At 71.4% G+C, this 57,671-nt stretch carries 44 protein-coding genes (2 of these 44 cut by a window edge); 28 read left to right on the top strand and 16 right to left on the bottom strand.

What is annotated here, in order from left to right; translation table 11 throughout:
• Window positions 1–965: the 3' portion of a right-handed parallel beta-helix repeat-containing protein gene (locus tag ACX27O_RS10550; protein ID WP_458939472.1), read on the top strand. It extends 715 nt beyond the left edge of the window; only the last 965 of its 1,680 coding nucleotides appear in the window; the start codon falls outside the window, past its left edge; it ends in the stop codon at window positions 963–965.
• A gap of 60 nt (window positions 966–1,025) precedes the next feature.
• Here the strand turns inward: ACX27O_RS10550 and ACX27O_RS10545 are convergent, their stop codons facing one another.
• Both ACX27O_RS10545 and ACX27O_RS10540 read right to left on the bottom strand, forming a co-directional pair.
• Complete coding sequence (locus ACX27O_RS10545; protein WP_030337897.1) at window positions 1,026–3,125, bottom strand: PQQ-dependent sugar dehydrogenase; 2,100 nt, start codon at window positions 3,123–3,125, stop codon at window positions 1,026–1,028.
• 23 nt (window positions 3,126–3,148) lie between these two features.
• Entirely contained in the window at window positions 3,149–4,102 is a 954-nt protein-coding gene (locus ACX27O_RS10540) for a sugar phosphate isomerase/epimerase family protein (protein WP_030337896.1), read from the bottom strand.
• A 609-nt stretch (window positions 4,103–4,711) separates the two neighbouring features.
• Here ACX27O_RS10540 and ACX27O_RS10535 point away from each other — a divergent pair.
• Entirely contained in the window at window positions 4,712–5,980 is a 1,269-nt protein-coding gene (locus ACX27O_RS10535; RefSeq protein ID WP_030337895.1) for a L,D-transpeptidase, read from the top strand.
• 59 nt (window positions 5,981–6,039) lie between these two features.
• Here the strand turns inward: ACX27O_RS10535 and ACX27O_RS10530 are convergent, their stop codons facing one another.
• Window positions 6,040–7,056: an SMP-30/gluconolactonase/LRE family protein gene (locus ACX27O_RS10530; RefSeq protein ID WP_358128601.1), complete on the bottom strand. Its 1,017-nt coding sequence runs from the start codon at window positions 7,054–7,056 to the stop codon at window positions 6,040–6,042.
• 182 nt (window positions 7,057–7,238) lie between these two features.
• Here ACX27O_RS10530 and ACX27O_RS10525 point away from each other — a divergent pair, with 182 nt between their 5' ends.
• Window positions 7,239–7,625, top strand: a complete 387-nt coding sequence (locus tag ACX27O_RS10525; protein ID WP_051708890.1) for an STAS domain-containing protein — start codon at window positions 7,239–7,241, stop codon at window positions 7,623–7,625.
• Window positions 7,626–7,712: 87 nt separating this feature from the next.
• Here ACX27O_RS10525 and ACX27O_RS10520 read toward each other — a convergent pair whose 3' ends face one another.
• Window positions 7,713–8,105 (bottom strand): FKBP-type peptidyl-prolyl cis-trans isomerase, encoded by a 393-nt coding sequence (locus ACX27O_RS10520; protein ID WP_030337892.1) that lies wholly within the window; start codon window positions 8,103–8,105, stop codon window positions 7,713–7,715.
• Between the two features lie 206 nt (window positions 8,106–8,311).
• Window positions 8,312–8,869, bottom strand: a complete 558-nt coding sequence (locus ACX27O_RS10515; RefSeq protein ID WP_030337891.1) for a DoxX family membrane protein — start codon at window positions 8,867–8,869, stop codon at window positions 8,312–8,314.
• Between the two features lie 189 nt (window positions 8,870–9,058).
• Between ACX27O_RS10515 and ACX27O_RS10510 the strand changes: the two genes are divergently transcribed.
• Entirely contained in the window at window positions 9,059–9,748 is a 690-nt protein-coding gene (locus ACX27O_RS10510) for a CBS domain-containing protein (RefSeq protein ID WP_030337890.1), read from the top strand.
• Window positions 9,749–9,924: 176 nt separating this feature from the next.
• Window positions 9,925–10,881, top strand: coding sequence for a TerC/Alx family metal homeostasis membrane protein (locus tag ACX27O_RS10505; protein ID WP_036412683.1), 957 nt, complete (start codon window positions 9,925–9,927; stop codon window positions 10,879–10,881).
• A gap of 39 nt (window positions 10,882–10,920) precedes the next feature.
• Here the strand turns inward: ACX27O_RS10505 and ACX27O_RS10500 are convergent, their stop codons facing one another.
• Genes ACX27O_RS10500 through ACX27O_RS10485 form a run of 4 tightly spaced genes read right to left on the bottom strand, consistent with a single transcriptional unit; the run spans window position 10,921 to window position 12,560 of the window.
• Window positions 10,921–11,481, bottom strand: coding sequence for a hypothetical protein (locus tag ACX27O_RS10500; RefSeq protein WP_357635360.1), 561 nt, complete (start codon window positions 11,479–11,481; stop codon window positions 10,921–10,923).
• Window positions 11,478–11,999: a DUF6286 domain-containing protein gene (locus ACX27O_RS10495; RefSeq protein WP_458939349.1), complete on the bottom strand. Its 522-nt coding sequence runs from the start codon at window positions 11,997–11,999 to the stop codon at window positions 11,478–11,480. The genes ACX27O_RS10500 and ACX27O_RS10495 overlap by 4 nt, the downstream gene beginning before the upstream one ends.
• 1 nt (window position 12,000) lies before the next feature.
• Complete coding sequence (locus ACX27O_RS10490) at window positions 12,001–12,372, bottom strand: Asp23/Gls24 family envelope stress response protein (RefSeq protein WP_210865885.1); 372 nt, start codon at window positions 12,370–12,372, stop codon at window positions 12,001–12,003.
• On the bottom strand, window positions 12,369–12,560 hold the full coding sequence (locus ACX27O_RS10485; RefSeq protein WP_156058020.1) for a hypothetical protein: 192 nt from the start codon (window positions 12,558–12,560) through the stop codon (window positions 12,369–12,371). The genes ACX27O_RS10490 and ACX27O_RS10485 overlap by 4 nt, the downstream gene beginning before the upstream one ends.
• Before the next feature lie 164 nt (window positions 12,561–12,724).
• On the opposite strand from ACX27O_RS10485, the gene ACX27O_RS10480 reads away from it, so the two are divergent.
• Together ACX27O_RS10480 and ACX27O_RS10475 are read left to right on the top strand one after the other, a co-directional pair.
• Window positions 12,725–13,603, top strand: a complete 879-nt coding sequence (locus ACX27O_RS10480; protein ID WP_458939348.1) for a PDDEXK family nuclease — start codon at window positions 12,725–12,727, stop codon at window positions 13,601–13,603.
• 294 nt (window positions 13,604–13,897) lie between these two features.
• Window positions 13,898–15,157, top strand: coding sequence for a hypothetical protein (locus ACX27O_RS10475; protein ID WP_358135815.1), 1,260 nt, complete (start codon window positions 13,898–13,900; stop codon window positions 15,155–15,157).
• Between the two features lie 112 nt (window positions 15,158–15,269).
• Here the strand turns inward: ACX27O_RS10475 and ACX27O_RS10470 are convergent, their stop codons facing one another.
• Together ACX27O_RS10470 and ACX27O_RS10465 are read right to left on the bottom strand one after the other, a co-directional pair.
• Window positions 15,270–15,617: a histone-like nucleoid-structuring protein Lsr2 gene (locus tag ACX27O_RS10470; RefSeq protein ID WP_030337882.1), complete on the bottom strand. Its 348-nt coding sequence runs from the start codon at window positions 15,615–15,617 to the stop codon at window positions 15,270–15,272.
• A gap of 145 nt (window positions 15,618–15,762) precedes the next feature.
• Complete coding sequence (locus ACX27O_RS10465; protein ID WP_458939347.1) at window positions 15,763–16,371, bottom strand: response regulator; 609 nt, start codon at window positions 16,369–16,371, stop codon at window positions 15,763–15,765.
• 98 nt (window positions 16,372–16,469) lie between these two features.
• Between ACX27O_RS10465 and ACX27O_RS10460 the strand changes: the two genes are divergently transcribed.
• From ACX27O_RS10460 to ACX27O_RS10440, 5 genes are all read left to right on the top strand, one after another.
• Window positions 16,470–17,201, top strand: a complete 732-nt coding sequence (locus tag ACX27O_RS10460) for a sensor histidine kinase (RefSeq protein WP_358128608.1) — start codon at window positions 16,470–16,472, stop codon at window positions 17,199–17,201.
• 83 nt (window positions 17,202–17,284) lie between these two features.
• Window positions 17,285–18,154, top strand: a complete 870-nt coding sequence (locus ACX27O_RS10455; protein WP_030337879.1) for a manganese catalase — start codon at window positions 17,285–17,287, stop codon at window positions 18,152–18,154.
• A gap of 137 nt (window positions 18,155–18,291) precedes the next feature.
• Window positions 18,292–20,622, top strand: coding sequence for an endopeptidase La (gene lon / locus ACX27O_RS10450; RefSeq protein WP_458939346.1), 2,331 nt, complete (start codon window positions 18,292–18,294; stop codon window positions 20,620–20,622).
• A 144-nt stretch (window positions 20,623–20,766) separates the two neighbouring features.
• Window positions 20,767–21,165 (top strand): DoxX family protein, encoded by a 399-nt coding sequence (locus ACX27O_RS10445; protein WP_247676006.1) that lies wholly within the window; start codon window positions 20,767–20,769, stop codon window positions 21,163–21,165.
• 141 nt (window positions 21,166–21,306) lie between these two features.
• A complete protein-coding gene (locus tag ACX27O_RS10440) occupies window positions 21,307–22,503 on the top strand; it encodes a right-handed parallel beta-helix repeat-containing protein (protein WP_210861314.1) in 1,197 nt (398 codons plus the stop codon).
• 94 nt (window positions 22,504–22,597) lie between these two features.
• Here the strand turns inward: ACX27O_RS10440 and ACX27O_RS10435 are convergent, their stop codons facing one another.
• Window positions 22,598–24,331: a DEAD/DEAH box helicase gene (locus ACX27O_RS10435; protein ID WP_030337875.1), complete on the bottom strand. Its 1,734-nt coding sequence runs from the start codon at window positions 24,329–24,331 to the stop codon at window positions 22,598–22,600.
• 105 nt (window positions 24,332–24,436) lie between these two features.
• On the bottom strand, window positions 24,437–25,351 hold the full coding sequence (locus tag ACX27O_RS10430) for a hypothetical protein (protein WP_210860747.1): 915 nt from the start codon (window positions 25,349–25,351) through the stop codon (window positions 24,437–24,439).
• 132 nt (window positions 25,352–25,483) lie between these two features.
• On the opposite strand from ACX27O_RS10430, the gene ACX27O_RS10425 reads away from it, so the two are divergent.
• Genes ACX27O_RS10425 through ACX27O_RS10410 form a run of 4 tightly spaced genes read left to right on the top strand, consistent with a single transcriptional unit; the run spans window position 25,484 to window position 29,046 of the window.
• Window positions 25,484–26,638, top strand: coding sequence for a sensor histidine kinase (locus ACX27O_RS10425; protein ID WP_210860749.1), 1,155 nt, complete (start codon window positions 25,484–25,486; stop codon window positions 26,636–26,638).
• The gene (locus ACX27O_RS10420; protein WP_030337872.1) at window positions 26,635–27,240 is read left to right on the top strand and encodes a response regulator transcription factor; all 606 of its coding nucleotides are present in this window, start codon (window positions 26,635–26,637) and stop codon (window positions 27,238–27,240) included. Before ACX27O_RS10425 ends, ACX27O_RS10420 begins: the two co-directional genes overlap by 4 nt.
• 27 nt (window positions 27,241–27,267) lie before the next feature.
• Window positions 27,268–28,467 (top strand): low temperature requirement protein A, encoded by a 1,200-nt coding sequence (locus ACX27O_RS10415; protein WP_210860750.1) that lies wholly within the window; start codon window positions 27,268–27,270, stop codon window positions 28,465–28,467.
• A 60-nt stretch (window positions 28,468–28,527) separates the two neighbouring features.
• Window positions 28,528–29,046: a 2'-5' RNA ligase family protein gene (locus tag ACX27O_RS10410; protein WP_030337870.1), complete on the top strand. Its 519-nt coding sequence runs from the start codon at window positions 28,528–28,530 to the stop codon at window positions 29,044–29,046.
• Window positions 29,047–29,074: 28 nt separating this feature from the next.
• Here the strand turns inward: ACX27O_RS10410 and ACX27O_RS10405 are convergent, their stop codons facing one another.
• Entirely contained in the window at window positions 29,075–29,752 is a 678-nt protein-coding gene (locus ACX27O_RS10405) for a glycine-rich domain-containing protein (RefSeq protein ID WP_051708886.1), read from the bottom strand.
• Window positions 29,753–30,617: 865 nt separating this feature from the next.
• Here ACX27O_RS10405 and ACX27O_RS10400 point away from each other — a divergent pair.
• From ACX27O_RS10400 to ACX27O_RS10365, 8 genes are all read left to right on the top strand, one after another.
• Complete coding sequence (locus ACX27O_RS10400) at window positions 30,618–40,517, top strand: polymorphic toxin-type HINT domain-containing protein (RefSeq protein ID WP_458939345.1); 9,900 nt, start codon at window positions 30,618–30,620, stop codon at window positions 40,515–40,517.
• A 580-nt stretch (window positions 40,518–41,097) separates the two neighbouring features.
• Complete coding sequence (locus ACX27O_RS10395; protein WP_156058017.1) at window positions 41,098–43,308, top strand: PLL family lectin; 2,211 nt, start codon at window positions 41,098–41,100, stop codon at window positions 43,306–43,308.
• A gap of 96 nt (window positions 43,309–43,404) precedes the next feature.
• On the top strand, window positions 43,405–44,148 hold the full coding sequence (locus ACX27O_RS10390; RefSeq protein WP_458939344.1) for an ArsR/SmtB family transcription factor: 744 nt from the start codon (window positions 43,405–43,407) through the stop codon (window positions 44,146–44,148).
• A 71-nt stretch (window positions 44,149–44,219) separates the two neighbouring features.
• Window positions 44,220–45,254 carry a cytochrome P450 gene (locus ACX27O_RS10385; protein WP_458939342.1) on the top strand — a complete coding sequence of 345 codons (1,035 nt, stop codon included), beginning with the start codon at window positions 44,220–44,222 and terminating at the stop codon, window positions 45,252–45,254.
• Entirely contained in the window at window positions 45,251–46,051 is an 801-nt protein-coding gene (locus ACX27O_RS10380; RefSeq protein WP_030337863.1) for an isocitrate lyase/PEP mutase family protein, read from the top strand. The genes ACX27O_RS10385 and ACX27O_RS10380 overlap by 4 nt, the downstream gene beginning before the upstream one ends.
• A 745-nt stretch (window positions 46,052–46,796) precedes the next feature.
• A complete protein-coding gene (locus ACX27O_RS10375) occupies window positions 46,797–47,765 on the top strand; it encodes a DUF5715 family protein (protein ID WP_358128637.1) in 969 nt (322 codons plus the stop codon).
• A 4-nt stretch (window positions 47,766–47,769) separates the two neighbouring features.
• Window positions 47,770–49,359 carry an asparagine synthetase B family protein gene (locus ACX27O_RS10370; RefSeq protein ID WP_030338063.1) on the top strand — a complete coding sequence of 530 codons (1,590 nt, stop codon included), beginning with the start codon at window positions 47,770–47,772 and terminating at the stop codon, window positions 49,357–49,359.
• Window positions 49,360–49,420: 61 nt separating this feature from the next.
• Entirely contained in the window at window positions 49,421–50,248 is an 828-nt protein-coding gene (locus ACX27O_RS10365; protein WP_458939341.1) for a MerR family transcriptional regulator, read from the top strand.
• Between the two features lie 40 nt (window positions 50,249–50,288).
• Here the strand turns inward: ACX27O_RS10365 and ACX27O_RS10360 are convergent, their stop codons facing one another.
• Window positions 50,289–51,515 carry an ArsB/NhaD family transporter gene (locus ACX27O_RS10360; protein WP_458939340.1) on the bottom strand — a complete coding sequence of 409 codons (1,227 nt, stop codon included), beginning with the start codon at window positions 51,513–51,515 and terminating at the stop codon, window positions 50,289–50,291.
• A gap of 274 nt (window positions 51,516–51,789) precedes the next feature.
• The gene (locus ACX27O_RS10355) at window positions 51,790–53,235 is read right to left on the bottom strand and encodes an LVIVD repeat-containing protein (RefSeq protein ID WP_030338057.1); all 1,446 of its coding nucleotides are present in this window, start codon (window positions 53,233–53,235) and stop codon (window positions 51,790–51,792) included.
• A gap of 138 nt (window positions 53,236–53,373) precedes the next feature.
• On the opposite strand from ACX27O_RS10355, the gene ACX27O_RS10350 reads away from it, so the two are divergent.
• The 4 genes from ACX27O_RS10350 to ACX27O_RS10335 all read left to right on the top strand — a co-directional run.
• On the top strand, window positions 53,374–54,081 hold the full coding sequence (locus ACX27O_RS10350; RefSeq protein WP_030338056.1) for a DUF305 domain-containing protein: 708 nt from the start codon (window positions 53,374–53,376) through the stop codon (window positions 54,079–54,081).
• Window positions 54,082–54,145: 64 nt separating this feature from the next.
• Entirely contained in the window at window positions 54,146–55,369 is a 1,224-nt protein-coding gene (locus ACX27O_RS10345; RefSeq protein ID WP_030338055.1) for a sensor histidine kinase, read from the top strand.
• Window positions 55,366–56,031: a response regulator gene (locus ACX27O_RS10340; RefSeq protein ID WP_030338054.1), complete on the top strand. Its 666-nt coding sequence runs from the start codon at window positions 55,366–55,368 to the stop codon at window positions 56,029–56,031. Before ACX27O_RS10345 ends, ACX27O_RS10340 begins: the two co-directional genes overlap by 4 nt.
• Before the next feature lie 147 nt (window positions 56,032–56,178).
• Window positions 56,179–57,671, top strand: the 5' portion of a protein-coding gene (locus ACX27O_RS10335) for an ABC transporter permease (protein ID WP_458939339.1). Its footprint extends 982 nt past the window's final position; the window shows 1,493 of its 2,475 coding nt (coding positions 1–1,493); it begins with the start codon at window positions 56,179–56,181; the stop codon falls past the right edge of the window.

The following is a 57,671-nucleotide window of genomic DNA, read 5'->3' as shown; positions in this document are numbered from 1 at the left end:
TGCAGAAGGACTACTGGACCCCACCGCGCGGCTACCGCATCATCGGCTGCCACAGCCAGGGCAACCGCTTCGGCATCTCCGACTGGGGCGCCGACGGCCTGATCGTCTCCGCCTGCACGATGACCGGAAACCTGGAGGCCGGCTTCGACGTGTCGTCGCAGGGCACCTCCACGGTGGCCGGGCGGGGCGGACTCGTCACCGACTGCGTCATCGACGGCAACCTGCGCGACGGGATCAGCATCGGCAACAGCCCCGGACCGTACATCGTCCGGGGCAACCGGATCAGCGGCAACGGCCAGCACGGTTACCACTCCCGCGATCTCGGGCGCGGTTACCAGGGCCCGGTCCGGGACGTGGTGATCGAGAGCAACGAGTTCTGGGGCAACGGCCTCGACGCGGTCCGGATCGACCACCAGATGAGCGACGCGGTGCTGCTCAACAACCGGATCCGCAACAACGGGCGGCAGTACGGCCGGGCCGCCGGCGGCGCGGGCGAGGCCGTCCGCTACAGCGAGCGGAGCCTGGTGGACCGCACCGCCGACTGGCCGCACGACGGGCACCGCGGCAAGATCCTGCGGGTCGGTCGGTCGGTGGCCACTGTCGCCGCCAACACCGGCGACGAACTCACCCTGGCCCCGGTCCGCCCGGACGCGTTCAGCGCGTGGAGCGGAGACGTGCCGCCGCCGGGCTGTGCGTACGAACTCGACCCCGCACCCGGGCAGCGGGCCGGCATCACCATCAACGCGCCGTTCGACTCGGCCACCATCCGCGGAAACCGGATCTGGGACAACCACGACAACCAGACCCAGACGCACGGGCTGTGGATCACCGATCGGGGCAGTTGCGTGGACTGCCGGGTCGAGGACAACGACCTCGCCGGCAACGCCGAGGAGGGGATGCGGCTGGACACCCCGCCGGTGGGTGGACGCTGGCGTGACAACCACGTCGACAGCGACTGGAGCTGACCGACGGGCGGCGGCGGCCGGAACGCTCCGACCGCCGCCGCTGTCACGCTGTGGAACTGGTCAGCCGGCCAGGCCGGCCACCGGGGTCGGGTCCAGCACGACCGTCGCCGAGCCGGACTGCGGGGGTACACCCGGGTCGGTCGGCGCGTCGGTGTACTCCGCGACGAACACCGCGGTCAGGTTGTCAGCGCCGCTGTGCCCACCGTCCAGGAAGGTGGGGATGGTCCCACTGCAACCCGTCGAGGTGGAGAGCGGGTGCCCGTGCTCGTCGTGCCCGAGCACGTAGGTGACCTTCACCCGGGAGCAGTCCACCGGCAGGTCGTCGGTGACCTTCACCTCGTAGGCGACCGTCTGCCCGAACTCGAACGGCTGACCGGCCACCGGGGCGACGAACTCGACGATCGGCGCGGTCGGCCCGACCACCAGGGGCAGGGTGGCCGAGGCGGAACGGCCGGTGCGGTCGGTCACCTTCAGCGTCGGGGTGTACGAGCCGTTCTCCGGGAACGTCCAGCTCGCGTTCGGCGCGGTGCTGTCCACCGAGCCGTCCGCGTTGAAGTCCCACGCGTAGCTCAGCTTGTCGCCGTCCGGGTCGGTCGTGCCGGCGCTGGAGAACGCGACGGTCAGCGGGGCCTGGCCCACGGTCGGCGTACCACTGATCTTCGGGATCGGGGTCCGGTTGCCCCGGACGAAGTCGATCCGGGACAGCTGCGCGTCCGGGTTCTCGGCGAAGTAGCCGTCGCCGTACTCGAGCACGTAGAGCGCGCCGTCCGGGCCGAACTCCATGTCCATCGGGTTGTCCACCACCAGCGACGGCACCACCGGGCGGATGTCGGTGACGTCGCCGTCGGAGTCGAGGCGGAACTCCTTGATGTAGTCGCGGGTCCACTCGTAGAACAGCGGAACCCCGTCGTAGTAGGCCGGCCAGCGGGTCCGTGAGGTGCTGGTCCCGTCGTAGTCGTACGCCGGGCCGCCCATCGGACCGATACCGCCGGTGCCCAGCTGCGGGAACTCAGCCGAGGCCGTGGACGGGTACCAGACCTGCGGCTGCTCGACCGGCGGCAGCTGCCGCTTGCCGGTGTTGTGCGGTGAGTCGTTGACCGGGCGCGCGCAGTTGAACTTCTTGCCGGACTGGCCGGTGGCGAAGTCGTAGTCGCGGTAGGCGATCGTCGGCGTCACGCAGTACGGCCAGCCGTAGTTCGCCGGCTTGTCGATCATCATCCACCGGCCGTGTCCGGCCGGCCCGCGCTCCGGGTTCGGGTTGGAGGCGTCGGGGGAGTAGTCGCCCAGGTACACGTTGTCGGTGCGCCTGTCGACGGCGAACCGGAACGCGTTGCGCAGCCCCATCGCGTAGATCTCCGGGCGGGTCTGCGCCGTGCCGGGCTTGAACAGGTTGCCGGCCGGGACCGTGTAACCACCACCGGCCTTCGGCTTGATGCGCAGCAACTTGCCGCGCAGGTCGTTGGTGTTGGCGGAGGTGCGCTGGGCGTCGTACGCCGGGTTACGGTCGGCCCGCTCGTCGATCGGGATGTAGCCGTCGGAGGCGAACGGGTTGGTGTCGTCGCCGGTCGACAGGTACAGGTTGCCCTTGCTGTCGAAGTCGATCTGACCGCCGACGTGGCAGCAGATGCCCCGGTCGGTCGGCACCTCGATGATCTGCTGCTCGCTGGCGAGGTTCAGCCGCATCCCGTCCAGCTTGAACCGGGACAACCGCAGCGCGCCCTTGAACCGCTGCCAGTCCGCCGCGGTGCCGGTCTCCGGCGCGTCCCCCTCGTTGACGTCGGGGGTCGCCGGGTCGTCCACCGGGGTGTCCATCGGCGGCGAGTAGTAGAGGTACACCCACTTGTTCTGGGCGAAGTTCGGGTCGATGGCGACCCCCTGCAACCCCTCCTCGTCGTGCTCGTACACCGGGATGTCGGCGGCGAGGGTGTTCAGCCCGGTGCGCGGGTCGTGGATGCGGACCTCACCGGTGCGGGAGGTGTGCAGCACCCGCAGGTCGGGCAGCACGGCGAGGCTGATCGGCTCGCCCGGGAAGTCGTTGAGTGTCACTTTCTGGAAGCTGCTGTCCGGCGGCGCGGCCGGCGCGGCGGCCGCTGCCGACGGCGGCACGGCCAGGCCGGCCGTCACCAGCAGCAGGGCGGACGCGAGTGCGGTCCTGTTCATCAGGTGTGTCCCCCGAGGTGTTTTCAGTACCGGAGTGAGGCGAGGTAGTCGAAGCCGACGCGGGCGGTGTCCAGGGCGTCGGCGGGGGAGCGCGGCGCGGTGCCCGCGTCGTCACGCTCCACGATGTACTCCTCGATGCCGGCCTCCCGCTCGTGGGCGAAGATCCGGCCGAAGTCGATGACGCCGTCACCGAGGTCGGCGAAGCCGGCCTCGACGTCGAGGTCCTTGACGTGCACCTGGCGGATCCGGCCGCGGTTGGCCCGGATCACGTCGACCGGGTCGTGGGCGCCCCGCCACGTCCAGTAGAGGTCGAGCTCGAAGTGGACGAGCCGGGGATCGGTCTGGGAGCTGAGGATGTCGAACCCGGTCGAGCCCCCGGTCAGCGGCACGAACTCGAGTTGGTGGTTGTGGTAGCCGAATTCGAGCCCGGCGCGCTCGGCGAGCCGTCCGGCCTTGTTCAGGTCGCGAGCCAGGGCCCGGTAGACGGCGGGGTCGCGGATCGGCTGACCGGCCGCGTCCCGACCGAAGTACGGGTGGACGATCTTCTTGCAGCCCACCACGTTGGCGTCGGCGAGGGCCTGCTCCCAGGTGGCGGCGTCGAACGGCTGGGGGATGCCGACGTGCCCGGAGGTGGAACGCAGCCCGGCGTCGTCGAGCGCCGCCCGGAACTGCGCCGCGGTGCGGCCGACGAAACCGGCGTGCTCCACCCGCCGGTAGCCGATCCGGCGCAGCGCGTCCAGGGTGCCGGGCAGGTCGATGGCGAGTTGGTCACGCAGGGTGTAGAGCTGAATGCTGATCCGGTCCACCGGCACCCGACGGCGGCCCTGGGCCTGCGCCCCGGATGCGCCGGGTGCGGCGGTGGCCGGGCCGGCGAGCAGACCGGCGGCGCCGACGGCAGCCGCGGAGACGGTCGCGGCACGCAGCACGCCACGGCGGCTGACCGGCTCGGATGCCGGTGTGTTGAGTTGTTGATCCATGGTGGTGGTCCCTTCCTGACGGCTGGTACGCCGTCGACGGAGGTCGACCTGACTGCCGTCTGCCGGGCGCGCCGAACCGGCCGCGGTGGGCTTCGGCGGGACGGTGAGGGACGGCTCGTGGGTGCGGCCCGGACCCATCGGGGGCGGATCGCGGCGACCCGGCACAGGTGGCGGCAAGTTGATCGACGAATGGGCAACCCTCTATCTGGATCGTGACCTTACCCTTGCCTTCGGACGAAGGCAAAGCTTTGTCGCGTTCGGCAGAAGCTTCGCTCCAATTGACAAAAGTCCGCCCCCGAGGTGCGCCACCGGCCGTGACCTCCTGCCTCCCGCGCCCCGCACCCGATGGCCGCGCCCGGTCCCGGCCGGCCGTGCCGCGAGGCCGCCCTCGGGGACCGGCGCCTGCGGGCATCCGGACAGTCGACGTCGCGTCGCTCAAGCGGCGCGAAGCGCACGACACCGGTCGGTTGCGCCCCTGTTCCGGCCAACTGGAGCATTGTCGGAAAATGCGTCGATAAATGCGCGGCCAATTATTTCCGAATGCCGCTAATGGCTCACTCCGGCAAGCGAGAATGTGACGGAGGGAAGTCGAAACGGGGGGACTGAAACATGACGTCTAGGCGGCGATTGACGCTGTTGGCCGTAACCATCGCAGCCGCACCACTCGTCCTGGGTGCGTGCACCGCCGAGCGGGAGTCGGCGACCGGCTCGGCCAAGAAGCACGCCGCCCCACCGGAACTCGCTGTGACACCGGGGGACAAGGCCCGGGACGTCCCGGTCAGCGCCGAGGTGGGCACCGTGGTCAAGGGCGGGCGGGTCACCGCCGTACGCCTCACCGACGACAAGGGCAAGCAGGTCAACGCCGAGCCGCGCGAGGACGGCTCCGGCTGGGTGCCGAACGCCCCGCTGCAGCCGAAGCGGACCTACACCGCCGAGGTGACCGCGACCGGTGACTCCGGTGCCACCACCACGCGCAGCACCACCTTCACCACGATGGCCAAATCGACCAAACCGCAGATCACCAGCACACTCTATTTCAACGGTAATCGGACGTACGGCACCGCGATGCCGGTAACGGTGGCGTTCGACCCGGGAATTCCGAAAGAGGCCAGAGCGGATGTGCAGCGGCGGTTGTTCGTAAAGACCAATCCGCCGCAGCCGGGCACCTGGTCGTGGCTGGCCGACGGCACTCAGGTCTATTACCGGGCGCCCGATTTCTGGAAGCCGGGAACCACCATCAGCGTCCGGGCCGGTCTGGAGGGTCTGCCGATCGGCAAGGACAAGGTCGGTGACGCCGAGCGGACCGCGACCTCCAAGATCGGGCGACAGGTCTCGCTGGAGATCGACAATGCCACCAAGCAGATGACGGTGCTGCGCGACGGCAAGCAGATCCGCCGGATCCCGGTCAGCCTGGGCAAGCCGAGCACGCCGAGTTCCAGCGGCAAGATGGTGATCATGGAGAAGCACGAGCGGACCACCTTCGACACCCGGGGCGAGCCGAACGGCGGTTACGTAGTCGACGTCGACGACGCCCAGCGCTACACCTGGGGCGGCGAGTTCATCCACTCCGCCCCCTGGTCCGAGGGGGACCAGGGCAACACCAACGTGTCGCACGGTTGCGCGAACGTCTCCGCCGCGGCGGCCGACTGGTTGATGGGGGTCACGCAGGTCGGTGACCTGATCACCGTCAAGGGCACCGAGGTGGAGCTGCAGCCGGGCAACGGTTGGACCGCCTGGAACGTGAGCTGGGACGAGTTCGCCCGGGGCAGCGCCCTGCCGGTGCCGCCGGGCCTCAAGCCCGCGCCGGTCGCCCCGGCGCACCCGGGCGCGGTGGCCGGCGGATCGCCCGCACCGGCGCCCTCGGTCAGCGGTCGCTGAGTCACCGATCGGCAGCACAGGGCCGGCCCGCCACCACGGCGGGCCGGCCCTGTCGGCCATCACCCCAGGGGTACGCGGGCCACCCCGGTCCCGGTCAGGCTGCCCAGCCAGAGCTGGTCGCCGTGCTGGCGTACCCCGGTGATCATCGAGTAGTGCCCGCTCGGGCCGTGCAGCGTCCGGCGGACCGCGCCCGCGCCGTCGACGAGCGCGACCAGCCCGTAGCGGCGGGGCTGCGGTTGCAGGGCGTCGGGCAGCAGAGCGGCGATCTGCCGCAGCCGCGGATGGGGCAGCAGCCGCTCGGCGATCGGCACCCGAGGGCTGGGCAGCGCGATCCAGTACGTCCCGTCACCCACCGAGGCGAGATTGTCCGGGTACGCGGGCAGGTCGGCGAGCACCCGCACGCCGCCGCTCAGCTCGACGCGCAGCAGCCGGTGGGTGCTGGTCTCCACGACCATCAGCGCCGACTCGTCCGGGGTCAGCGCGATCCCGTTGGGGAAGTACAGCCCGTCGGTCACCACCTCGGTGCGGCCGCTGCCCGGCTGGTGGGCCAGCACCCGCCCGTTGGGGCGGTGCTCCAGCAGGTCCCGCTTCCAGTGCGAAACCGGAAACCGGTCGGAGCTGTCGGTGAAGTAGATGGTGCCGTCCCGGCCCACCGTCGCGTTGTTGGCCAGGTGCACCGGCGGTGCCGTTCCGGTGAGTTCGCGTACCGCGCCGTCCGGCGTGACCCGCAGCAACCCGCGGTACGCGTCACAGACCACCAGGGCCTCGCCGGACGGGTCCAGCTCGATGCCGAGCGGACGGCCACCGGTCTCGGCCAGCAGGTGGGGTCGGGTGCCGGCGCGCGCGTCGACCGGCCACCACCAGAGCCGACCGTCCTCATCACCACTGATCACCCGCCCGCCGCCGTCGACCAGGACGTCCTCGGGGCCGACGGCCCCGGCGGGGAGGGGGAGCAACTCGGCCTGGTCGAGCCGCCGGTCGGTGGGGGCCCAGGCGCCGGCCAGCGCCGGAGGGCTGGTCGCCGGTTCGCGGACCGGGCGGATCAGCCGGGGCGGCCGGGGCCGGGGGATCAGCATCGACCTATTCTCCACCCGCGTGCCTGCCGACCCGCGAACTCCGCGTCCGGGCGGCGCGCCGCCCGAGCCCCTGACTCCACCCCGAGAGGGAGACGGTGCAGCTCGGGGTATGCCCCTGGGCGTACCCGGAATCACTGCGTGGAGGGACGAAAGTGTCGGTGGTGGCGGCTAGATTTCACTGCATGGAAGAGCACAGCGACCGGTTCGACGTGCAGGTCAGCGTGGGTGACGAGCGGGTCCTCATGCGGGTGGCCGGCGAGATCGACATCGCCACGGTGGCCGCGTTCCGGTCCGCGCTGTGGTCCGCGCCGGCCCGCCCGGTGCTTCACGTCGAGTTGTCGCAGCTGCGGCTGCTCTCGGCGGCTGGCGTTCGCACGCTGCTTGCCGCGCATCTGCGCGTCCGGGCCCGCGGTGGCGAGCTGGTGCTGGTCGACCCGAGCCCGGTGGTGGCGCGGGTGCTGCGGGTCAGCGGGCTGCACCGCGTGATGACGATCCTGGAGCCGGCCACGGTGATCGAGGCCGCGCGCCGCCCGGTGGTCGCGACCACCGACCTGCAACTGGCCGCCTGACCCCGCCCGACGAGGCGTGCTCCCACCCGCCGCGCCCGAGGTCGGCGCGGGGCCGCCGGCGGGTGGGCCGGCGACCCCGACAACGACTCAGCGCACGTCGAGCAGGTCGACGACGAAGATCAGCGTCTCACCCGGCTTGATCACGCCGGCCGCGCCGCGGTCGCCGTACCCCAGGTGCGGCGGGATGGTCAGCCGGCGGCGACCGCCGACCCGCATGCCGGCGACGCCCTGGTCCCAGCCGGCGATGACCTGACCGCCGCCGAGCGGGAAGTCGAACGCCTCGCCCCGGTTCCAGGACGAGTCGAACTCGCCGCCGGTGGAGTGCGACACGCCGACGTAGTGCACGCTGACCAGCTGGCCCGGCTCGGCCTGCGGGCCGTCGCCCACGGTGATGTCCTCGATCACGAGGTCGGCCGGCGGTGCACCCTCGATCGGACCAACCTCGGGCTTACCCGATCGGGCGCCTGCTGCCTGGTTCATGCGGGGATCTCCTGCCGTGTTGGGTGATGTGTCCGGTCACCGTCGATCCTGCCGGATCACCCCCCACCGATGTGCGGCGGACCCGCCACCTGCTCCGCAGCCCATCCGTCGATCGGGAGGCCGACGGTCCCGCTGGTGCTGGCTGACCCGACGGAGCGGCGGGCGTCACCGGTATCGGTGACGCCCGCCGAGGGGTGTGCGTTGGTTCACCGGAGCCAGGGCATCCGCCGGACGATCGGCAGGGCCGCCCACACCCGGCCGAGGCCCACCGTGTCGCCGGCGTTGACCAGGGCCAGCACCGCCAGCACCGCGGCGTAGATCAGGTGGTCGTCCATGAAGGGGTTGTTCTCCGGAGGCAGCACGGCGGTCCACATCAGGACCAGCAGCAGCCCACCGGCCACGGCGGCGATCCGCATTCCGATGCCGAGCAGCAGGGCGACACCGATCCCGGCCAGGCCGATCATGAAGAGCCAGTCCGCCCAGGCGGCACCGGCGATCGAGGTGTAGACGTCCTTGAACGGCCCGGCCACGCCGAAGGTCAGGAAGCCCTTGGTGGGGCTGCCCCCGTTGATCCAGGCGTTCTTCTGCTCGGTGCCCATCCCGAAGCCGAACAGCTTGTCGACGAAGGCCCAGAGGAAGATCCAGCCGAGCGCCAGCCGGGTGCCGGCCAGGATGTACCGGACGGCCCGGTCGTGCACGGTGCCGGCCTTCGCAGCGGTGTTCTCGGCGGTGACCCGCTCGATCGTCGCGGTCATGGTCTCCACGTCCCTTCTCAGCTTCGCACCGCGCTTCCCGGTGGCATCTCCAGTGGACGCCCACGGCGCTTTCGGCGGCAGGGCCGACAGACCGCAACGGCCCGGGACGTTCGACCCCCTCCGGTCCGGTCCGGCGACCCTGACGACCGTCGACGCCCCGCCGTAGCGTCCGAGATGGACCAGGAGAGGGAGGCCGTGATGAGGACCTGGCAGGTGGGTGACGTGATGACCCGGGAGGTCGAGACGGTGGTTGCCGACACCCCGTACCGGGAGGTCGTCGACGTGCTGTTGCGCCGCGGGGTCAGCGCGGTGCCGGTGATCGACGATTTCCGTCGGGTGCTGGGGGTGGTGTCCGAGGCCGATCTGCTGCACCGGGTCGAACGCGCCGGTGAGCCGGCGCTGCGACGGGTCTTCGAGAGCCGCCGACGGCGCGGTGCCCGGGGCAAGAGCGCGGCAGTGCTGGCCGGTGACCTGATGACCGCGCCGGCGATCACCACGAATCCGCAGGCGGCGCTGTCCGCCGCCGCCCGGCTGATGGACCGCGAACAGGTCAAGCGGCTGCCCGTGCTGGACGACCTCGGTCGGTTGGTCGGCATCGTCAGTCGTGCCGATCTGCTGCGGGTGCACCTGCGGTCGGACGCCGAGATCCGCGAGGACGTGGTGCAGGAGGTGCTCCGCCGGGTGCTCGCCGTACGGGACGGACTGGTGACCGTGGAGGTCCGTCACGGTGACGTGACGCTGGCCGGTCGGCTGGACCGTCGCTCCGCCGTGGACCTCGCCGGTCGGCTCGCGGGGCAGGTCAGTGGCGTCGTGCGGGTGATCAACGCGATCGCCTACGACGCCGACGACACGGTTCTCGACCCCGGCCAGGTGATGCCGGTCGCCTGAGCGCGGGTCGCGCGCCCGACCCCGACCGCGCGCACCGACTCCCGCTGCCGGTCGCCGCCCGGGTCGAGCGGGCCGGCCCGGCGACCCGGACTTCGTCGGACCGCCCGATGCCGGGTCGGGCGGTCACCTAGGCTCGAAAGAGGGCCGGCCTAGTGACGGGCGGTGCGCGGTGGTCGATGCGGAGGGCGTCGGTGGCTGAGGCGACGGTCGCGGTTCCGCTGTGGGCCTGGGCGGCGGTCGGCGTGGTGATCGCGGTGATGCTCGCCGTGGATGTGCTCCTGCACCGGGACAACCACGTCATCGAGCTCCGCGAGGCGGTGCTGTGGAGCGCCGTCTGGATCGGCGCGGGTCTGCTGTTCGGGCTGGTCGTCTGGTGGGGCCTCGGCGGTGACCCGGCCATCGCGTACTTCTCCGGCTACCTGCTGGAGAAGGCGCTCTCGGTGGACAACGTGTTCGTCTTCGCGCTGCTCTTCGGCTACTTCCAGGTGCCGCCGGGCTACCAGCACAAGGTGCTGTTCTGGGGTGTCGTGGGCGCGCTCGTCTTCCGGCTGCTGTTCATCCTCGCCGGTGCCGAGCTGCTGGACCGGCTCACCTGGGCCGGGTTCGTGCTGGGCGGGTTCCTGGTCTGGACCGGCTGGCGGCTGGCCGTACGCGGAAAGCCGGACGTCGACCCGGAACGCAACGTCGTGGTCCGGCTGTTCCGCAGGTTGGTGCCCACCGACGCCCGCTACCACGGCGACCGGTTCACCGCCCGGGTGGCCGGCCGGCGGGTGGCGACGCTGCTGCTGGTGGCGCTCGTCTCCATCGAGGCCACCGACGTGGTCTTCGCCATCGACTCGGTGGCGGCGATCCTCGCCATCACCACGAACACCTTCCTGGTCTGGACGGCCACCGCGTTCGCCGTCCTGGGTCTGCGCAGCCTCTACTTCTGCCTCGCCGGCCTCCTGCGGCACTTCGGCTACCTGCGGTACGGGCTCGCGCTGCTGCTGGCCTTCGCCGGGCTGAAGCTGATTCTCGCCGAGACGCCGGTGGGCAAGCTGCCGGTCTGGCTGACCCTCGCCGTGGTGGTGCTGACCCTGGCGGTCTCCATGGGCGCCAGCGTCCTGGCCGCCCGCCGCCGCGCCGACGGCTGACCCGCCGGCACCGATCCGGCCGGTCGGTGCGGCGGCGGGTCACTGAGGGGCGGGCTCGATGCGGGCGGTCACGTCGAGGTGCGCGGGCTGGCAGTGGGTCGTCGCCGCGAATCGGCGGACTGCCGCGTGCACGTGCTCGCGTACGCCGGCGGCCGGCGCGTCGGCGGTGAGGTCCACCCGGATCCACACGTCGGGGTGCGGTGCCGGGCCGGTGAGCACCACCCGGGCCCGGCGTACCCCGGGGTTGCCGCTTAGGTCGCGTACCAACGCGTCGGTGAGAACGTCGGCGGGCAGCCGGGTCCGGCCCGGCCGGCGTCCGGGATGGCTCAGCGTGCCGCGCAGCGTGCCGCCGGGGCCCCGCAGCTCCCGGGCCAGCAGGCGCTGCCCGGCCAGGGCGAACAGCGCCCCGACCACGGCCACCGCCAGGGTGCTCCACGGCGCGGCCGTCCGCCACCGGTCGACCAGATCGGCGCTGAGCAGCGCCGCCGCCGGGTCGACGCCGGGCAGGGTGCCGAGGCTGGCCGCCAGCGCCACCGCGCCGCCCGCCACCAGCAGCAGCGCGATGACGGTCCACAGCAGTCGGTGCGCGGCGTTGGTCACGCCGGCCGCCGTCGGGGCAGCAGCCGGACGTCGACCCGGGCGGGGCGGGGCGCGGTGAGCCGGTGCAACTCCTGGTGCACGGCGAACTCGATCTCCGCCCGGGCCGCCGGGTCGCCGCTCGCGCGGATCCGGGGGCGCCACTGGCCGTGGTGCCGTCGGAGCCGGGCGCGGGCGCGGCGGACGCCCGGCACCGCGGCGGCGGCGTCGGCGAGCCGGCGTTCCACACAGCGCCGGTGCAGGTACCAGCCGTCGTGCTCGTCGGCGCTCAGGCGGACCGGCGCCCAGCGGCGCAGCTGGGCGGCGAGCAGCGCCAGGCCCAGCAGGAGGCTCGCAGTGGCCACGGTGCGGACCGTGGGATCGCGCCACCGGGTGGCGCTCAGCGCGTCCCACCAGCCGGTGGTGTCCAGCGGTGCGCGGCGGTGCACTGTGAGGAGCACCGCCTGCACGGCCGTCACCGCGCCGCCGACGAGCAGCGCGGCGCCCAGCAGCACCGACGCGATCCGGTTGGCGGTGCGCATCTCAGCCGTCCTCGGGCGCGGCGGCGCCGGCTGCGGAGGAGTCGACGCCGGGGACGAGCAGGTCGTCCACGGTGACGGTCACCACCGCCACGGTGAGCCCGGTCTGGGCGGCTACCTGGTCGGCGACCACCGTTCGGACGGTTTCGGCGATCGTCGGCACGCTGTGCCCGTACCAGGTGATCAGGTGCAGGTCGAGTCCGACGGACCGGTCATCCAGGCGGACCGCCGCCGGGCGGACCACGGACACGCCCGGCACGAGGCTGGCCGCCTGCGCCGCGATCCGCGCGACATCGGCCGCGTCGCCCGGCAAACCGGTCGTCCCGGCGGCCATCCCGGTGCCGGGGTTCGGCCCGGTGGACGGACGGGTGGTCATGGGCGTCGCCGAGCGTCGCCGCGACGGTCACCGAGCCCGGTCACCGCGAGGTCGCCGTCGAGCACCCGGACGACCAGCCAGCCGAGCAGGCCGGCGAGCACGGCGAGGGCGGCCGCGCCGGCGCCGGCGAGCGCCCAGACCGCCACGGCGAGGAACCCGGCGAGGAAGCCGAACTGCTGTCGCGACATGCGCACCTCCGGGCCGGTCCGGTACCGGCGGTCGCTGGATACACCCGGCGGCCACCCCTGGAACATCGGCACTGCTGTGATCCCGGTCACATCAGAAGTCGGTGGCCCATGATCGACCACCTAGACTCGGCCCGGCTCGACCGACCGGCGGATGGATCAGGCAGATGACGAGCACCGGGAGCGACGACCGCGGCTGGCTGCGGGCGATGCCCGCCGAGGCGGGGCACGACGCCCTGCTCAGCCGTGCCGGCCACCTGGTCCTGCCGGCACGTCGGCTCAGTGATCTGGTCCAGGGCCGTCCGGCCGGTGTCACCGGCAGCCAGTGGACCTCGGCGAGCCGCGCCAGCTTCGACTTCGTGGTCTACGCCGCCGACACCGGCCGCCCAGTCGTCGCCGTGGAGATCGGCCCGGTGCCGAGCGCCGCCTCGGCGGAACAGCGCGTGCAGCGACTCACGGACGCGGTGAGCGCCGCCGCCGGCCTGCCCGTGCTGCGGATCGGTTCGCCGACGCTACGGGCCGCCGAACACGGCCGCCGCCTGGTCGAGTACGTGATCGACGCGCGCGCGTACGCCGCGGGCGCCGGGGCCACCGTCGCCGGCACCGAGCCCGCGCCGGTGGGCTTCCGGGACATCCTGGGCCGACTGCCCGACGGGCGTACCGGGTCGGTCAACGACCTCGGCGCGCTGACCCGCGCGGCGGCCGTCGAGGCGTACGTGGCTGGGCAGGTGACCGACCCGATCGTGCGAGGGCTGCACGTGCGCTGGCTGGACGGGCCGGCCCAGGGGTGGAGCTGGGTGCAGGTACGCCCCGACGCGTGCCTCGTCGAGGTGGTCTCGGTGACCGAACACCGCTTCTCCTGCGGCATCGACGCGGCCCGGCTGGCCGAGGATCTCGCCGCCGTCGCCGTGGGGGAGCGACTGCGGGAGAACGCGGTGGCGAACCTGCTGCCGCGCGCCGAGTGGACCGCGCGGATCGCCGCGCTGAGCGAGCGCCGCCACGAACTGGTCGGCGGTTTCGCCTTCGACCATCTCTGCGCCGACTGACCGCACCCGTTTCACCTGCTCTTCCCCGCCGCGTACCGGCTCCGTGTCGGGTCGCGGCAATTTCCTGTGCGTCAGTTGAACCTTCCCGGCACCCGCCCCGTACTCCTGCGCGAATGAACAGGATCTCCCCATCCGCGTCGACCGGCGCGGGAGACGGTGCGGAAAGGGCATCGTCGGCCATCGACGCATTACCGGGTGGGTCACGGTGGGTCCCTGCCGCGGCCGTGCCCCCACACATCCGTCGGTCCGCCGAGGGCAGAAATCCACTACCGGATCGAGAAGGAGAGCAATTCGATGCGCAGGTCCACTCGGGCGCGCCGGCCTTCCGGCAACGCGCGGAGCAAGCGTCTGCTGGCAGTTGTCGGCACGCTCGCGGTCTTCGGCGGAGTTGTCGCCGTGACTCAGATTTCGTCGGCCCAGGACCGGCGGACAAATAAGCCACGTCCGGCCGCCGGGCAGTGTGTGGAGCCGAGCCCGGGCGCGACCGCGCCGACCGGCGCCGGTTCGACCAGCCGAACCTGGCAGAACGGTCGGTGGGTGCGTAATCACTGGGGTGACGGACAGCAGTCGGTCCCCGAGTGTGAGGACGGCAAGGACGGCACGGTGGGCACCGGCACCGCCGTCGCCTGTCCGGATGTGGCGGCCAAACTGCCGCAGGTGCCGAACCGGGCGCGGGCCGAGGTGGACCGCAACCTCGCCCAGTTGCAGACCCAGATCGCCGAGGCGGACCGCCGGCTGGCCGCCGAGGGCAACAAGGGTGAGGCGTTCATCCGCAACGCGATCCTCCAGCCGTTGGCCGGTAAGCGCCGCGCCGTGCTGGACCGGATCACGACCGCCATCGACCGGGTCGGACCCCGGCCGCAGGGCCTGGCCCAGCTCGCCGAGTGTCAGGTGCAGCCCACCGGCAACACCGGCGGCAACAACGGCGGTGGCAGCACCCCCACCACCACGCCCGGCGGCGGCAACAACGGCGGCGGCAACAACGGTGGCGGCACCGAGCCCGGCGCCGGGCTGGGTGTGCTCGCCAACGACTGCGACGAGAGCCGGCTCCAGCCGCACGACGGTTTCCAGAACGGCAACCGCTGCGTGAGCACCGAGTTCGGTGAGGTCGGCGCGGCGGCCAACAACCCGTCGCTGCTGATCACCCAGTTCCCCGAGCAGGTTGGCCAGAACCAGCCCTTCACCCTGCGGGTCAGCACCCGCAACCTGGTGCGGGACCGCTTCCTGGCCGCCGGTCAGGGTGGTTACTACGTGGAGAGCTCGCTGCTCAACGACCAGGGCCTGGTCCGTGGGCACTTCCACACCGCCTGCCGGATGCTGGACAGCCTGACCGCGCCGCCGGAGCCGCAGGAGGTGCCCGCGTTCTTCGTCGCGACCGAGGACGGCCGCGGTGGTGCCCAGCCCGACGAGGTGACGATCCAGATTCCGGGCCTGCCGGAGTCGGGTACCGCCCAGTGCTCCGTCTGGGCCGGTGACGGCTCGCACCGCCTGCCGATGATGGAGCGGGCCAACCAGACCCCCGCCTTCGACTCGGTGCGCATCGACGTCAACTGAGGTAGCAACGATGGCCGGCCACCCCCGGGTGGCCGGCCGTCGCGTCGCAACGGGCGACCCGGACACACGACGGGGCCCCGCCGTGCTGGCGGGGCCCCGTCGTCGCGTCGCGTCAGCGGTTCTTGTACGCCTCGACAACCTCCACCGGGATCCGGCCGCGCTCGGAAATCTTGTAGCCGTTCTTGACGGCCCATTCCCGGATGGCCCGGTTCTGCTCCCGATCCATTCCCGCGCCGGCGGGTCGGCCCGGCCGTCGGACTGAACGGGCGCTCTCCACCGGACCGCGCCCGATCCGCCGACCCGCATTGATGTACGGGTCGAGCGCCTTGCGCAGGACACCGGCATTCTCGTCGGAGACATCGATCGTGTAGGCCACGCCGTCGAGACTGAACTCCACCGTCCGGTCGGCCTTCCCACCGTCGAGGTCGTCGGTCAGGACCGTGATTACTTTTCTCGCCATTGCCGATTACTCCCTGTGTGCGGCGGGATGTGTCCAAAGTCTGACCTATCACCCCGGTAATCCGCAACAATATGCCTTCCATTCATTCGGCGCGTCGCGATTCCGTTACAGAGCAAAACCGTGAATCGGTGCGATCGCCGGGCCTTCATTCCCCGAGGATCCCGGCGTGACCGGCTACTGCGGCAGCCTCGGCCCGGTTCGACACCCGCAACTTCCGCAGCAACGCAGCGGTCATACGTTTCACCGTTCGTTCCGAGACGTGCAGTTCTTCGGCGATGTCGACGGTGCTGCGGCCGGCGGCGATCGCCCGCAGCAGCCGCCGTTCCTCCCCGTCGAGATCGACCGACGGGGAGCGCGTGGGCCGCAGCATGGTGCGCAGCAGTTCGGCCGGCAGCACCGCCCAGCCGTCGAGGATGGCCAGCAGCGGGGGCAGCAGTTCCTCCGGTTCGCTGGTCTTGGGCAGGAAACCCTCGGCGCCGGCCCGCAACGCCTCCACCGCCGATTCGGGGGCGGCGGAGCCGGACATCGCGACCACCCGTACCCGAGGGGTGGTCCGCCGGATCGCCGCCACCGCCCGAATCCCGCCGGGCACGGGCATGTGCAGGTCGACGATGGCCAGGTCGGGGCGGCAGGCGGCGACGAGCGCCGCCGCCGCGGCGGCGTCGCCGGTTGAGGCGACCACCTCGGCGCGGCCGCTGCTGGTGATCGGGAGCAGCAACTCCAGGCCGCGGACGAAAAGGGGGTGATCGTCCACGACAACGAGTCGCAAGGTGGAGCTTCCCGGCATGTCTGGGCCGTTCCCCAGCGGGTACCGATCATGCGGGTTCGCACCGAACGAGGGGAGTCGGGTGGATGCGCGTACGGCACGGTTTGCGGGACCTGCTGCGAGGGTTGCGCCCCATCGCGCCGACACCCGCCGAGCGGCGAGCGGCGGAGGCTGATTCGGAGTTGCTGCTGCGGGTGTTGTGCCACGAGTTCCGGACGCCGGTGAGCACCCTGACCTCGTTGACCCGCGCTCTGGCCGACGAGCGTCGCGAGCTGACCAGTGCCGATCGGCGGGCGATCACCGAGCTGGCCCGCGACCAGGCCGCACACCTGCAGAGTCTGCTGCGCGACGCGACCGCCGGCACCGGCGCGCTGGCGCTGGCCGCGCAGCCGGAGCCGGTCGTCGCGCTGGCGGGCATCCTGCGGGAGGCCGCCGCGTTGGTGCCGGCCGGTCGGCGGCGGGCACGGGCCACCCGGCGGGCCGCCTCCTGCCCGGTGCCGGCCGGACGCACTCGACAGGTGCTGGTCAACCTGGTGCAGAACGCGTTGCGGCACGGGCCGCCCAACGGGCAGGTCGGGCTCTACGCCACGGTGCGCGGTCCCGGCGTGAGCATCCTGGTCACCGACGAGGGCAGGGTCGACGACGCGCTGCTGGTCGCGCTGCGGCGTCCGACGCCGGCCGTCGGGATGTCCGGTCTGGGCCTGTGGATCGCGCGGCAGCTCGTCGCGACCGACGGGGGAGCGCTGCGGGCGCACCGGCTGCGGCCCCGTGGAGTGGCGCTGGAGGTGTTGCTGCCGGTGGCCCGCCCGCTGGGATGACCCGGGCGGGCCACCGGTTGGCCCGCTCGGGTCAGCCCAGCGGGAACGGCCTCGCTACCTGTTTCCGGTACCGAGGAGGTCGGATGTTCAGTCACGTCAAGGATCTGCAGTTCGAGGCCAAACCAGACGGCCCGGACGCGGCTTTCGCCCGTCGGCTGCAGGAGGTGCTGGGCGGCAAGTGGGGCGAGATGACAGTCGCCAACCAGTACCTCTTCCAGGGTTGGAACTGCCGGCTGCCCGGCAAGTACAAGGATCTGTTGCTCGATGTCGGCACCGAGGAGATGGGCCACGTCGAGATGATCGTCACGATGATCACCCGGCTCTTGGACAATGCGCCGCTGTCGCTGACCGAGGGGATCGCGGAGGACCCCGGTGGTGCGGCGACCTACGCCGGCGAGAATCCGGCGCACTTCATCCATGGCGGTGGTGGTGCCCTGCCCGCCGACTCCAACGGGGTGCCCTGGAGCGGCGCGTTCGTCACCGCCAGCGGCAACCTGCTGGCCGACTTCCAGCTCAACGTCACCGCCGAGGCGCAGGGTCGGCTCCAGGTCGCCCGGTTGTTCCACATGACCGACGACCCGGGTGTCAAGCAGATGCTGCGCTTCCTGCTGGCCCGCGACACGATGCACCAGAACATGTGGCTGGCGGCGATCGAGCAGCTCAAGGAGGACGGGCTGGAGGAGATGCCGGTGCCGGAGGCCTTCCCGGACTCGGGCGAGTTCACCGAGGAGTACGGCTACACCTATCTGGGTTTCTCCTCGGGCACCGACGCCGCCCAGGGGCGTTGGGCGTCCGGGCCCTCGCCCGACGGCAAGGGCGAGTTCCGGTACGACGACAACCCGCGGGCGAACGCGCCGGAACCGGTGCTGCCGCCGGGTGACCCCCGCCTGTACGGCACCAATCCGGGGGTGGCCGGCTCGGTGGTGAACACGGTGAAGAGCAAGCTCACCTGAGGTGTCCCGTCGGGTCGCCCACCGGTCCTGGGCGACCCGACGGAACCGGCCGGGGAAGTGGTCTGGGTCACAGATCGGAACAAGGGGAACGCTTTGTTACTTGAGTGAGACACGCTCAACTCAACGCGAGGTGTTCGATGGCAACTCTTCCGGTACTTCCCCTGACCGACGCCGTGCTGCTGCCCGGCATGGTCATCCCGGTGACCCTCGACCCCACCACCCAGGCCGCGATCGACGCGGCGCGGGCGACCGGCGACCGCAAGCTGCTGGCCGTGCCGCGCATCGACGGCGAGTACGGGCCGGTCGGCGTGGTCGCCACCATCGAGAAGGTCGGCCGGCTGCCCGAGGGTGAGCCCGCCGCCGTCATCCGAGGCCTGTCCCGGGCCCGGATCGGGTCCGGCGTGCCCGGCCCCGGCGCCGCCCTCTGGGTCGAGGCGACCGAACTCGACGAACCCGCCTACGCCGGTCGGGCCCGTGAACTCGCCCGCGAGTACCGCGCCCTGGTGACCTCCGTGCTCCAGCAGCGGGGCGCCTGGCAGGTCATCGACGCGGTGGAGCGGATGACCGACCTCTCCGAGCTGGCCGACTCGGCCGGTTACGCGCCCTGGCTGATGCTGGAGCAGAAGACCGAGCTGCTCGCCGCGCCGGACGTCACCGTCCGGCTGGAGCTGCTGGTCGGCTGGGTGAAGGACTACCTGGCCGAGCAGGAGGTCACCGAGCAGATCAACAGTGACGTCCGCGAGGGGCTGGAGAAGTCCCAGCGCGAGTTCCTGCTGCGTCAGCAGCTCGCCGCGATCCGCAAGGAACTGGGCGAGGACGAGCCGGACGGCTCCGCCGACTACCGGTCCCGGGTCGAGTCCGCCGAGCTGCCGGAGAAGGTCCGCGAGGCGGCCATGCGCGAGGTCGGCAAGCTGGAGCGGGCCAGTGACGCCTCCCCGGAGGCGGGCTGGATCCGTACCTGGCTGGACACCGTGCTCGAGATGCCGTGGGGCACCCGTACCGAGGACAACACCGACCTGGCCGCGGCCCGGGCGGTGCTCGACGCCGACCACGCCGGTCTGTCCGACGTGAAGGACCGCATCCTGGAGTACCTGGCGGTGCGCAACCGGCGGGCCGAGCGCAACCTCGGCGTGGTCGGCGGTCGTGGCTCCGGCGCGGTACTCGCCCTCGCCGGCCCTCCCGGGGTCGGCAAGACCAGCCTCGGCGAGTCCGTGGCGCGGGCGCTCGGGCGCAACTTCGTCCGGGTCTCGCTCGGCGGCGTCCGCGACGAGGCGGAGATCCGCGGGCACCGGCGCACCTACGTGGGGGCGCTGCCCGGCCGGATCGTCCGCGCGCTGCGCGAGGCCGGCTCGATGAACCCGGTCGTGCTCCTCGACGAGGTCGACAAGCTGGCCGCCGGCTACGCCGGTGACCCCGCCGCCGCCCTGCTGGAGGTGCTCGACCCGGCCCAGAACCACACCTTCCGGGACCACTACCTGGAGGTCGATCTGGACCTGTCCGACGTGCTCTTCCTGGCCACCGCCAACGTGGTGGACGCCATCCCCGGCCCGCTGCTGGACCGGATGGAGCTGGTCATGCTGGACGGGTACACCGAGGACGAGAAGGTCTCCATCGCCCGCGACCACCTGCTGCCCCGGCAGCGGGAGCGGGCCGGGTTGACCGCCGAGGAGGTGACAGTCGCCGACGAGGCTCTCGCGCTGATCGCGGGGGAGTACACCCGCGAGGCCGGCGTGCGGCAGCTCGAACGGGCCCTGGCCAAGATCCTGCGCAAGGTGACGGTGACCCTGGCGACCGACCCCACGCCGGTACGCGTCGACACCGACAACCTCACCGGCTACCTGGGGCGGCCGAAGTTCACCCCGGAGTCGGCCGAGCGCACCGCGGTGCCGGGCGTGGCCACCGGCCTGGCCGTCACGGGCGCCGGTGGTGACGTGCTCTTCATCGAGGCGACCAGCATGGAGGGCGAGCCGGGGCTGACCCTGACCGGCCAGCTCGGTGACGTGATGAAGGAGTCGGCACACATCGCGCTCTCCTACCTGCGCTCCAACGGGCGGCGGCTCGGCATCGACCCGAACGCCCTCGCGGGACGCCGGATCCACGTCCACTTCCCGGCGGGCGCGGTGCCCAAGGACGGTCCGAGCGCCGGCATCACCATGGTCACGGCCCTGGCGTCGCTGGTCACCGGTCGCCCGGTCCGCCCCGAGTTCGGGATGACCGGTGAGGTGACGCTCTCCGGTCGGGTGCTGCCGATCGGTGGGGTGAAGCAGAAGCTGCTCGCCGCGCACCGGGCCGGTCTCACCGAAGTGATCATCCCGGCGCGCAACGAACCGGACCTGGACGACCTGCCGACCGAGGTGCGCGAGGCGCTGACCGTGCACACCCTGGCCGACGTGGCCGACGTGCTCGCCCTGGCGCTGCGCCCGGCCGACGTGAAGACGCTGGACGGTCCGGCGCTCTTCACGGTCTGACGTACCAAGCGACAGGCCCCCGCCGCTCACGAGACGGCGGGGGCCTGTCGCTGTGCCCGGGTCCCGGAGGACCGTACTGTCGTGCTTGAGACGTCAACTACCTCTCCGCCGTAGGGCGGTCCCCCGGAGGAAACCCCTGTGAACATGGTGCTGTGGATCGTTCAGATCCTGCTCGCTGCCATCTTTGGCGGCATCGGCGTGGTCAAGCTGACCCAACCCAAGGAGAAGCTGCACGAGACGATGGGCTGGACGAAGGCCGCCACGCCGATCCAGGTCAAGGCCATCGGCGCCCTGGAACTGCTGGCCGCCATCGGGCTGCTGCTGCCCGCCCTCACCGGCATCGCCACGGTGCTCACCCCGCTCGCCGCGCTCGGGCTGGTCATCATCATGATCGGCGGCACCGTGGTGCACCTGCACGGGGTGCGGACGGCCACCGTGCCGGAGCGGCGCACGGTGGAGATCCAGGGCATCGTGACGTGCGTGGTGCTGCTCGTCCTCGCCGCGCTTGTGGCCTGGGGCCGCTTCGGGCCGTACCCCCTCTGACCCGCAGCGCCGGCGACCGTCCCACCCGGACGGTCGCCGGCGGCGTTCTCCGCGCTCGTCGGAGCCCGCACCCGTGCCCCCTGCGGGCCGCTGATCGGCTATAGGGTCGGCCTCCGCACAGTGTTCATCACGGGGAGACGCATGGAAGCGAACGCCAACACGCCCGGTGCCCTGCCGCCGACGGTGCCGCACCGGCCGGAACCAGCGGGCCGAGGGCTGGGACGACGGGCCCTGTTCGCCGGCGGAGCCGGCGCTGCGGTCGTGGCGACGCTTGCCACACCGGCCAGAGCCGAGCCGACGACGGTACGGGAGGGCGCGCTCAGCCTGCGTGACCCCCGGGTCGGCTGCCTGCTCGACGGCAGTGACGAGGCGGCGAAGGTCGAGGTCGCGCTGAAGCTGCTGCCGCAGGAGGGTGGGGAGATCTTCCAGCCGGTGGGCCGACTCGGCCTCGGATCGGAGGTCACCTTCCCGACCAGCCTGACCTGGACCGGGGAGAACATCGGCGCGGCGATCATCCAGCCGGCCCCGGGTTACACCGGTCGCCTGGTCTCGTCGGGCATCTACAACCAGATCTCGAACGTGCACTTCTACGGCAAACGCACGTCGGGGGTGCTGCTGACCATCCGTGCCCCTCGGTCGACCTTCCACCACCTGCACTTCAGCAACTCGGGCAGCCACGCCATCGAGTTCGTCGGCACGGCCGAGGCCACCAGCGCCCACGCGAACAAGATCACCGACATCAACGTCGAGGACTGCGTCGGCATCGGCATCTTCGTGAACGCCTGGGCCTACGACAACGAGTTCCTCAATGTCTGGATCGGTGAGTGCGCGACCGGCCTACGACTGCACGACGGTGCCTGCTTCTTCGACAACCTGCACGTCTGGGGATGCGTCGGCAACGGCGTTGAACTGCGGAACAGCGGGCACCGGAACACGTTCCAGAACGTCTACCTCGAGTCGAACGGCACCGGCGGCACCGGGAACGGAGTCGACCTCTGGCAGGTTTGGGGCAACCAGTTCATCGGTGGCCGCCTGTGGCGTAACGCCTCGAACGGCATCGGTGTCTTCTCGTCCGGGCGTACCCGGATCATGGGTCTGGAGATCCACGAGAACGGTGAGAGCGGGATCCGTGGCGGCGACTCCGGCCTGTGCCAGGTGATCGGCAACCAGATCTACTCCGATTCGACGACCACCCGCCGGCAGGACCGGCCGATCGTCACCGTCGGCACGAGCGACAACTGGATCATCAGCAACAACGTGATGCGCGCCTTCGACCACGCGGCGGGCGGTGCCTCGCTGGTCGGCGGCAAGAACGTGGTCACCGGCAACATCGAGTAGAGCCGGTGGGGCGGCGCGGTCACCGCCCCACCGTTCGCACTCCCGTCGCGCGTCGCCGGCGACCGTCGTACCCCGGCGGTCGCCGACGACGCGCTCAGCGCTCGTCGCCGCCGCGGTCCCGGCGTACGGTGGCCTTGCGGCCCTTGATGGTGCTCTGCCGCAACCCGGAGATCACCTCGTCGGCCACCCCCTGCGGCACCTCCACCAGCGAGAACCGGTCGGCGATCTCGATCGAACCGATGTCGCGGCCACGGATGCCGGTCTCCCCGGTGATCGCGCCGACCAGGTCCTGCGGGCGCACCCCGGCCCGTCGGCCCAGACCGACGAAGACCTGGACGGTGTTGCCGCCGCCGGAGCGCGGCCGACCCCCGCCCCGCCGGTCGCCGCCCCGGCCGCCGGACTCCGGACGACCCTCGCGCGGGCCGCGCACCGGAACCTGCGGGATCTCCTCCTCGTCGTCGGAACCCGGCGACGTCACCTCGTGGGCCAGCTTCACCGCGGCGAGGGCGACCTCCATCAGGTCGAACTCGTCGGTCAGCGTCTCCACGATCACCCGGTACGGGTCGAGGTCGTCCTCCAGCAGGCTCTCGCGCAGGGCCGCCTGGGTCAGCTCCAACCGTCGGGTCCGCATGTCCGCCACGGTGGGGATCTTGTCGATGGTGATCCGCTGGCCGGTGACCCGCTCGATGGTCTTGAGCATCCGGTGCTCGCGCGGCTCGGCGAGGGTGATCGCCACGCCCTCGCGGCCGGCCCGACCCACCCGACCGATCCGGTGCACGTACGACTCGGGGGCCGACGGCACGTCGTAGTTGACGACGTGGGTCAGCTGCTCGACGTCCAGCCCCCGGGCCGCCACGTCGGTGGCCACCAGCAGGTCGGCGGTGCCCGCCCGCAGCCGGCCCATGACCCGGTCGCGCTGCTCCTGGCTCATGCCACCGTGCAGCGCCTCGGAGCGGTAACCCCGGCCGTTCATCGTCTCGGTCAGCCGGTCGACCTCTTCGCGGCTGCGGCAGAACACGATCGCCGCGGTCGGGGACTCCACGTCCAACACCCGGCCCAGCGCGGCCGGCTTGTGCGCCCGGGTCACGATGTACGCGCTCTGCCGCACCCGGGGCGCCTCACCGGCGACCGGCTGCTCCCGGCCGATCTCGATCCGGACCGGCTCGCGCAGGTGCTGGCGGGCCATCCCGTCGATGCGCGACGGCATGGTGGCCGAGAAGAGCACCGTCTGACGTTGCGCCGGGGCGTGCTCCAGGATCGCCTCGATGTCCTCGGCGAAACCCATGTCGAGCATCTCGTCGGCCTCGTCGAGCACCACCGTGGCCAACCCACCGAGGCGCAGGGTGCCCCGGGCGATGTGGTCGAGGGCCCGCCCGGGGGTGGCCACCACCACGTCGACGCCGCTGTCCAGTGCCCGCAGCTGGCGCCCGATCGGCTGCCCACCGTAGATCGGCAGCACCCGCGCGCCGAGGTCCTTGCCGTAGCGGTGGAACGCCTCGGAGACCTGCACCGCCAGCTCCCGGGTCGGCACCAGCACCAGCGCCACCGGGTCACCGCCCTGGCGGTGTGCCGCCATGAGGTTCAGCAGCGGCAGCGCGAACGCCGCCGTCTTGCCGGTGCCGGTGGCCGCCTGACCCAGCAGGTCCCGACCTTCCAACAGCGGTGGGATAGCCTCCCGTTGGATGGGGGTCGGCTCCTCGTACCCGAGGGCGGCGAGCGCGCCCAGCAGTTCGGTGCGCAGCCCGAGCTCGGTGAAGGCGCTCACCTCGTCGGTGCCGTCGGGGGTGGCGTCAGTCGGTGCGTCGTGCTGTGCAGGTGCGGAACTCATGCGCCAAGCCTTTCATCACGCCGTCCGGGCCGTTGCGGCGACTGCCACAAGAACTGTCCCCGGGCCCGTGCTGTGCCCGTTCCCCGGTCCCGGCGGCGGCCTCGGTCAGCCGTCCGTGGTCAGGATGGCCAGCACCATCACCGCGGCGAGGGCCACGTCGAGCACCATGCAGAACTCGGTGTAGCCGCGCGGCACGACCCGGGCGCGGCGGTGGTGCGCCAGGTCCCAACCGGCGTGCGCCAACCAACCGAACGCCACCAACCAGGCGGCGGTCCGCCCGCCGACCACGACCGCGGCCAGTGTCACAGCGACCCAGCCGGCCAGACCGGCGAGTTGGGTGGCGAGCACCCCCGGCCCGCCCAGCGTGCCACGGACCGCCCCGATCAGCAGGTAGCCGCCGGGCAGCACCAGCATCGTCCACGGGCTGAGCACGGTCGGGTCGACCCACATGTCAACTGTCATCAGCAGCGCCAACCCGGTCGGCCAGCGGTGGGCGAGCGCCACCACGGCCGGGTGCCGGCGGACCGGCGCCGACGTCTCGTGTCGGTGCCGGACCGCCACCAGCACCATCGCCGGGATCATCAGCAGGTGACCGCCGAGGACCATGGCGTCGGCACCGATCAGGCCGGCCCGGAACGGCACGAGCAGCAGCAGGAACGGGACGTACATCGCGGCTGCCATCTCGCCGACCGCCAGCCAGCGGTGCGCCCGGTAGCGCATCACCACCGTCATCCCGACTGTCATGTTCGTGGCCATCACCAATGCGGCGACCTCCGGCCGGGCCAACGTGCCGCCGACGCCCAGAGCGGTGCCGGCCAGCTCCCACAACGGCGCGAGCAGCAGCATCCCGGCGACCATGGCCAGCGCCATCTCGCCCAGGTGCCACAGCAGTCGCCGCCGGCTGTGGGCCGCTGCCGCGCTGGTCGGCGTCGGGCCCGGAGGCGTCGGGTCGTCGGTGGGCAGCGGCGCTGGTGACGGTACGGCGGTGACGCTGTCCGCGTACATCCTGGTGTTTTCCATGCCTCGACCCTGCCGGTGTCACCGGGGTGGGCGGCAGACCCGTTCGTCACGGGAAAACCGTGCGGATTCCACGGTTCGACAGTGACGATTCGCCGGGGTGGAGCAGGCGCGCGGCGGTTCTAGGATCGGTGCGTGTCGAGCGTGGCGGTAACTCCCCGGGCGGACCGCCGGCTGCGCCGCGCCCGGCAGGCGACGCTGGTGTCGCTGGCCACCGGCGTCTGGGCGAGCGTCCTGCTACCGGCGGTCGGCCTGACCCGCGAGCCCGACCCGGGCCGGGTGGCGCTCGGCGCGGCCGGCATCCTCGCCTTCGTTGTCGCCCAGACCGTCGTGCTGTACACGGCGGTGACGCCGTGGCTCGACCGGCGCTGGCGGCGTCGGGCCGAGCTGAGCCTGGTCGGGGTGGCGGTACTGACCGTTCCGTTGGTGGGTCCGGTGGCGGCCGGCAGCTGGCCGACCTGGGCCTGGCTCGGTGCGGCGCTGATCGGCATGACGCCGCTGCTGGTGCGGTGGCGGGCCGCCCTGGCGGTGACGGCCGGTGTGCTGGCGGTGACGGTCGCGGTGGCCTGGTGCACGGGTGGTTCCGTCCCGCGCCACCTCGGCGTGACCGGTGGGATCGGCGTGGCCGTCGCCGCCGTCAACGGGTTCCAGGTCTGGTTCTGGGACCTGCTCGTGGAGGCCCGGCAGGGCCAGGCCGCGCAGGCTCGGCTGGCCGCGGCCGAGGAGCGGTTGCGCTTCGCCCGCGACGTGCACGACGTGCTGGGGCACCGGCTCACGGTGATCGCGTTGAAGGCCGAACTCGCCGCCCGGCTCGCCCCGGTCGACCCGCAACGGGCCGGGCGGGAGGCCGCCGAGGTGCAACGGTTGGCCGCCTCCGCGCTGAGCGAGGTGCGCGAGACAGTGCACGGCTACCGGGCCGTCGACCTCGACGAACAGCTCACCGCGGTGGTGGGGGTGCTGCGCTCCTGCGGGGTGCGGTGCACGGTGGTGCCGCCACCGACGGACCTGCCGCAACCGGCCGCCGTCGAGTTGGCGGCGGTGCTGCGCGAGGCGAGCACCAACGTGCTGCGGCACAGTCGGGCCGACTGGTGCCGGATCCGCATCGACTGGGAGGATGACGTGGCCAGGATGACAGTGGCCAACGACGGTGCCGACGACAGCGGCCCGGACGCGCACAGCCACGGCCTGCGGGGGCTGGCCGACCGACTCGCCGCCGCCGGGGGAGAGTTGCGGGTACGCCGGGAGGATGCGATCTTCACCCTCGAAGCCACAGTGCCGGCGCGGTCGTGATCCGCGTCCTGCTCGCCGACGACGAGGAGCTGATCCGGGTCGCCGTCGCCGCGCTGCTCGACCTGGAACCGGACGTCGAGGTGGTGGCACACGCCGCCGACGGCCCGGCAGCCGTCAGCGCGGCGCTGGCGCACCGCCCGGACGTGGCGGTGGTGGACCTGGAGATGCCGGGCCTGGACGGCATCGCGGTGGCCGCCGAGCTGACCCGGGTCCGGCCTGACTGCGCGGTGGTCGTGCTGACCGGGCACGGCCGGCCCGGGCACCTGCGCCAGGCGTTGACCGCTGGCGCCCGAGGGTTCCTGCCCAAGGGCGCGCCGGGTGGGGCGCTCGCCGACGTGATCCGCCGAGTGCACGCCGGAGGTCGCTACGTCGACCCGTCGTTGGCCGCCGACGCGCTGACCCTGCCCCCGTGCCCGCTGACCCCACGGGAACTGGAGACCCTGCGGTTGGCCGAGGTCGGCGCCCCGGTCGCGGTGATCGCCCGCCGGGTGCACCTGTCCACCGGCACCGTGCGCAACCACCTCTCCGCCGCCGTGCAGAAGCTCGGCGCTGCCGACCGGGCCGAAGCGGTCCGCACCGCCCGGGACAACGGCTGGCTCTGAGTATCGGCCGGCTGTCAAGATGGGCAAATGCCCAGGAAAGTCGCAGCGGGTCCGGTCGACCCGGTGCGTTCCAGTGCCGTCGAGCTCTTCTTCGACCTCGTCTTCATCTTCACCCTCGGCCGGCTGTCGGCGACCCTGGTCGAGGAGCCCAGCCTGCTCGCCGACGCGCAGGCCGTGATCTTCCTGCTCGCCTTCTGGTGGATCTGGTACAACACCAACCTGGCCACCGACAGCCTCGACTGCGAACGACCCACGGTGCAGATTCTGATCATCTGCGTGATGCTCGGCAGTCTGCTGATGTCCATCAACGTTCCGGACGCCTTCGGCGACCAGGCCTTCGTCTTCGTCAGCGCGTACCTCGGGATCCACCTCGGCCGTACCCTGGTCATGGCCCTCTACCTGCGCGGCACCCCGGCCTGGCGTCGGCCGGTCCGGGGAATCGTCTGGTATCTGCTGTCCGGGACGGTCTGGTTCGCCGGAGCCGCGGCCGACGGCGACGACGCCCGGGTCGTGCTGTGGGCGTGCGCGCTGGCGATCGACTACTCGGGGCCGGTCCTGGGGTGGCCGGTTCCGGGGCTCGGCCGGGCGCGGGCCACCGAGTGGCACCTCTCGGGCGAACACCTCAACGAGCGGTACCGGCAGTTCATCATCCTGGCCCTCGGCGAGACGATCCTGGCCACCGGCAACTTCTACCGGCTGTCGACGCGGGACCTGGCGGACACCACCGCGTTCCTGCTCACCTTCTGGACGGTGGTCTTCCTCTGGTGGACCTACTTCTACCGCACCACGAGCAGCCTCGCCGTGAAGATCGACACCGCCGTCGACCCGTACCGGCTCAACCTGCGGGCGAGCTACACCCATCTGGTGATGGTGGCGGGCATCCTGCTCACCGGCATCGGCGGCGAGTTGATGCTCAAGGAGCCCGGCGGGCAGCGCTCGGCCGGCAACGTCGTGGCGATCCTGATCGGGCCACTGACCTTCCTCGTCGGGCGGATGATCTTCGAGATCTGGGTGTTCGGCCGCCTGACGAGGCACTGCCTCGCGGCCGTGGTGGCGTGCCTGATCCTGAGCCCCGTGGCGGCGCGACTCCCGCCGCTGGCGGTCGGCCTGCTGGGCGCGGCCACCATCACCGTCGTCGCCATCTTCGACCTGACCCACCGGGCCCGGATCGCGGGTGAGGTCAACCCGGTGCCGGACGGGGACCGTTCCCGTCGTCACGCGGTGTGACGCGGCGGCCCGCTGCCCATCCGGGGAAGGCGGCCTGGGCACTGCGGCTAGCGTGGGCGCGTGCGTACGGTGGAACTGCTCTGCTCACCCGGTCTGGAGGTCGCGGTCCGGGCGGTCTGGGGCCGGCTGGCGGCCGCCGGGCTGCCCAGCCTGGACCGCAACGTCCACCCCACCAACCGGCCGCACCTCACCCTCGCCGCCGTCGACGAGTTCCCGCCGGGGGTCGAGCACCGCTTGGCCGAGATGTTCGACGCCACGCTGCCGGTGCCGGTGACCCTCGACCGGGTGGTCGTTCTCGACGGCAGCGCCCCACTGGTCTGGCTGGTCCAACCCAACCCGGCGCTGACCGCGCTGCACGCCGCCGTCTGGGATGTACTCGCCGAGGCTGAGGGGCAGCGTCCGTGGCACGCTCCCGGCGCGTGGGTGCCGCACCTGAGCCTGGCCCTGCGGTTCCGCAACGCGGACCTGCGGCTGGCCCGCGCCGTCGCCGGTGGACAGCGTCCGACGGGCGCCTTCGCCGCCGCCCGCAGCTACGACGGCACGGACCGGTCGGTGACAGCGCTGACCCGGCTCCGCTGACGCAAGCGCCGTACCGTCCGGGCGGGCCTCAGTTGCTGCCCCCACCGCCATCGCCGTCTCCGCTGAACTCGCCGCCACCGCTGCCGCCCGCACCGCCGGCGTAGCCATGACGGCCGTCGTTGAAGGGCAGATCGCCACGAATGCCGGGTGGTTTGGGCCGCTTGCCCGGCCCTGCGAGGTGTTGCAGGCAGACCCGGTCGGAAACCGGGAAACACTCGCCACGGCCTCCGCAGTCCGCGAGGTAACGGTTGCCATTGTGGATGTGCAGTTCTTGGTCCACCCGGAACAACAGCGGAAGGCTGTCCGAGCCGCCCCCCTCGTCCCGGCGGCCGTGCTTGAGCGTGGAGAGCAGAAGGGAACGGCGACTGTCGTCGGTCGTGTCGTCGCTTGTCGCCGACCCTGGCCGGTGCTGCGGGGGGCGCCCGAACGCGGTGTCGCAGAACGTGGCGTAGTCCTGCGCATGCAGGGTCAGCTGCTGCCACAGATCGTCCACCACCACCGACGGCATCGACAGCTTCGCGCCCGGCTGGCGGGCGATGATCCGGAACCACTGCCGGGTCGCGGTTTCGACGAGAGCGATGTCTTCGTCGCTGAGCTGGGGATGCCGGTTTCGTAGATGCTGACGCCCGCTGGCGGGAAACCGCAGATCGGACACGGCGCGGAGTCGGCGAGGGTTGCGGTCGCTGCTGAACTTCGTCCAGATCATGCGGTTACTTCCATCCGCCCGGGGGTGCAGGCGCTAGGGCCCCGACTTGCCGAAGTGGCGCCGCGGCTCCTTCAGGGTAGGGGCAGTAGGCAAACCGACGCGGCTGTCGAAGGCCCCGCCCCGGTTGCCCAGCGGATTGAGGCCGCGCCGGTCAACGCAAGCGTCGACGCCGAGAAGGCGTCCCTATTGCGGATTGCCTGGTCAAATACGACACGTTCACGTAATCCTCAACCGAAAGCACAGTATTGACTGTGATGGATTTTGTGGCCGTGATTGCCCGCTGGTTGACGGGTGGATTCACCCGCCATGACAGGCTCGTCATCAGTGACCGTGGATCTCCTGTCAGGCGTGGCCGGCGGACGGAAGCGTCGTTCGATGGTGGAGTCCGGCGGCGTCCATGATGGACGGCCAACGAGCCGGACGGCGTGGGCGGCAAACGGACTTAAGCCATCAAATGACCTGCCGCTTAGCGGAAAGTAATCATCCCTGGTCGCAGTGCTGATCAGCGAGCTTTCTGTGGCCGTGCCTTGACAGCCGATGGGCGGTGCTGCAACCTACAGCGGCATATCGATGAGTAACAGCACACGGGGGTGTGAAGCTGTGACCGTTGACCTGGCGGCATTGTGCCGTGCCGAGTCGTTATTGATTGTGTTGGGCGATCCGCTCCGGCGTGAATTCGGTCCGCCCGGGTTGCCTCTTCCTATCTCCTGAAATTCTCGTCGACCGATGGGTCGATGCGCGCCGCCGTGCCCGTAGAGAGGTACGGCGATCACCCGTCCGACTGTGTGGGGCCTTCGCCGGTCTCGCGGTCCGTGCGTGCCTGTCTCTGCCGCTCCGCCCGTCCTCGATCCAGGGGTGACCAACCATGTCCTTCAGCACTCGGCATCTGCCCGACCCGCGCGGTCGGCTGACCGATCTGCGTGGTCGGCTCCTCCGGCACCGCTCGGTGTTCGGCTCCGGCACCACTCGATCCCTCCTGGCCGCGGCCCTCGCCGGTGTGCTGATGCTCAACCTGGGTGGCAGCGGGGTGACCGCGTTGCCGGCGGGCGGTAGCCGGGACCGTGACGGTGTCGCCTCCACCGGTCGGGGTGGCGGCGCGAAGCCAAGCCAGGCCTGGGGTTCGGCGGCGGGCAAGGCGCACGTGACGTCCGGACGACCCAACCGCGACCTTCCGACGTCGCTGCGCGGGCAGTACCCGCCGCACAAACTCGCCGACAAGCCGGCCCCCGGGCGTAACAAGGCGTCGGTGGCCACCGCACCCGTCGACGACACCCGCGGCTTCGACAAGCGAACCAGCCGGGAACGACCGGCCGAGCGCGCTGTCGACCAACGCGTCTTCGACAACGCCGACGGCACCCAGACGACCGAGTTCTCCTCCGCCCCGATCAACTACCGCAAGCCCGACGGCAGCTGGGCGGCCATCGACCACACTCTGGTGCCCGCCGCCGACGGGTGGCAGACCACTGCCGACTCGGTCGGACTGCACCTCGCCGGGAACGGCGCGGCGAGTCAACTGGCCCGGCTGAGCTTCGACGGTGACACCGAGTTCGGCTTCGGCCTGGCCGAGGCGACCAACGCACCGGGACGGATGAACGGCACCGCCGTCACCTACCCCGGCGTACGCCCCGACGTCGACCTGCGCCTGGAGCCGCGAGCCGGTGGCGTGAAGGAAACCCTGGTCCTGCACTCGGCCAAGGCGCCCACCTCGTACGTGTTCCCGCTGAACCTGCGCAACCTCACCGCGAAACTGGTCGACGGCCAGATCGTCCTGACCGACCGGGCCGGGCACCAGCGCGGGGTCATCCCGCCGGGTTACATGGTGGACGCCGGCTCGGGCACGGCTGGTCCCGCCACCTCGACCAAGGTCGCCTACGAGCTGATCACCACGGGTGGGCAGACCGCGCTGAAGGTAACCCCCGACCGGGCCTGGCTGGCTGACCCCGCCCGGCGGTACCCGGTCGAGGTCGACCCGACTGTCGGCCCGCCGGTGGACGCGCTCAACTCCGACAGCAGCATGTCCGTGCACGGGGGTAGCTCCACCTCCGGCACCAACGAGTTGCTCGTGGGGCGCTTCCCCTCCACGGCGTGCCCCGGGGGCAACTGCGGCGGCGATTTCAACGCCGCGGCCTACCTCAAGTTCGGCAACCTCGTGAGCCGGCTGCAGAACCACACCATCCACGGCGCCGCGCTCTCCGCTGTCAACTTCGACGCGGCCTCCTGCAAGGCACGCGCGGTCACCGTCCACCCGGTCACCGGGTCGTGGTCGGCCGGCACCGGCTACTCGTACCCGGGTCCGTCGGTGGGTGGCGCGCTGGTCAGCCGCTCGTTCGCCCACGGGTACGTCGCTCTCGGCCAGTCCAGGTCCGCCTGTCCGGCGGCCGGGGAGATGTTCGACCTCGGCGCCGGTGGCCGTAACCTGGTGCAGCGGTGGGCCAACGGCCAGCAGGCCAACAACGGTCTCTCGCTGCGGGCGTCCACCACCGACACGTCGGCGTGGAAGAAGTTCGCCGGCACCGGCACTGCCAACCCGCCGGCGCTCTACGTCACGCACAGCCCGTACAACGCCGGGTACGCGATCCCGAAGCCCACCCCGGAGCCGCCCGTCCTGCGAAACCAGGACGGCAAGGTGAAGGTGACAGTCACCAACCTCGGCGCCGAGGCGTGGACGCCGGCCAACTACTACCTCGCCTACCGGGTCTACAACGCGCAGACCGGTGCCGCGGTGACCCAGCAGCGGGCCGCCAACCTGCCCACCACCCTGGCCCGTGGCGCGAAGGTCACCCTCGACGCGACGGTCAAGCGGTTGGAGCCCGGCTCCTACTTCCTCGACTTCACCATGGTGCGTACCGGCGGAGCGGTCTTCACCGACCACCAGGTGCCACCCGGTCGGATCGTGCTCCAGGTGTTCGACGTGCCGCCGGTGGTGCAGGAGCTGTACCCGGAGAACGGCTACCAGGCGCCCACGCTCACCCCGTTGCTCTGGGCCCGGGCCGTGGACACCGACGCCGCACCCGGCGCCACCCTGTCGTTCAAGTTCGAGATCTGCGACCGCACCGACGCCGGCGCGGCCACCAACTGCACCAACTCCGGCTACCAGGCGAGGCAGTCCTGGGTGGTGCCTGCCGGCCGGATGGTCTGGGGCAAGAGCTACCTGTGGCGGTCGTACGTCAAGGACAGCGCCAGCGAGGTCACCTCCCCGTACTCGACGATGTTCAGCTCGGTGCCGCAACCGGACCTGCTGTCCCGGATCGCCACCTCACCCAACGCCGAGCAGGGTCGCGAGTTCGACGCGCAGACCGGAAACTTCGCCACCTCGGCGGTGGACGCCACCGTGGTGACGGTCGGGCCGGAGCTGAACCTGGTCCGCACCTACAACAGCCTCGACCCCCGCACGACAGGTGTCTTCGGCGCAGGGTGGTCCAGCCGGTACGACATGACGCTGGTCCCCGACAACGACGGCACCGGCAACGTGGTGGTCCGCTACCCGGACGGCCAGGAGGTGCGGTTCGGCAAGAACCCCGACGGCACGTACGCCCCGCCGCCGGGCCGGGTCGCGAAGCTCACCGTCGACAGCAGCAACTGGAAGCTGGTCGACCGCTCCGGCAGCATCTACCAGTTCTCCCTGCTCAACAAGCTCCAGAAGATCACCGACGTCTCCGGACGTTCGGTGAATCTGATCCCCGACCCGATGACCGGCAAGCTCGCCAAGGCGCAGGTCGCCAACAGCCAGAGCAACACCGCCGGCCGGTCGCTGCGCTTCACCTGGAACGGCAACCGCATCGCCACGGTCAGCACCGACGCGGTCAACGGCGCGGCGCTGACCTGGAACTACACCTACACGGGTGACCTGCTGACCAAGGTCTGCGGCCCGGAATCCGCCTGCACCAACTACACCTACGCGCCCGGGTCGCACTACCGCACCGCCGTTCTCGACGCCAAACCCGACTCGTACTACCACCTCGGTGAGGCCGAGGGCACCGGCGCGGCCAGCGACGTGGCGATCAACCTGGGCAAGGACGCCGGCACGTACCGCAACAACGTCACGCTGGGCCAGCCCGGCGTGCTGGAGGGCACCACCGGCACCGCCGCCGGCTTCAACGGCACCTCCGCATACCTGGAGCTGCCCAAGGGCCTGATCAAGAAGAGCCGCGACGTCTCCGTCGAGCTGTGGTTCAAGATCGGCCTGACCCAGACCGGCGGGCCGCTCATCGGCTACCAGGACAAGGCCGTCGGCACCGCCGCCACCAGCGGCGTCCCGCTGCTCTACACCGGCAGCGACGGTCTCCTGCGCGGCCAGTTCGCCAACGGCACGATCGCGCCGTTCACCTCGACCAAGGTCGTCAACGACAACCAGTGGCACCACGTGGTGCTCTCCGCGATGGCCAACACCCAGACCATGTACCTCGACGGGGTCAAGGTTCCCACCCCGGCCGCGCAGACCGGGCAGCCGATCGAGCACTCGCTGTTGACCTTCAACCAGGTCGGCCTCGCCTCGGCGACGACGCCCGGTTCGTGGCCCGGCTGGGGCGGCACCGCCCAGCGTTACTTCGCCGGCACCATCGACGAGGTCGCCGTCTACTCCCACCCGATCGGGCCGGACACCGCCAAGGCGCACTTCCAGTACGCCAAGCCGGCCGCCCAGCAGCTGACCCGGGTCACCCTGCCCAGTGGCCGGGTCGCCACCGAGGTCGAGTACGACACGGCCACCGACCGGGTCAAGGAGTACACCGACGACAACGGCGGTACCTGGAAGGTGGGCCAGCCCACTGTCTACGGCGGCGACACCGACCTGCGGCGCAGCGTCCAGGTCCTCGATCCGGCCAACCGCCCCTACCTGTACGAGTACGACGCGCTCGCCGGTCGTCTGCTGCGCTCCGGCACCCCGCTGGGACTGGAGACGCGGGAGGAGGACCGGCCCGGGCAGACCAGCCCGACGCCGAGCCCGCCGCCCACCGAGGTCTGCACCCAGCCCGACCCGAACGACCCCGCCTTCTGCACGGTGATCCCCGGCGACGCCGGTGGGCCGATCTTCGTGCGGCACCCGTTGGACGGCATGGCCATCCGCTCGTTCTCCTACAACGAGGACGGCCAGCAGAGCATGGTCACCAACGAGAACGGCGACACGGTCGAGATGACCTACGACAGCCGGGGCCGTCTCGCCACCCGCAAGAGCTGCCGTACGCCCACGCAGTGCTTCACGAACTACTACACCTACTCGACCACCATCACCGACCAGTTCGACCCTCGGATCGACCTGGTGGTGGCTCAGCGCGACGGCCGCTCCACCGGGCCGACCGACAACAACTTCCTGACCTCCTTCACGTACCACCCCAGCGGACAGCTGCTCACCCAGACCAACCCGGACGGCAGCCTGGTCACCCACGCCTACACCAGCGGCGGCGAGGTCGGCGTCAACGGCATCATCCCGCCCGGGATGCTGGCCAGGAGCATCACCAACGCCCAGACCAAGCCCACCGCCTACGCGTACTACGCCAACGGTGACCTGCACAAGGTGACCGAGCCCTCCGGGCTGGTGACCGAGTACACCTACGACGCGCTCGGCCGACGGATCACCGAGAAGGTCATCTCCGACACCTATCCCGCGGGCGTCACCACCACCTTCACCTACGACGGACACTCACGGGTCGCCACCGTCACCGGGCCGGTCACCACCGACACGGTCACCGGCAAACAGCACCAGAGCCGAACCGTCAACGAGTACGACGCCGACGGCAACCCCACCAAGGTCACCGTCTCCGACCTGCTCGGAGGTGACCCCGAGCGGGTCACCAGCACCGAGTACGACGACGAGGGCCGGCCGGTCCGGGTCGTCGACCCGGAGGGCAACGAGACCAGCTTCGGCTACGACCGGTTCGGCAACAAGACGACAATGACCGACGCCAACGGCAACCGCTACGACTGGGCGTACACCGCGCAGAACAAGGTGGCCGAGGTCCGGCTGCGGGACTGGCGCAGCGACCCGGCCGGTACCCCCGGCACGGGCACCGGCGACTACCTCGTCCTGCACTCCTACTCGTACGACTTCGCCGGGCGGTTGGCCAGCGACACCGACGCCATGGGCCGGCGACTGGAGTACAAGTACTACCGCGACGACCTGCTGGAGAAGATCACTCTCAAGGACTTCCGTAACCCGGACGGCTCCAAGCGGGACTACGTCGTGGAGGAGAACACCTACGACGGGGCCGGCAACGTCACCCGCAAGGTCGGCGCCAACGGCACCCAGATCACCGACCACACGCCGGACAGGGCCGGCAAGGTGGCGAAGACCGTCCAGGACCCCAGCGGGCTGCGCCGCACCGAATCCTTCACCTACGACTTCAACGGCAACGTCAAGCAGGTCGTCCGCACCGGAAACCCGTCGAACCTGAGCTGGTTGGTGCCGGCCACCTCCGAGGTCGTCGACTACACCTACGACGACTCCGGCAACGTGCTCACCGAGAAGGTCACCGCCGGCAGCGAGACCCGGGTGACCAGCTACACGTACGACAAGCGTGGTCTGCGCATTTCGGTGACCGACCCGCGCGGCAACGTCTCCGGCGCCGACAAGGCGAAGTTCACCAGCACCTTCCGCTACGACGAACTCGGCCGCCCGATCGGGCAGAGCGGCCCGACCGTCCTGGCCGAGAGCGACGGGAACCCGGCCGTCCCCACCAGCCCGACCAGCTCGGTCGGCTACAACACCTTCGGCGAGCAGGTCGCGGTCAAGGACCCGCTGGGACGGGTCTCCACCTCCGAGTACGACAAGCTCGGCCGGGTGGTGCGCAGCCTCGCCCCGACGTACCAGGCTCCCGGGGTCTCCCAGACGGTCACCCCGGAACACAAGCGCCGCTACGACGCCGTGGGCAACGTGCTGGAGGAGACCGACCCGGCGGGCACCACCAGCTACACCTACGACCAGCTCAACCGGCTGACCGTCCGGGACGAGCCGGCGAAGACCAACGACGACCGGGCGCTCACCCGTTACACCTACACCCGCACCGGTGAGGTCCTCTCGGTCACCGGCCCGACCGGCGCGCGGGTCGAGTCGACCTACGACGATCTCGACCGGCAGGTGACCCAGACCGTCGTGGAGCGGCGGCCGACCACCCGCAACCTGGTCAGCAAGCTCGCCTACGACGACGCGGGCAACCTGACCTCGTCGTCGTCCCCGACCGGGGCGACCACTGTCAACACCTTCAACGCAGCCGGTGAGATCACCCGCAGCACCGCCCCGACCGGCGAGGCCACGATCTTCGGGTACGACTTCGCCGGCCGCCAGGTCCGCGTCTCCGACGGCCTCGGTCGCACCACCCGGACCGGGTACGACCAGTTCGGCAACCAGACCAGCACCATGAACCTCAAGGCCGACGGCACGGTCCTGCGCACCCAGAGCTACGGCTACGACGAGGCCGGAAACATGACCTCGTCGAAGGACCCCTACAACACCGTCACCACCTACGAGTACGACGCCGCGGACCAGCTCGTCACGCAGGTCGAGCCGACCGACGCGGACCCGATCACCACCACCTTCGGGTACGACGCCGCCGGCAACCGGACCCGCTACACCGACGGCCGCAACAACTCCACCATCTACACCTACAACACGTTGGGCCTGCCGGAGTCGGCGATCGAGCCGTCCACGGCGAGTCACCCGAACGCCGCGGACCGGACCTGGACCGTCGCGTACGACGCCGACGGCAACGCCGTGCGGCTCAGCGCCCCGGGTGGGGTGAGCCGCACGCGGACCTACGACGCGTCCGGTCGACTGACAGTGGAGACCGGTTCCGGGGGTGACACCCCGACCGCGACCCGGACCCTGGACTACGACCAGGGCGGCCGGTTGACCAGCGTCAACGCCCCCGGTGGCAGCAACACGTACGACTGGAATGACAGGGGTGGGCTGCTGTCCACCGCCGGCACGTCCGGCACGGCGAGCTTCGACTACAACGACGACGGCCAGCTGACCACCCGCACCGATCTGACCGGCACCGCCACCTTCGGCTACCTCAAGGGTCGCCTCGACACCCTCACCGACGGGATCACCGGCCAGCAGCAGAAGCTGGACTACGACGCCGCCGGTGACGTCAAGACCGTCGACTACGGCGCCGGCCGCGTCCGCACCTTCGGGTACGACGACTACGGCCGGATCGAAAGCGACGTGCTGCGCAACGGGGGTGGTCAGACGGTCGCCTCGGTCACCTACGGCTTCGACCTGAACGGCCACCTCACCAGCAAGAACACCACCGGCACCGCCGGCGCCGGCAACAACACCTACGACTACGACAAGGCCGGCCGGCTGATCTCCTGGACCAGTCCGGCCGGGACCGTCACGTACGCCTGGGACGCCAGCGGCAACCGGATTCGGGCCGGGTCCAAGACCGCCACCTTCGACGAACGCAACCGGCTGCTCTCCGACGGCGACTACACCTACGCGTACACCCCGCGGGGCACCCTGCGGACCCGGACCAGTTCCGGTCTGGCCGAGCAGTACTCGTTCGACGCCTTCGACCGCCTCACCGCGGCGCAGGGCCAGACCTACAGCTACGACGGGCTGGACCGGCTGACGTCCCGTACCGGCAACTCCTTCATCTACGCCGGCCTGGGCGACGAGGTGGTGCACGACGGCGTCGAGTACTACGGTCGCGGGCCGAACGACGAGCTGCTCGCCACCGCCCAGGGCGCCGACAAGCGCCTGTCGCTGACCGACGCCCACGGTGACGTGGTGGCGGCGATCAACCCGGCCGACACCCAACTGTCAACGCTGAACGACTCCACCGCTTACGACCCGTTCGGCAAGAAGGTGACCAGCGTCGGCAGCACCGGCCGGTTGGGCTTCCAGGGGGACTGGACCGACCCGGACACCGGGCAGGTCGACATGGGCGCCCGCTGGTACCAGCCCGGCACCGGAACGTTCACCTCGCGGGACAGCGTCAACTACACCACCGGCGACTCGATCCTGGCCAACCGCTACACCTACGGTGCTGGTGCCCCGCTGGACTTCGACGACCCGGACGGGCACTGGCCGCGCTGGGTGAAGCGTGCCACGAGCGCGGTAGCGAACGTCACCTCCAATGTGGTCAAGACGGCGTACAACGTCGGCGCCTCCATCTACAACGGCGCCAGGAGCTTCGTCTCTTACACCGTCAACCTGGCCGTGTCCGGCCTCAAGGCAGTCGGCCGGGTCATCTCCAGCACCGCGAAGTGGCTCGGCGAAAAGACGATGAACGCCGTCCGCTACGTCGGCAAGCAGATCCAGTCTGGAGCCAAGCAGCTCGCCCGCGCTGCCGACTGGGCAAAACAGCAGAAGCAACTCGTTGCGCAACGCATCTACCAAGCCAAGGTCGCGGTGACAGCCGCCGCGAAGTCAGCCATCAAGAACGCGGTCAAGTTCACCAAGTTGCCGGTGATCCAGGCCCTGACGAAGCCCATCATCGCGCTCGGCAAGGTGGTGTCCACCGGTTTCAAGGTGGCAGCGAGCGTCGTCGCGGTCACCACAATGGCCATCAAGGACCCGCAAAAATACAGCCAGAACCTCTGGCTGGAAGCCGCACAGAGGTTGACGCCGCTCGTCGAGGGCGCCGAGAAGATCTGGGACAAGGCGACCCAGTTCGTCGACGAGCACGCCGCCGAGATCGCCGGCTTCGCCGTCGGTGCCGTCGTGGGTCTGGGCTGCGGTGCGGCGATCGGCTGGACCGGTGTCGGGGCGGTGGCCTGCGGGGCGCTCGCGGGGGCGGTCGGCTCGGCGGTCACCGGCTACATGGATGGCAAGCGCGGGTGGGATCTTGCCGGTGCCACCGCCATGGGCGGTCTCACCGGCGCTCTCGGTGGTGCGCTCGGGTCGATCGGCGGCCAGGCGCTCGGCGCGGGCATCCGAGGCCTGGGCGGCGGCCTCCGGTCGGCCGGCAGCAAGGCGCTCAACGCGGGCATCGGCGAGGCGCGCAGCATTGGTCGAGGTCTGCTTGGTAAGTGCCCCAACAGCTTCACGGGCGAGACCCGGGTGCTGATGGCGGACGGCAGTTCCAAGCGCATCGACCAGGTGCAGGTCGGCGACAAGGTGCTCGCCACCGATCCCACGACCGGACGTACCGAGGAGCGTGCGGTTACGGCACTCATTCTCGGAGCGGGTACCAAGGACCTCGTCGAGGTCACTGTCGACACAGACGGCAAGAAGGGTGACCGGACGGAGAAGCTAACCGCCACGGCCAGCCACCCGTTCTGGGTCGCTGTTCAGAACCGATGGGTCGAGGCGAAGGACCTTGCGAGCGGTTATGTCTTCGAGACAGCTGACCACCGGCCAGCGTCTGTGGTTGCCACTCGCAAGTGGACCGACCAGCGTCAGGTATACAACCTCACGGTCGATGTCATCCACACGTACTATGTGGTAGCTGCGGATGCTTCAATCCTTGTTCACAACTGCGGCGAAGACTTCATTGAGAGCGCAGCGGGTGATCGTCTCTATGGGCCATTCCATCGACTGTGGTCTCCTACGCAGGGGGACGAGGTGGCTGCTCAGATGGTGGATAGTGGTGAACTTTGGGGCAGGGTCGCGCGAATTTCGTTCCAGGATCGGCCGATGGTTCAGGCTTATCGGGGGGCCTTGCCGGACGGTAAGCGGGGGGTCGAGTTCTACACGCCGGTCCAGCCACTGTCTCCGCGTAACTCACCCCCCGGTGAGGCTCGGTGGCCCGTCGGGCTGCCGGGCGTGAGGCACGAAGATGTTTATGCGAAGATAAAGATTATCGTCACACGAAACACCCAAGGATAAGTGATGGAAGAAGATCGGTTCGGTACATCTGTCGAATTGGACGACGGGGTCGTGGTCGTTCGACTTGATCTAGAGACGGCCGAGTGGCTTTGGGACGCACTTTATGCGCTCGGTGAACACGTCGCTGCTGGTGCGAAGTTCGAGACAATGCCAGCTGATATGGCGGAGAGATTAGGCTCCCTGATGGGAAAACTGTCGAATATTGTGCATTCGAGAGGCGGTGATTCGTAACAGCTTGTTTCTGGCGTTCGAAGGCGTTGACTGAATGCTATTATCGACGGACCCGATTTCTTGTTGGAGCCGAGACCAATTCTGTTTAGGTAAACGTGACTTCTTTAGATCCGTTGCCGCTGATCACGGTTGAAGGCGTAGTCGAACACCGGCCGAATTGCGATCTGGGATTAGAGTATGGGTGGGGATGAGAGTTTTGGTCCAGCAAATCCGAGTATGGCTGCTTCCCAAGAAGATAGTTGCGGCGTTACTGAGTGCGACATTGTTCGTCGGACTGATCGCTGGTGCGCCAACGGGCGTCAGCGCCGACGCCGCCGGTAGGGGTGGTGACTTCGTACCGATCGACAGCGTGCCCCTTCTGGACACCCGGGACGGCACCGGCGGCACGACCGGTGTGCGGGGCGCCAAGTCGGTCACCACGTTCAACGCCGTCGGCATCGCCGGTATCCCGACCAGCGGGGTCGGCGCGTTGATGGTCGACGTGACGGCGATCTACCCGACCGCCAACACGTTCCTGACCATCTACCCGGACCTGACGGAACCGAAGGCGTCGGCCATGAACGCCTCGATCGGCGAGGTCATGACCAACTCGGCGGTGGTCAAGCCTGGTACGAACGGCAAGCTCGCGGTGCGCAACGCGGGCGGCAACGTCCACATCAGAGTGGATGTGGTGGGTTACTTCACGACCGCCACCGGCAGCGTCGGATCCGGCTTCGTGCCGGTGGACCACACCCGGGTGGTCGACACCCGAACCGGGCAGGGGATCACCGCCGGCACGATGCCCACCCGTGGGACGCGTACCGCCAACATCTACGGCGGTGGGCTGGTGCCCAGTTCCGCTACGGCGGTCATGCTGGACGTCGTGGTGATCGGTGCGACCGGCAACGGCTGGATGACCGTCGGGTCGAGCACGGCCGCGGAGACCGGCATCGACTACGCCAAGGGCGCCACCTCGATGGGGATGGTCGTCAAACTGAACCCCGGTGCCGGCTCCGTGACGCTGGAGAACCGCGGTTCGGCCGTGCATGTTGCCATCACCGTCCAGGGCTACTGGACCGGCAGCTCCACCACCGGCGCCGGCCTGCGCACGGTTCCGGCGGTCACCCTGTACGACAGCCGTTTCCCCAGCGGCGCCCAGCCGGTGCCCGCCAACGGCACCGTCGATGTCGCGGTCGCCGGCACCAACGGCCTGCCGACCCGTGGCATCGCCGCCGCCGTCCTCAATGTCCATGCGGTCGCCCCGACTGTCGACGGGTTCTTCACCGTCACGCCGCTGGGCAGCACCGCGAACACCGTCTCGACGACGAATTTCCCCGCCGCGCACGTCGCCCGGTCCAGCATCGTGGTGACCAAACTGGGCACCGAGGGGAAGGTACGGATCAAGAACGCCAGCAGTGGGACCGTGCACCTCGTGGTCGACCTGCAGGGCTGGTTCGCCGACCCGCTTCCGTTCCTGCCCACCGAGTCCTTCTCCCGCTCGACGGCTTTGCAGGGGCAGCCGAGCGATGGCAGCGCGCTCGGGGTCATCGTCTACGCGCACACCGACAACACCGGTCAGGTGCGGGTCGTGCACCAGCAGAACCCGGACGACTTCACCAGCGTGCAGCACATCCCCCAGTTCGGTGCGGAGGCGTTCACCGGGCAGCCTGCGTTGAACGTGCAGAGTGGCAACAAGCAGGTGCAGATCAGCGCCCTGCACACCACCGGCACCGTGTGGACCGGTGCCCAGACGGCGGCGAACGCGGCGACCTGGGCGACGACCGGGAACCTCGGCGGCACCATGGTCGGCCGGCCCGCCACTGTCACCCTCGCCGACGGCACCAGCGTGATCTTCGCGGTGGACGTCGACGGTCGCCTGTGGCACTACCGCCAGAGCGGGACGGGTGCGTCGTGGAAGAGCCTCGGCGACGTCGACCTCACCGGCGGCGTGACAGTGGTGAATGTCGACACCGGTGTCCGGCTGGTCTCCACCACCATGACCGGCACCATCAAGACCGCTGTCTACTCCACCGACGGCACCCTCAGCGCTTGGGTGGACCTGGGCGGGAACGTGACCGGGGTGCCGGCCGCCTTCCTCAACCAGGGCTACCGCACCGGCGTGGTGGCCCGTGCGGCCGACGGTTCGCTGATCACGAAGAAGCAGGAACTGGGCGGCGCCTGGCCGAGCACCTGGCAGACGGTGGGCACGTTCACCGCGGCCGGGTCCCCGGCCGCGATCCTCGACCCGGCCTTGGGCCGGATCGCTGTTGTCGCCCGCGGGCCCGACAACGAGATGTACCGGGTGTACGAGACCGAGCAGGGCTCCGGCACCTGGGGTGAGTGGCTGCGCCTGTACGAGAACCCGAGCGACCCGACCGCCGCCACCGCCGCCACCGATCCCAGCATCGCGCCGATCCAGAACTCCGGCGGAACCGGATTCGTGGTGGTGTACCGCAACCGGAACAACACCACCATCGCGCTGGACCGGCGGTTCGCCGCCCCCGGTGGGATGGCGGCAGCGAAGGTGAGCCCGTCGCAGGTCAGCTTCGGCGCGCACCTCATCCCGACGCCGAAGGACTGATCCTCGGCATCACGAGGACCGGGGGCCTCCGTCAACCTGACGGAGGCCCCGGGTCGCTGGTCACCGGTGCGTCGGCTGCCTTTCTAGACTGAGGCGATGAGCGTTGGCACCGACGGCCGGGGGATGGCCGAACTGGCCGCCCTGCTGGCCGACGGCACCCGCGCCGGGATGTGCCTGGCCCTGCTCGACGGGCGGGCGTGGACCGCCGGTGAGTTGGCCCGGCGCGCCGGCGTCGCCCCGTCGACGGCCAGCGACCACCTCACCCGACTGGTCCGCGGTGGGCTGCTCGTCGAGGAACGACAGGGTCGGCACCGCTACCTGCGACTGGCCGGGCCGGCGGTGGCCCAGCTGATCGAGGACCTGGCCGGCCACGCCCCGGCCACCCCCACACCGACCGGGTCGCTGCGCGCGGCGACCGCCAGCGCCTCCCTGGCGTACGCCCGGACCTGTTACGACCACCTCGCCGGGCGGCTGGGCGTGTTGATGTACGACGCGCTGCTCAGCGCGGGCCGGCTCGACCGGTCCAGCGGGCTGGCGCTGACGCCCGACGGCTGGGCCTGGGTGAGCGGGTTGGGCGTACCCGTGGACGTGCTGCGCGCCGCCCGCCGCCCGGTGGTCCGCGACTGCCTGGACTGGACCGAACGCCGCCCGCACCTGGCCGGCGCGCTCGGCGCGGCGCTCTGCCGCCGCTTCACCGACCTGGGTTGGATCAGCCGGGGCGTAGGCCGCGCCGTCCGCCTCACGCCCACCGGCCGCCCTGGCCTGGCCGCGGCTCTGGCGGTCCCCGACCACACCCTCGACCCGCCGGTAGCCCCGCCGCCCAGGAGCGGCCGCGCCTGACGATTGTGCGCGCCTGACGGGGGCGGGATCGTTCGGTGCGGGGCGAAAGGTTCGCGCCCTACGGTCGGGCGGTGACAGACACCTGGCCCGTCATCGCGCCCGCCCCGGGAACCCCGGCGTGTGGGCCACCCTCGTTCGCACCGGAGCGCGGCTGGTGGGTGACCCGGCACGCCGACGTGCGGGCCGCACTCACCGACCCGGCGTTGCGGGTGCCGCCCGTCGACACCGGCCCGTTCGGCACCCTCGCCTGGCTGCGCGCCACGGTCAGCCGGTTCAGCGCGCCGCGACAGCACGCCGACCGTCGGGTGGTCGCGGTGGCGGCGCTGGCCCCGCTGGACCCGGACGAGCTGCGACACGATGCGGCCCGGCTGACCGTGGCCGTTGTCGACCGAGCCGGCGACCGGGTCGACGTGATCCGGGAACTGGCCCGGCCGGTGCCGCTGCGGGCGTTGGCCGCTCGCCTCGGTTTCGCGGATCCGGCAGCCGCCGGGACGGCGGTCGCGGTCGTCGCGGCCGCGTACCACCCTGGGGTGGACCCGGCGTCGACCGCGCGGGCCGACCGGGCGGTGGCGGCGCTGCTGGCGCTCGCGCCAGCGGGACCCCCGGTGGTACGGGCGAACCTGATCGGCCTCCTGGTCCAGGCGTGCGACGCGACCGCCGGCCTGATCGGCGCCGCCGCCCATCACCTGTTGCCCCCGGCCGCCCCGGAAACGCCGGCCACGGCACTGACCGCCGACCTGCTGGCCGAGGTGCTGCGCCTCGACCCGCCGGTGCGCGCCACCCGACGGGTCACCGTCGACGCGGTACGGCTGGGCGGGCAGGATCTGCCGGCGGGCACTCCGGTGCTGCTGCGTTTCGACGCGGCCAACCGCGACCCGCGGGCGTTCACCGACCCCGCGAGGTTCCAGCCTGGTCGGCCTGGTGCCGGACTGTTGACGTTCGGGACGGGGGAGCGGGGTTGCCCCGGCGACCGGCACGCCCTGGCGCTGGCCAGCGGGGTGCTCGACGTGCTGCGGGAACGCTGCCGGCGTAGTCCGACCCCGGTGCGTCACGAGCCGCACCCGACAGTGCGGGTGCCGACAGATCTGGAGGTGAGCGTCCGATGATCGACAGTCGTGCCGCGTTCCACGCCCTGCACCGCGCCGGCCGCCCACTGCTGCTGCCCAACGCGTGGGACCACGCCTCGGCGGCGGCGCTCGCCGCGCGAGGCCACCCGGCCATCGGCACCACCAGCCTCGGGGTCGCCGCGACCACCGGCCGTCCCGACGGCGCGGCGGCCACCGCGGGAGAGACCCTCGCCCTGGCCCGCCGCCTGGCCGGGTTGCCGGTGCTGCTCAGCGTGGACGTGGAGGGCGGGTTCAGTGACGACCCGGCGGAGGTTGCCGCGTACGTGGCGGACCTGGCCGGGCTCGGCGTGGTCGGGATCAACCTGGAGGACGGCCGCCCGGACGGCACGCTTGCCGACCCCGAGTGCGTCGCCGACAAAATCGCGGCGGTGAAGGCGGCGGTGCCGGACCTGTTCGTCAACGCCCGCACCGACACGTGGTGGCTTGCGGTGGCCGACCCGCTGCCGCAGGCCCTCGCCCGAGCCCGCGCCTACCGGGCGGCCGGCGCGAACGGGATCTTCGTGCCGGGCACCGTCGACGACGCGACGCTGCGGGTCCTCACCGAGCGGGTCGACGCTCCCGTGAACGCGCTGTACCAGCCCGGCGGCCCGGGGCTGACCGAGCTGGGCAGGGCCGGGGTGGCCCGGGTCAGCACCGGCTCGCTGCTGTTCCGGGCAGCACTGGGCGCCGCGCTCGACGCCGCCGACGCCGTCCGCCTCGGCAGGCCCACCACCTCGTCGGGCCTGCCGTCGTACGCCGAGGTGCAAGCCCTGGTGCCGCCGCCCGCCGCCGACTGACGGCGCCCGCCGCCGACTGACGGCGCCCGCCGCCGACTGACGGCGCCCGCCGCCGACTGACGGCGCCCGCCGCCGACTGACGGCGCCCGCCGCCGACTGACGGCGCCCGCCGCCGACTGACGGCGCCCGCCGCCGACTGACGGCGGCGGCCGGCGTCTGACGGTGGCGGCCGGTGGCAAGCGATGGCGGACGGCGGCGTCTAACGGCCCGATGGTGTCCGCCGGCTGCCCCGGCCCGCGCGGGCAGCGGCCCGGTCAACCGCCGCCGGTGGGTGAGGGTGCGTTCCGACGCCTTTGGAGCTGAATCGTTGACGACATCACAGGCCGGCTGCCGACCCAACCACCCTCTGCCCGCCCCTGCCCCGCGCCCCCGACCCTGCGTCCCCGACCTGCGTCCCTGCCCTGCCCGCCGCCCACCCTGATCAAGAGGTTTGCGTCACCGGAACGGCTTCGGATGACGCAAACCTCTTGATCACGTCACGGTGGCGGTCGGTGGGCGGGTGTGGGGGAGTGGGGCATGCCGGGGGGCGAAGGGGGCGGTTGGGGGTCGGGGCGGTCGTGATTCGTTGGCGACATCAGCTCCAAAGGGGTCATCAGCATGGGTTGCCCCCGGCGAGGGCGGGTGGGTGGTGTGTGGTCCGTTCGGGGGCGAATAGGAGGAATGTTCGGTCGGTTCCGGTGCTGATGATTACGGTGTGTTTCAGGGCGAACCACCCAGTGCCGTGACCGGAGAAAGGGACCCCGTCATGCGAGTGCCCAGCCGTAGTCCGGGACAGCAGCCCGGTTCGCCTCCGTCGCCCACCGCCCCGGCCCGCCGTCGACCCTCCGGCGCGGCCCCCCGCCGCCTTCCCGCCGCCGCGCCCGACCTGGCCGCTTACCGGGCCGCCGTCGCCGAGCTGCTGGTCGAGGTCGGCGCCCTGGCGGACGCGGCGAGCACCCGGGCCCGGCAGGTGCTCATCGACGAGCGGCTGCGGGAGCCGGCGCTCGCCGCGGTCCTCGACGGCACCCCGCAGGGGCTGATCGGCGCGCGCGAGACCCTGCTGCTGGAGATGGCCCGCTATCAGCCGAACGACCGCACCTCGGCCGGTGACCTCAGCGCCCTGGTCCGGATCTACCTGCTCTCCCGCATCGACGTGCTGTGGTGGCAGGACGCGCCGACCTTCGTCACCGACGACCAGGTCAACGGCAGCGCCGAACTGGTCGACCTGGAGTGGCTGCGCCGCCGTGACCTGCTGCGCTTCCGCTACCAGGAACAGCCCGCCACGATGCTGGGACGGGCCGCGCGCGGGCTGCGGCGCCGACTGCTACCCGACGCCACCCCGCACACCGCGGGGCTGCTGTTCCGCCGCGCCCGCCGCGAGGTGGTGGCGCTGCTCAACGACATCGCACGGGAGTTCGCCGCCGTCGCGCCGCCGGCCACCCCGCCGCTCTGGGTGACCAGCCTGGTCCGCAGCGCCGAGCACCAGTACCGGTTGCGCCGCCTGGGCTACGCGGCGATGTTGCCCAGCGGGCACTGCCTCGGCTACTCGGTCGACGTCGAGCTCGCCTGGTTCGAGCGTTTCGGCGCGCGGGACACCCTGGCGCAGCTGCTGCTGAGCCGACAGGAGGCCGGTGAGCTGAACGTGATCGACGAGGGGCAGGCCTGGCACCTGTGTCTCGCGCCCACCGCCCGGCGTCGGCTACGCCGGGCGTACGAGGCCGAGATGGGGGTCTGAGCCGGTGTGCGGCATCGCGTTGAGCATCGGCCCCGAGGCCGACCCGGCGACCTTCCGGCGGATGCTCGCCGCCCTGGCCCCACGCGGTGAGGTCACCGAAACCCGGTCGGAGAACGGGCTGCTCGCCGGCACCCGTCGACTGCGGGTCGTCGACCGGGACCGGGCGGTGCAACCGTGGACCTCGACCGACGAACGATGGCTGCTCTGCTTCAACGGCGAGATCTTCAACTACCGGGAGTTGCGGGCGCAGCTGACCCGCCTGGGGCAGGCCTTCCGCACCGAGAGCGACACCGAGGTGCTGCTCGCCGCGTTCCAGCAGTGGGGCGAGGCCGCGGTGACCCGGCTGCGCGGCGAGTACGCCTTCGCGGTCGTCGAACGGGCCACCGGTCGGGCGTACCTGGCCCGCGACCCGCTCGGCGTCAAGCCGCTGTACTGGTCCCGTCGGCCCGGCTGCCTGCACATCGCCTCCGAGGTCAAGGCGCTCGTCGGGCACGGCGCCCCGATCGCCGAGGTGCCGCCCGGGCACCACGGCTGGGCCGAGGCGGACGGGCACGTGCGCCTGAGCCCGTACGTCGACCTGCTCACCATCGGCGACGGCCTGCCGATCATCGACGACCCGGACGAGGCCGCGCTGCTGGTCCGCGCCGCGCTGAGCGACGCGATCCGGATGCGGGTGGAGACCGACCTGACCGTCGGGGTGGTGCTCTCCGGTGGCCTGGACAGCTCGTTGACCCTGCGGCAGGTGCGGGACATCCACCCGGACTGTGTCGCGGTGACCGTCGGCGTGGCGGACAGCCCCGACGTGGCGTACGCCCGGCGGCTCGCCGCCGACCTCGACGTGCCGCACGTGGTGGTCGAGCTGCGCCCCCGCGACATCCGGCTCGCCGACGTCCGCGAGGCCATCCGGATCTCCGAACTGACCGAGTACGGCGACATCATCAACGCGGTCGTCTCGGTGCCGATCTTCCGGCGGCTGCGCGACCTGGGCATCAAGGTGGTGTTGACCGGTGACGGCTCCGACGAGCTGTTCGGCGGGTACCCGATGTACCACCAGGTCGCCCCGGCGGCGGCCCGCAGGCTGTTCCTGCACCGCATCCGCAACCTGTGCCGCACCGAGTTGCAGCGGGTCGACCGGGCCGCCATGGGACACGGCGTGGAGGCACGGGTGCCGTTCCTCGACCTCAGCGTGGTGGAGCTGGCGATGCGGTTGCCGGTGGATCTGAAGCTGCGCCACGGGCAGGAGAAGTGGATCGTCCGGCGGGCGTTCGGCGACGTGCTGCCCGACTACATCCTCCGCCGTCCGAAGAACCCGATGTCGTACTCGTCCGGGTTGCACGAGCGGGTCCGGCTGTACAAGCCGCTCTTCGCCCGGCTGCACCGCTCGTTCGGCTACGACCTGCAGGAGCCGGTCCGGCGGGACTTCGACACCGTGCTGAGCCGCTGCGGCAACGACCTGGACCGGGCCATCGCCGACGGTCTCAGCCGACCCGACTACACGGTCCTGGAGCACGCCCGCGACCTGGTCGGCGCGGCCAAGTGGAACGCCGCGCCGATGGTCCGCCGGCTGGTCGGCCCGCGCCCGGCCCGCCCCTGACGGTCGTCCCGCACGTCACGCTTGACTCTGACACGGTGTCAGGGACGAGTGTGAGGGGGCCATGTTCACCATCGGAGACTTCGCCAGATTCGGCCGGGTGTCGGTGCGGATGCTGCGCCACTACGACAGCATCGGCCTGCTGCGCCCGGCCAGCGTCGACCCGCACAGCGGTTACCGCTTCTACCGGGCCGACCAGCTGCGTCGGCTCAACCGGGTGATCGCCCTCAAGGAGCTGGGCCTCACCCTGGAACAGGTGCGCGCGATCGTCGACGACGCCGTCGACGTGGCCGAGCTGCGGGGCATGCTGCGGCTGCGCCGGAGCCAGCTGGCGGAGCAGTTGGCCGCCGACACGGCCCGGTTGGCGGCCGTGGAGGCGAGGCTCCGAATGATCGAGTCGGAGGGTCGGATGACCACCCAGGACGTCGTACTCAAGGAGATCGCACCGGTCCGCGTCGCGGAGCTGACCGCCGTCGCGGCCAGTTACCAGGGCGAGGACATCGGACCGGTGATCCAACCGCTCTACCCCGAGCTGTTCCGGCGGTTGTCGGCGGCCGGCGTCAACCCGAGCGGGCCCGCCGTCGCCTGGTACGAGCCCGCCGATGCGGGCGGCGACGCCGTCGTCGTGCACGCCGGGGTGCTCGTCGACGCCGAGCCGGCCGCGGCTCCCGACGTCACGGTGCGCGACCTGCCGGCGCTGCGCAGCGCGTCGACCATCATCCACCACGGTGCGATGGCCGACGTCGAGCCGAGCATGCAGGCGCTCGCCCGGTGGATCGAGGAGAACGGCTACCGCACCGACGGTTTCGCCCGGGAGGTCTACCTGGACTACTGCGCGGACACCCCGGAGAAGGGCGTCACCGAGCTTCAGCTCGCCGTGTACCGCGACTGAGCCGGCCGCCGCGCACCGGATCGTCCCGCCGACCGGGCGCTCAGCTCACCAGCAGCAGCGCGCCGACCGCGCCGAGCGTGCCGGTGACCGCGAGCAGCGTGCTGGTCAGCACGAACCGGGTCACCGGCACCGTGACCCGGGCCGCCCGGCACCGCTCGAACCACAGCAGGGTCGCCAGCGACGCCCAGGGTGCGGCCAGCGGGCCGACGTTGGTGCCGATCAGCAGGGCCAGCAGCCGGGTCGCGTCGCCGCCCGGCAGCACCGACTCGCCGGCCAGGTAGGCCGGCAGGTTGTTCAGCGCGTTGGCGAGCAGCGCTCCGGTGCCGCCGGCGCGCAGCGCGCCGAGCGCACCACCGTCGGCCCCGAGCAGGGTGCCCGCCAGGTCGTCCAGCCCGTGCCGGCCGAGGGTCTGCACCACCAGGAACAGGCCGGTGACGAAGAGCAGGAGGCGCACCGGCACCAGCCCCGGGCGCAGCGTGGCGGGGGAGCGGACGACGAACCCGACCAGCACCAGCGCCAGCGCGACGGTGGAGGCGAGACCGATCTCCACGCCGGCGAGGATCCCGCCGATGAAGAGCAGACAACCGGCGAGGGCGGTGCGGTGCAGCACCGGGTCCGCCGGCACGTGCGCGGCCGGCGGGACGAAGCGCCCCCCGGTCGGTTGGTCCCGCCGCCACCAGGTGAACCAGAGCAGCGCCATCGTGACCGCCACCGCCACCAGCTGAGGCAGCGCCATGCGGGTCGCGTACGTCAGGGGCGCCAGCCCGACCCGGTCGGCGGCCAGCAGGTTGGTCAGGTTGGACACCGGCAACAGCAGACTGGCGGTGTTCGCCAGCCAGACCGTGGTGACCGCGAGCGGGCCGGCGGGCACGCGCAGGGTGCGCGCCAGCGCGAGCAGGACCGGGGTGAGCAGCACGGCGGTGGTGTCGAGGTTGAGCACGAGGGTGGTCAGTGTCGCCAGGCCGCCGCAGAGCAGGAACAGCGCCGCCCACCTCCCCCGGGAGGCGATGGCCAGTCGGCTGGCCAGCACGTCGAACACACCGGCCACGGCGGTCAGCTCGGCGAGCACGATGACGGTGCCGAGGAAGAGCAGCAGCGGCAGGATCCGGTGCAGCGTGGCGGTGGTCTCCGCGCGGGGCAGCAGCCCGCTCAGCGCGCAGGCCGCGCCGACCACGGCGAGGACGACCGCCACCAGGTCCAGCGGGTGGGGTCGCCAGCGGGTGGTCGGCTCGGGTGTGGCGGGCGGTGCGACGGCGGCAAGCTTCACGTCTGACCACGTTGACACGGTGGCTGGTCTGCCGCCCGCGCTGGAACTGTCAGGGTGACCAGGCCCACCAGCGCGTGACCGGCGACCGGAGCAGCGCGGTCGACCAGTCGCGGCGCTGCGGCGCGGGGAACCCGACAGACCGGCCCGGGACGGGAGACAACCGACGATCGGCCCCACCGCGTCCGATAGGTAGCGTGACCGGCGAATTCCGCCCGAACAGGGCCGGGCCCGGCCCCCGGAGATCGGGGGCCGGGCCCGGCTGCGGGCTCGGTGCCTACCAGCCCAGGTAGCTGGGCTGGGTCTGCACGTTGAGCTCCTGGTAGCGGGTCAGCTTGGCCGTCCAGGTGCGCCAGTCGTTCAGCTCCAGGACGTCCAGGCCCTTCACCATGTCGTTGGAGTAGATGTGGCCGTTGTAGTAGTACGCGGACCAGGTGCCACCGCCGACAGGCCGGTCTGCCGAGAGCGGGCCGCGCTCCCAGAAGGCGATCTCCTTCGGGTTGGCCGAGTCGGTGAAGTCCCAGACCGAGATGCCGCCCTGGTACCACGCCTGGACCATGATGTCCTTACCGAGCACCGGGATCAGCGAGCCGTTGTGCGCCACGCAGTTCTCGGTGTCGGCGTTCGCCCGGGGGATCTTGTAGTAGCTGCGGAAGGTCATCTTCCGGGCGTTGCCGCGGCCGCTGATGTCGTAGATGGCGTCCGCGCCCCGGTTCGGGCCGACAGCCTCGTTGCAGGTCGCCGCGCCGCCGCCACCCAGCTCGTCGGTGAAGATCACCTTGGTGCCGGCGTTGTTGAAGGTGGCCGAGTGCCAGAACGCGAAGTTGACCTCGTCCCGCACCCGGTTGATGACCCGGGGCGCTTCCCGGTTCTTGATGTCGAGCAGGATGCCGTCACCCATGCACGCGCCGGCGGCCAGGTCCTTGGCCGGGTAGACGGTGATGTCGTGGCAGCCGGTGGTCGCCGAGCCGGTCTCACTGCCCGGGAAACCGCCGTCCGGGAAGAGGTTCGGGGCCGCGATCACCGCGGCGTCCGTCGGCTTCTTCAGCGGCACCTTGATGATGGAGATGGAGTCGTGCGGGGGCTGGCAGTCCGGGAACTCGGCCCGCGGGCTGTACGACGAGACGTACAGGTAGACCGTCTTGTTGTTCTTGCCCGGCACCAGGGTGTGGGTGTGTGAGCCGCAGGCCGTCTCGACGGACTTGATGTAGCGCGGGTTGGCCTTGTCCTTGATGTCGAAGACCTTGATGCCCTCCCACGAGCCCTTCACGTCCGCCCCCTGCGCGGTGCTGTTGCAGGAGTCGTCGCTGCGGGACGAGTCGGTGGAGAGGAAGAGCAGGTCACCGTGGACGGAGATGTCGTTCTGCGACCCCGGGCAGAGCACCCGGGCCTTGACCGTCGGGGCGCTGGGCCGCGAGATGTCGTAGATGACGAAGCCGTTGTAGTTGCCGGCGAACGCGTACTTGCCCTGGAAGGCGATGTCGCTGTTGGTCGCGTCCAGTGGGGCGACCTTGGGCACGTTGGCGATCTGGCGCAGGTTGGGGCTGCTCACGATCTCGTCGACGCCGGGGATCGTGTTGGTGAGCGCGGGGGCTGGGGCCGCCTGCGGCACCGTCTGGGCGTTGCTCGCCGGGGCGACGAGAGCGCTGGCGACGAGGAGGCCGGTCGTGGCGAGCGCCACGATGCGCAGTTGTCGTAACCGTGGCTTGTGGAGTCTGATCATCGGCGGGGCCCTTCGCAAGGGGGAGACGATGGCTGACACGTTACCGCTCGACGAAGAACGTCGATGTGAGCTGGATCACATGAAAGTGGGTTCTTCAATGGATAGCATCGCGGTGACCTCGACTGCAGGGAGTGGCCCATGACCAACCGGCGCGCACGCACCCTGGCGATCGTCACACTCGCTGTCGCGTTGCCGCTGGTGGCGTTCATGATGATCCGCCTCGACGGCGACACCGGCACGCGGGCCGCGCAGCCGGTCTCCGCGCCCGCCCCCGCAACCGCGTCGCCGACGGTCAGCCCGGTCCCCACCGACCTGACCGTCATCGCGCCCGGCCGCCCGGGCGAGACGGCGGCCACCCGGCCGGCGCACGAGGTCCGCGACGTCGGCCCCGCCCCGCACAACTCGCTGGACGTCTGGTTCGTCCGGATGATGATCCCGCACCACGCGCAGGCCCTGGCGATGGCGGAGCTCGCCCCCGACCGGGCCGCCGACCCCGACGTGCGGGCCATCGCCGAGCGCATCCGGGCCAGCCAGGGCCCGGAGATGGGCATGATGCGCGGCTGGTTGCAGACCCGCGGCCTCCCCGCGGAGGTCCAGGGGCACGACCACGGCACCATGCGCGGCATGCAGTCACCCGAGGCGATGGCGCAGCTCGCCGCGACCCGTGGCCCGGACTTCGACGAGCTCTTCGTCCAGATGATGACCGAGCACCACCAGGGCGCCATCGAGATGGCCACCAACCTGCTCACCGTCGGCTCCGACCTGACGCTCAACGAGTTCGCCAACGCCGTCGCCACCGAGCAGACCGTCGAGATCGACCGCATGCGCGAGATCCTCGGCTCCTGAGCCGGGGCGCGAGGGGCCCGGGCGCGCGGGGGGCGAGGGCCGCCCGTCCCGGCACGTACGCTGGGTGACCGTGAGACGCACAGTGCTCGGCCGCCCGCTGCGCGGCGTCGCCTTCGACGTGGCCGTCGCCGCCCTGGTGGTGCTCGTCTCGCTGGCCGCGGCGGTGAACCAGCCGGGAGGTTGGGCGGCCACGGCGGTCGGCGTGGGCATGGCGGTGGCGCTGCTGTTCCGCCGCACCCACCCGGGCGTGGTGACGGTGGCCGTCGCGGCGCTCGCCCTCATCCAGGTGGTCGCCCGGTGGGGTCCGCTCATCTACGACGTGGCCGTCCTGATCGCGCTCTACAGCGTGGTGAAGTACGGGCGGCGGCTACGCGACGGCGTGCTGGCCGGCGCGGTCGCGGCCGTCGGGGTGCTGCTGGCCGCCGCACAGACCCCCAACGTCATCCAGTGGTGGGTGACCGCGCTGTGGTACGCGCTGGTCACCGGCGCGGTGTGGTTGGTAGCGCTGAACGTGCGGACCCGCCGGCTCTACGTGCTCAGCCTGGAGGAGCGGGCCGCGACCCTGGAACGCGAACGGGAGGCCGAGTCCCGGGCGGCGGTCGCCGAGGAGCGCACCCGGATCGCCCGTGAGCTGCACGACGTGGTCGCACACAGCATGGCCGTGATGATCGTCCAGGCGGACGGCGCCCGGTTCATGCTCGACAGCGACCCCGCCCAGGCGCGTACCGCGGTGAAGGTGGTGGCGGACACCGGCCGGCAGGCCCTCGAGGAGATGCGCCGGCTCGTCGGGGTCCTGCGCGACGCCGGCCCGACCGGCGGGGAGGCCGACGCGGCCGGGCTGGCGGTGGCGGCCGACCCGGAGCACCGGCGTCTCGCCCTGGCGGAGCTGCCCGACCTGCTGGCCCGGTTCGTCGACGCCGGCCTGCACGTCCGCAGCACCGCCACCGGTACGCCACCGACCCTGCCGCCGGGCCTGGAGCTGACCGTCTACCGGGTGGTGCAGGAGGCGCTGACCAACGCGCTCAAGCACGCCGGGGTCGGCGCCAGCGTCGAGGTCGTCCTGTCGTACACCGTCGAAGCCGTCGTGGTCCGGGTGGTCGACGACGGTCGCGGCCGCCCGCTGGTCAGCCCGGCGCCGCCCGGCGGTCACGGCCTGCTCGGCATGCGGGAGCGGGTGACGGTGTACGACGGCAGCCTCACCGCCGGCCCCCGACCGACCGGGGGCTGGCAGGTCGAGGTTCGGCTGCCGCTACCGTCGGAGCCGGCAACGGAGGTGATCGCGGCATGACGGTCCGGGTAGTGATCGTGGACGACCAGGCGCTGGTCCGCGCCGGGTTCCGGATGGTGCTGGACTCCCAGCCCGACCTTGAGGTCGTCGGGGAGGCGATCGACGGCGCGGACGCCCTGCGGGTGCTCGCCCGCACCGAGGCCGACGTCGTCGTGATGGACATCCGGATGCCCACCATGGACGGGGTGGAGGCGACCCGGCGACTCTGCGCCGAGCGGCCCACGGGCGGGCCCCGGGTGCTGGTGCTGACCACCTTCGACACCGAGGCGGACGCGTTCGCCGCCCTACAGGCCGGGGCGAGCGGATTCCTGCTCAAGAACGTCCCGCCGGAGGAGCTGCTGGCGGCCATCCGGGTGGTGGCCCAGGGCGACTCGGTGGTGGCTCCGTCGATCACCCGGCGTCTGCTGGACCGGTTCGCCGGGCAACTCGGCGCCGCCCCGAGCGGCGACCCTCGGCTCGCCCAGCTCACCGAACGGGAACGGGAGGTGCTGCTGCTGGTCGCCCAGGGGCTGTCCAACGCGGAGATCGCCGCCCGGGTGCACGTCGCCGAGGCGACGGTGAAGACCCACGTCGGGCGGATCCTGGCCAAGCTCCAGCTGCGCGACCGGGTCCAGGCGGTGGTCCTGGCGTACGAGAGTGGGCTGGTCACGCCCGGCGGATGACACCGCGTACGACCTGGGTCGTAGCGGGCGGCGGGCGCACCGCGACCCCTGGCGCAGGCAGGTCGAGCGCGCAGGTGGAGATCGATCCAGCGGTGCCGGCCATAGCGTCGGAGGGGTCCGATCCGCCACCCGCACCGGGAGCCCCGCATGATCCGCCTGACCCTGCGCTCGTTGCGTGCCGAGGCGCTGCGCATGCTGCTCTCGGCGCTCGCCGTCGTGCTCGGCGTCGCGTTCGTCGCCGGCACGATGATCTTCGTCGACGGGATGCGGACCGGCGCGTACGAGCGGGCCGGCACCTTCGACCGCCACACCGACCTGGGTGTCTACTCGACCGGCCGGGAGGTGTTGCCCCCGACCCTGGTCGACCGGGTGCGGGCGGTCGACGGGGTGGCCGCCGCAGCCGGTGAGCTGACCAACACCGCCGGGATCGTCGGCGCCGACGGTCGGCCGGTGCTCGGCTTCACCATGCTCGTCGCCGTCCCCACCGAGGACGCGCTGCGCTCGTACGACGTGGTGGCCGGCCGGTTGCCCGACCGGGCCGGTGAGGTGGTGCTCGACGCGCCCACGGCGGCCGAGCAGGGCTTCGGGCTCGGCGCGACGGTCCGGATCGGTGCCACCGGCGGAGCGGCCCGCCCGTACACGCTGGTCGGCACCGTCGACGTGGCCGGCACCTCCCGCGACGTCGGCGGTCCGTTCGTCGGCCTGGTCGGGCCGGACGCGCTGGCCCTCACCGGCGAGCGGGGCTACGGCCGCGTCATGGTGGCGGCCCGCCCGGGCGCCGACGTCGCGGCGCTGACCGAGCGGGTACGCGCCGTGGTCGGCGCCGAAGCCACTGTGAAGAGTCGCCAGCAGATCCTCGACGAGGCGGTGCAGGAGGCGGTCCGCAACGTGGACCAGTTCCGCATGCTGCTGTTGATCTTCGTGGGGGTCGCGATCGTGGTGGCCGGCTTCGTGATCGCCAACACCTTCGCGATCGTGCTGGCACAGCGCACCCGGCGCACCGCGCTGCTGCGCCTGATCGGCGCCACCCGGGGGCAGGTCTTCCGGTCCACAGTGCTGGAGTCGGCAGTGCTGGGGTTGGTCGCCTCCACGCTCGGAGTGCTGATCGGGGTGGCCCTCGCCGGTGCGATGCGGCTTCTGCTGTCCCGACTGGACGTACCGGTCACCGGCGGCCTGACCGTGACCGGTTCGACGGTGCTGACCGGCCTGCTGCTGGGCACCGGCCTCACCGTGTGCGCCGCCCTGCTCCCGGCCTGGCGGGGAACGCGGATCGCCCCGGTGGCCGCGCTCACCGACGCCGCGGTGCAGCCCAGCCGGGGTGCCGGTCGGCTCCGGCTGACCGCCGGCGCGGTGGTGCTCGCCGCCGGGGTCGCCGCGCTGACCGGTGCCGCCAGCGCCGGGCAGCTGCTGCTGGTGGCGGCCGGCGGGGTGCTCAGCTTCTTCGGGATCGTGCTGTTCGGGCCGGTGCTCGTCCCGGCGCTGGCCCGGGTGTTCGGCTGGCCGGTACGACGGGTGCTCGGCACCGCCGGTGAGCTGGCGGTCGCCAACACGGTGCGCAATCCACGGCGGGTCGCCGCGGCGGCCACGGCACTGGTGATCGGGATCGGACTGGTCTCGGCGTTCATGGTGGGCGCGCGCAG

Source organism: Micromonospora sp. SD19 (genome assembly GCF_054462275.1).
Note: the sequence above shows the minus strand (reverse complement) of the source record. Positions and strands in the feature narration are given on the sequence as shown.

Excerpts from the sequence above, each read along its gene's own strand:
- ACX27O_RS10545 (WP_030337897.1), bottom strand. The coding sequence starts at position 3,125 with ATGAACAGGACCGCACTCGCGTCCGCCCTGCTGCTGGTGACGGCCGGC.
- ACX27O_RS10540 (WP_030337896.1), bottom strand. The coding sequence starts at position 4,102 with ATGGATCAACAACTCAACACACCGGCATCCGAGCCGGTCAGCCGCCGT.
- ACX27O_RS10535 (WP_030337895.1), top strand. The coding sequence starts at position 4,712 with ATGACGTCTAGGCGGCGATTGACGCTGTTGGCCGTAACCATCGCAGCC.
- ACX27O_RS10530 (WP_358128601.1), bottom strand. The coding sequence starts at position 7,056 with ATGCTGATCCCCCGGCCCCGGCCGCCCCGGCTGATCCGCCCGGTCCGC.
- ACX27O_RS10525 (WP_051708890.1), top strand. The coding sequence starts at position 7,239 with ATGGAAGAGCACAGCGACCGGTTCGACGTGCAGGTCAGCGTGGGTGAC.
- ACX27O_RS10520 (WP_030337892.1), bottom strand. The coding sequence starts at position 8,105 with ATGAACCAGGCAGCAGGCGCCCGATCGGGTAAGCCCGAGGTTGGTCCG.
- ACX27O_RS10510 (WP_030337890.1), top strand. The coding sequence starts at position 9,059 with ATGAGGACCTGGCAGGTGGGTGACGTGATGACCCGGGAGGTCGAGACG.
- ACX27O_RS10505 (WP_036412683.1), top strand. The coding sequence starts at position 9,925 with ATGCGGAGGGCGTCGGTGGCTGAGGCGACGGTCGCGGTTCCGCTGTGG.
- ACX27O_RS10495 (WP_458939349.1), bottom strand. The coding sequence starts at position 11,999 with ATGCGCACCGCCAACCGGATCGCGTCGGTGCTGCTGGGCGCCGCGCTG.
- ACX27O_RS10490 (WP_210865885.1), bottom strand. The coding sequence starts at position 12,372 with ATGACCACCCGTCCGTCCACCGGGCCGAACCCCGGCACCGGGATGGCC.
- ACX27O_RS10485 (WP_156058020.1), bottom strand. The coding sequence starts at position 12,560 with ATGTCGCGACAGCAGTTCGGCTTCCTCGCCGGGTTCCTCGCCGTGGCG.
- ACX27O_RS10480 (WP_458939348.1), top strand. The coding sequence starts at position 12,725 with ATGACGAGCACCGGGAGCGACGACCGCGGCTGGCTGCGGGCGATGCCC.
- ACX27O_RS10475 (WP_358135815.1), top strand. The coding sequence starts at position 13,898 with ATGCGCAGGTCCACTCGGGCGCGCCGGCCTTCCGGCAACGCGCGGAGC.
- ACX27O_RS10470 (WP_030337882.1), bottom strand. The coding sequence starts at position 15,617 with ATGGCGAGAAAAGTAATCACGGTCCTGACCGACGACCTCGACGGTGGG.
- ACX27O_RS10460 (WP_358128608.1), top strand. The coding sequence starts at position 16,470 with ATGCGCGTACGGCACGGTTTGCGGGACCTGCTGCGAGGGTTGCGCCCC.
- ACX27O_RS10455 (WP_030337879.1), top strand. The coding sequence starts at position 17,285 with ATGTTCAGTCACGTCAAGGATCTGCAGTTCGAGGCCAAACCAGACGGC.
- lon (WP_458939346.1), top strand. The coding sequence starts at position 18,292 with ATGGCAACTCTTCCGGTACTTCCCCTGACCGACGCCGTGCTGCTGCCC.
- ACX27O_RS10445 (WP_247676006.1), top strand. The coding sequence starts at position 20,767 with ATGGTGCTGTGGATCGTTCAGATCCTGCTCGCTGCCATCTTTGGCGGC.
- ACX27O_RS10440 (WP_210861314.1), top strand. The coding sequence starts at position 21,307 with ATGGAAGCGAACGCCAACACGCCCGGTGCCCTGCCGCCGACGGTGCCG.
- ACX27O_RS10435 (WP_030337875.1), bottom strand. The coding sequence starts at position 24,331 with ATGAGTTCCGCACCTGCACAGCACGACGCACCGACTGACGCCACCCCC.
- ACX27O_RS10430 (WP_210860747.1), bottom strand. The coding sequence starts at position 25,351 with ATGGAAAACACCAGGATGTACGCGGACAGCGTCACCGCCGTACCGTCA.
- ACX27O_RS10415 (WP_210860750.1), top strand. The coding sequence starts at position 27,268 with ATGCCCAGGAAAGTCGCAGCGGGTCCGGTCGACCCGGTGCGTTCCAGT.
- ACX27O_RS10405 (WP_051708886.1), bottom strand. The coding sequence starts at position 29,752 with ATGATCTGGACGAAGTTCAGCAGCGACCGCAACCCTCGCCGACTCCGC.
- ACX27O_RS10400 (WP_458939345.1), top strand. The coding sequence starts at position 30,618 with ATGTCCTTCAGCACTCGGCATCTGCCCGACCCGCGCGGTCGGCTGACC.
- ACX27O_RS10390 (WP_458939344.1), top strand. The coding sequence starts at position 43,405 with ATGAGCGTTGGCACCGACGGCCGGGGGATGGCCGAACTGGCCGCCCTG.
- ACX27O_RS10380 (WP_030337863.1), top strand. The coding sequence starts at position 45,251 with ATGATCGACAGTCGTGCCGCGTTCCACGCCCTGCACCGCGCCGGCCGC.
- ACX27O_RS10375 (WP_358128637.1), top strand. The coding sequence starts at position 46,797 with ATGCGAGTGCCCAGCCGTAGTCCGGGACAGCAGCCCGGTTCGCCTCCG.
- ACX27O_RS10365 (WP_458939341.1), top strand. The coding sequence starts at position 49,421 with ATGTTCACCATCGGAGACTTCGCCAGATTCGGCCGGGTGTCGGTGCGG.
- ACX27O_RS10355 (WP_030338057.1), bottom strand. The coding sequence starts at position 53,235 with ATGATCAGACTCCACAAGCCACGGTTACGACAACTGCGCATCGTGGCG.
- ACX27O_RS10350 (WP_030338056.1), top strand. The coding sequence starts at position 53,374 with ATGACCAACCGGCGCGCACGCACCCTGGCGATCGTCACACTCGCTGTC.
- ACX27O_RS10340 (WP_030338054.1), top strand. The coding sequence starts at position 55,366 with ATGACGGTCCGGGTAGTGATCGTGGACGACCAGGCGCTGGTCCGCGCC.